The 57,671-nt window shown below is 60.0% G+C and carries 52 protein-coding genes (1 of these 52 running past the window's edge); 24 read left to right on the top strand and 28 right to left on the bottom strand.

The window, feature by feature from the left end:
- Positions 1-446, bottom strand: the 5' portion of a protein-coding gene (locus FHS81_RS15475; protein WP_183754470.1) for a Tim44/TimA family putative adaptor protein. The gene continues 322 nt to the left of window position 1, outside the view; the window shows 446 of its 768 coding nt (coding positions 1-446); the start codon lies at positions 444-446; its stop codon lies off the left edge, out of view.
- 500 nt (positions 447-946) lie between these two features.
- Between FHS81_RS15475 and secB the strand changes: the two genes are divergently transcribed.
- Positions 947-1,429 (top strand): protein-export chaperone SecB, encoded by a 483-nt coding sequence (secB, locus tag FHS81_RS15470; RefSeq protein ID WP_183754468.1) that lies wholly within the window; start codon positions 947-949, stop codon positions 1,427-1,429.
- Positions 1,430-1,477: 48 nt separating this feature from the next.
- Here secB and dnaQ read toward each other — a convergent pair whose 3' ends face one another.
- From dnaQ to FHS81_RS15445, 5 genes are all read right to left on the bottom strand, one after another.
- A complete protein-coding gene (gene dnaQ, locus FHS81_RS15465) occupies positions 1,478-2,188 on the bottom strand; it encodes a DNA polymerase III subunit epsilon (protein WP_183754467.1) in 711 nt (236 codons plus the stop codon).
- A gap of 84 nt (positions 2,189-2,272) precedes the next feature.
- Positions 2,273-2,893: a dephospho-CoA kinase gene (coaE, locus tag FHS81_RS15460; RefSeq protein ID WP_183754466.1), complete on the bottom strand. Its 621-nt coding sequence runs from the start codon at positions 2,891-2,893 to the stop codon at positions 2,273-2,275.
- Positions 2,890-3,777: a shikimate dehydrogenase gene (locus FHS81_RS15455; RefSeq protein ID WP_183754465.1), complete on the bottom strand. Its 888-nt coding sequence runs from the start codon at positions 3,775-3,777 to the stop codon at positions 2,890-2,892. The genes coaE and FHS81_RS15455 overlap by 4 nt, the downstream gene beginning before the upstream one ends.
- A 12-nt stretch (positions 3,778-3,789) precedes the next feature.
- Positions 3,790-4,419, bottom strand: coding sequence for a Maf family protein (locus FHS81_RS15450; RefSeq protein WP_183754464.1), 630 nt, complete (start codon positions 4,417-4,419; stop codon positions 3,790-3,792).
- Positions 4,420-4,455: 36 nt separating this feature from the next.
- Positions 4,456-5,286, bottom strand: a complete 831-nt coding sequence (locus tag FHS81_RS15445) for a pyruvate, phosphate dikinase/phosphoenolpyruvate synthase regulator (protein ID WP_183754462.1) — start codon at positions 5,284-5,286, stop codon at positions 4,456-4,458.
- 582 nt (positions 5,287-5,868) lie between these two features.
- Between FHS81_RS15445 and hemE the strand changes: the two genes are divergently transcribed.
- From hemE to FHS81_RS15405, 8 genes are all read left to right on the top strand, one after another.
- A complete protein-coding gene (hemE, locus tag FHS81_RS15440) occupies positions 5,869-6,960 on the top strand; it encodes a uroporphyrinogen decarboxylase (RefSeq protein WP_183754460.1) in 1,092 nt (363 codons plus the stop codon).
- Between the two features lie 164 nt (positions 6,961-7,124).
- Positions 7,125-7,550: a protoporphyrinogen oxidase HemJ gene (gene hemJ, locus FHS81_RS15435; protein WP_183754458.1), complete on the top strand. Its 426-nt coding sequence runs from the start codon at positions 7,125-7,127 to the stop codon at positions 7,548-7,550.
- A gap of 220 nt (positions 7,551-7,770) precedes the next feature.
- On the top strand, positions 7,771-9,036 hold the full coding sequence (gene rho, locus FHS81_RS15430) for a transcription termination factor Rho (RefSeq protein ID WP_183754456.1): 1,266 nt from the start codon (positions 7,771-7,773) through the stop codon (positions 9,034-9,036).
- A gap of 154 nt (positions 9,037-9,190) precedes the next feature.
- Positions 9,191-10,540: a tRNA uridine-5-carboxymethylaminomethyl(34) synthesis GTPase MnmE gene (gene mnmE, locus FHS81_RS15425; protein ID WP_183754454.1), complete on the top strand. Its 1,350-nt coding sequence runs from the start codon at positions 9,191-9,193 to the stop codon at positions 10,538-10,540.
- A 180-nt stretch (positions 10,541-10,720) separates the two neighbouring features.
- Entirely contained in the window at positions 10,721-12,625 is a 1,905-nt protein-coding gene (mnmG, locus tag FHS81_RS15420; RefSeq protein WP_183754452.1) for a tRNA uridine-5-carboxymethylaminomethyl(34) synthesis enzyme MnmG, read from the top strand.
- Complete coding sequence (rsmG, locus tag FHS81_RS15415) at positions 12,622-13,293, top strand: 16S rRNA (guanine(527)-N(7))-methyltransferase RsmG (protein ID WP_183754450.1); 672 nt, start codon at positions 12,622-12,624, stop codon at positions 13,291-13,293. The genes mnmG and rsmG overlap by 4 nt, the downstream gene beginning before the upstream one ends.
- A complete protein-coding gene (locus FHS81_RS15410; protein WP_183754447.1) occupies positions 13,286-14,131 on the top strand; it encodes a ParA family protein in 846 nt (281 codons plus the stop codon). Before rsmG ends, FHS81_RS15410 begins: the two co-directional genes overlap by 8 nt.
- A 48-nt stretch (positions 14,132-14,179) precedes the next feature.
- Entirely contained in the window at positions 14,180-15,070 is an 891-nt protein-coding gene (locus FHS81_RS15405; protein WP_183754446.1) for a ParB/RepB/Spo0J family partition protein, read from the top strand.
- Positions 15,071-15,182: 112 nt separating this feature from the next.
- Here the strand turns inward: FHS81_RS15405 and ppa are convergent, their stop codons facing one another.
- A complete protein-coding gene (ppa, locus tag FHS81_RS15400; protein ID WP_183754444.1) occupies positions 15,183-15,725 on the bottom strand; it encodes an inorganic diphosphatase in 543 nt (180 codons plus the stop codon).
- 221 nt (positions 15,726-15,946) lie between these two features.
- A complete protein-coding gene (locus FHS81_RS15395) occupies positions 15,947-16,576 on the bottom strand; it encodes a GNAT family N-acetyltransferase (RefSeq protein WP_246375060.1) in 630 nt (209 codons plus the stop codon).
- Positions 16,577-16,768: 192 nt separating this feature from the next.
- Here FHS81_RS15395 and FHS81_RS15390 point away from each other — a divergent pair, with 192 nt between their 5' ends.
- The 5 genes from FHS81_RS15390 (at position 16,769) to FHS81_RS15370 (ending at position 22,424) form a co-directional block, all read left to right on the top strand.
- Positions 16,769-17,491 carry a fused DSP-PTPase phosphatase/NAD kinase-like protein gene (locus tag FHS81_RS15390; RefSeq protein WP_183754442.1) on the top strand — a complete coding sequence of 241 codons (723 nt, stop codon included), beginning with the start codon at positions 16,769-16,771 and terminating at the stop codon, positions 17,489-17,491.
- A 13-nt stretch (positions 17,492-17,504) separates the two neighbouring features.
- Positions 17,505-18,701 (top strand): glycosyltransferase family 4 protein, encoded by a 1,197-nt coding sequence (locus FHS81_RS15385; protein WP_428982459.1) that lies wholly within the window; start codon positions 17,505-17,507, stop codon positions 18,699-18,701.
- A gap of 2 nt (positions 18,702-18,703) precedes the next feature.
- On the top strand, positions 18,704-19,387 hold the full coding sequence (locus tag FHS81_RS15380; protein WP_183754438.1) for a class I SAM-dependent methyltransferase: 684 nt from the start codon (positions 18,704-18,706) through the stop codon (positions 19,385-19,387).
- A 62-nt stretch (positions 19,388-19,449) separates the two neighbouring features.
- Positions 19,450-21,303 carry an ABC transporter ATP-binding protein gene (locus tag FHS81_RS15375; RefSeq protein WP_183754436.1) on the top strand — a complete coding sequence of 618 codons (1,854 nt, stop codon included), beginning with the start codon at positions 19,450-19,452 and terminating at the stop codon, positions 21,301-21,303.
- Between the two features lie 266 nt (positions 21,304-21,569).
- Entirely contained in the window at positions 21,570-22,424 is an 855-nt protein-coding gene (locus FHS81_RS15370; protein WP_183754434.1) for a tellurite resistance TerB family protein, read from the top strand.
- A gap of 474 nt (positions 22,425-22,898) precedes the next feature.
- Here FHS81_RS15370 and FHS81_RS15365 read toward each other — a convergent pair whose 3' ends face one another.
- The gene (locus FHS81_RS15365) at positions 22,899-23,093 is read right to left on the bottom strand and encodes a hypothetical protein (RefSeq protein ID WP_183754432.1); all 195 of its coding nucleotides are present in this window, start codon (positions 23,091-23,093) and stop codon (positions 22,899-22,901) included.
- 65 nt (positions 23,094-23,158) lie between these two features.
- Here FHS81_RS15365 and FHS81_RS15360 point away from each other — a divergent pair, with 65 nt between their 5' ends.
- Entirely contained in the window at positions 23,159-24,025 is an 867-nt protein-coding gene (locus tag FHS81_RS15360; RefSeq protein WP_183754430.1) for an isocitrate lyase/PEP mutase family protein, read from the top strand.
- Positions 24,026-24,064: 39 nt separating this feature from the next.
- Here FHS81_RS15360 and FHS81_RS15355 read toward each other — a convergent pair whose 3' ends face one another.
- The gene (locus FHS81_RS15355) at positions 24,065-25,054 is read right to left on the bottom strand and encodes a KpsF/GutQ family sugar-phosphate isomerase (protein ID WP_183754428.1); all 990 of its coding nucleotides are present in this window, start codon (positions 25,052-25,054) and stop codon (positions 24,065-24,067) included.
- Positions 25,055-25,149: 95 nt separating this feature from the next.
- The gene (gene hemH, locus FHS81_RS15350) at positions 25,150-26,214 is read right to left on the bottom strand and encodes a ferrochelatase (protein WP_183754426.1); all 1,065 of its coding nucleotides are present in this window, start codon (positions 26,212-26,214) and stop codon (positions 25,150-25,152) included.
- A gap of 481 nt (positions 26,215-26,695) precedes the next feature.
- On the opposite strand from hemH, the gene FHS81_RS15345 reads away from it, so the two are divergent.
- Genes FHS81_RS15345 through FHS81_RS15335 form a run of 3 tightly spaced genes read left to right on the top strand, consistent with a single transcriptional unit; the run spans position 26,696 to position 29,557 of the window.
- A complete protein-coding gene (locus tag FHS81_RS15345) occupies positions 26,696-27,685 on the top strand; it encodes an energy transducer TonB (protein ID WP_183754423.1) in 990 nt (329 codons plus the stop codon).
- Positions 27,686-27,698: 13 nt separating this feature from the next.
- On the top strand, positions 27,699-28,763 hold the full coding sequence (locus tag FHS81_RS15340) for a FecCD family ABC transporter permease (RefSeq protein ID WP_183754421.1): 1,065 nt from the start codon (positions 27,699-27,701) through the stop codon (positions 28,761-28,763).
- Positions 28,760-29,557, top strand: a complete 798-nt coding sequence (locus FHS81_RS15335; RefSeq protein WP_183754419.1) for an ABC transporter ATP-binding protein — start codon at positions 28,760-28,762, stop codon at positions 29,555-29,557. The genes FHS81_RS15340 and FHS81_RS15335 overlap by 4 nt, the downstream gene beginning before the upstream one ends.
- Here FHS81_RS15335 and FHS81_RS15330 read toward each other — a convergent pair.
- From FHS81_RS15330 to FHS81_RS15315, 4 genes are all read right to left on the bottom strand, one after another.
- The gene (locus FHS81_RS15330) at positions 29,551-29,931 is read right to left on the bottom strand and encodes a tRNA-binding protein (RefSeq protein WP_183754417.1); all 381 of its coding nucleotides are present in this window, start codon (positions 29,929-29,931) and stop codon (positions 29,551-29,553) included. The two genes, FHS81_RS15335 and FHS81_RS15330, sit on opposite strands and share 7 nt — an antisense overlap.
- 122 nt (positions 29,932-30,053) lie before the next feature.
- Positions 30,054-33,197, bottom strand: a complete 3,144-nt coding sequence (locus tag FHS81_RS15325) for an efflux RND transporter permease subunit (protein ID WP_183754415.1) — start codon at positions 33,195-33,197, stop codon at positions 30,054-30,056.
- 12 nt (positions 33,198-33,209) lie between these two features.
- On the bottom strand, positions 33,210-34,439 hold the full coding sequence (locus FHS81_RS15320) for an efflux RND transporter periplasmic adaptor subunit (RefSeq protein WP_246375058.1): 1,230 nt from the start codon (positions 34,437-34,439) through the stop codon (positions 33,210-33,212).
- Between the two features lie 174 nt (positions 34,440-34,613).
- Positions 34,614-36,479 carry a M3 family oligoendopeptidase gene (locus FHS81_RS15315; RefSeq protein WP_183754413.1) on the bottom strand — a complete coding sequence of 622 codons (1,866 nt, stop codon included), beginning with the start codon at positions 36,477-36,479 and terminating at the stop codon, positions 34,614-34,616.
- A 345-nt stretch (positions 36,480-36,824) separates the two neighbouring features.
- Here FHS81_RS15315 and FHS81_RS15310 point away from each other — a divergent pair, with 345 nt between their 5' ends.
- The 4 genes from FHS81_RS15310 (at position 36,825) to FHS81_RS15295 (ending at position 41,711) form a co-directional block, all read left to right on the top strand.
- Entirely contained in the window at positions 36,825-37,193 is a 369-nt protein-coding gene (locus tag FHS81_RS15310; protein ID WP_183754411.1) for a hypothetical protein, read from the top strand.
- A 229-nt stretch (positions 37,194-37,422) separates the two neighbouring features.
- Positions 37,423-39,306, top strand: a complete 1,884-nt coding sequence (locus tag FHS81_RS15305; protein ID WP_183754409.1) for a L,D-transpeptidase family protein — start codon at positions 37,423-37,425, stop codon at positions 39,304-39,306.
- 304 nt (positions 39,307-39,610) lie between these two features.
- Positions 39,611-41,530, top strand: coding sequence for a peptidoglycan L,D-endopeptidase MepK (locus FHS81_RS18755; RefSeq protein ID WP_246375057.1), 1,920 nt, complete (start codon positions 39,611-39,613; stop codon positions 41,528-41,530).
- Between the two features lie 37 nt (positions 41,531-41,567).
- Positions 41,568-41,711 carry a hypothetical protein gene (locus FHS81_RS15295; RefSeq protein ID WP_183754407.1) on the top strand — a complete coding sequence of 48 codons (144 nt, stop codon included), beginning with the start codon at positions 41,568-41,570 and terminating at the stop codon, positions 41,709-41,711.
- Positions 41,712-41,834: 123 nt separating this feature from the next.
- Here the strand turns inward: FHS81_RS15295 and rpmF are convergent, their stop codons facing one another.
- Together rpmF and mtgA are read right to left on the bottom strand one after the other, a co-directional pair.
- Positions 41,835-42,020 carry a 50S ribosomal protein L32 gene (gene rpmF, locus FHS81_RS15290; protein WP_183754404.1) on the bottom strand — a complete coding sequence of 62 codons (186 nt, stop codon included), beginning with the start codon at positions 42,018-42,020 and terminating at the stop codon, positions 41,835-41,837.
- Positions 42,021-42,226: 206 nt separating this feature from the next.
- Positions 42,227-42,979 carry a monofunctional biosynthetic peptidoglycan transglycosylase gene (gene mtgA, locus FHS81_RS15285; RefSeq protein ID WP_183754402.1) on the bottom strand — a complete coding sequence of 251 codons (753 nt, stop codon included), beginning with the start codon at positions 42,977-42,979 and terminating at the stop codon, positions 42,227-42,229.
- Positions 42,980-43,341: 362 nt separating this feature from the next.
- Here mtgA and FHS81_RS15280 point away from each other — a divergent pair, with 362 nt between their 5' ends.
- Positions 43,342-44,301, top strand: a complete 960-nt coding sequence (locus FHS81_RS15280; protein WP_183754400.1) for a polyprenyl synthetase family protein — start codon at positions 43,342-43,344, stop codon at positions 44,299-44,301.
- 94 nt (positions 44,302-44,395) lie between these two features.
- Here the strand turns inward: FHS81_RS15280 and trmB are convergent, their stop codons facing one another.
- The gene (trmB, locus tag FHS81_RS15275) at positions 44,396-45,121 is read right to left on the bottom strand and encodes a tRNA (guanine(46)-N(7))-methyltransferase TrmB (protein WP_246375056.1); all 726 of its coding nucleotides are present in this window, start codon (positions 45,119-45,121) and stop codon (positions 44,396-44,398) included.
- 28 nt (positions 45,122-45,149) lie between these two features.
- Positions 45,150-46,322, bottom strand: a complete 1,173-nt coding sequence (gene metK, locus FHS81_RS15270) for a methionine adenosyltransferase (RefSeq protein ID WP_183754398.1) — start codon at positions 46,320-46,322, stop codon at positions 45,150-45,152.
- Between the two features lie 88 nt (positions 46,323-46,410).
- On the opposite strand from metK, the gene FHS81_RS15265 reads away from it, so the two are divergent.
- Positions 46,411-46,749: a hypothetical protein gene (locus tag FHS81_RS15265; protein WP_183754396.1), complete on the top strand. Its 339-nt coding sequence runs from the start codon at positions 46,411-46,413 to the stop codon at positions 46,747-46,749.
- Between the two features lie 79 nt (positions 46,750-46,828).
- On the opposite strand, the gene FHS81_RS15260 is transcribed toward FHS81_RS15265, so the two are convergent.
- From FHS81_RS15260 to FHS81_RS15220, 9 genes are all read right to left on the bottom strand, one after another.
- Entirely contained in the window at positions 46,829-47,254 is a 426-nt protein-coding gene (locus FHS81_RS15260) for a helix-turn-helix domain-containing protein (RefSeq protein WP_343052507.1), read from the bottom strand.
- A 221-nt stretch (positions 47,255-47,475) separates the two neighbouring features.
- Entirely contained in the window at positions 47,476-49,155 is a 1,680-nt protein-coding gene (gene lnt, locus FHS81_RS15255) for an apolipoprotein N-acyltransferase (RefSeq protein WP_246375055.1), read from the bottom strand.
- Positions 49,152-50,261, bottom strand: coding sequence for a hemolysin family protein (locus FHS81_RS15250; RefSeq protein WP_183754394.1), 1,110 nt, complete (start codon positions 50,259-50,261; stop codon positions 49,152-49,154). Before FHS81_RS15250 ends, lnt begins: the two co-directional genes overlap by 4 nt.
- A 7-nt stretch (positions 50,262-50,268) precedes the next feature.
- Positions 50,269-50,763, bottom strand: coding sequence for an rRNA maturation RNase YbeY (gene ybeY, locus FHS81_RS15245; protein ID WP_183754392.1), 495 nt, complete (start codon positions 50,761-50,763; stop codon positions 50,269-50,271).
- A 60-nt stretch (positions 50,764-50,823) separates the two neighbouring features.
- A complete protein-coding gene (locus tag FHS81_RS15240) occupies positions 50,824-51,900 on the bottom strand; it encodes a PhoH family protein (protein WP_183754504.1) in 1,077 nt (358 codons plus the stop codon).
- A gap of 122 nt (positions 51,901-52,022) precedes the next feature.
- Positions 52,023-53,423, bottom strand: coding sequence for a tRNA (N6-isopentenyl adenosine(37)-C2)-methylthiotransferase MiaB (miaB, locus tag FHS81_RS15235; RefSeq protein ID WP_343052506.1), 1,401 nt, complete (start codon positions 53,421-53,423; stop codon positions 52,023-52,025).
- A gap of 181 nt (positions 53,424-53,604) precedes the next feature.
- A complete protein-coding gene (locus FHS81_RS15230) occupies positions 53,605-55,524 on the bottom strand; it encodes a potassium transporter Kup (RefSeq protein WP_183754390.1) in 1,920 nt (639 codons plus the stop codon).
- A 459-nt stretch (positions 55,525-55,983) separates the two neighbouring features.
- Positions 55,984-56,181: a TraR/DksA family transcriptional regulator gene (locus tag FHS81_RS19035; RefSeq protein WP_235915716.1), complete on the bottom strand. Its 198-nt coding sequence runs from the start codon at positions 56,179-56,181 to the stop codon at positions 55,984-55,986.
- Between the two features lie 124 nt (positions 56,182-56,305).
- Positions 56,306-57,520: an SAM-dependent methyltransferase gene (locus tag FHS81_RS15220; protein WP_246375054.1), complete on the bottom strand. Its 1,215-nt coding sequence runs from the start codon at positions 57,518-57,520 to the stop codon at positions 56,306-56,308.
- Positions 57,521-57,671 lie beyond the last annotated feature (151 nt).

Genomic DNA, 57,671 nt, shown 5'->3' with positions numbered 1-57,671 from the left:
AGGGTTTTGCGGTCGCCCTGGGCAAAGGCGGTCACGATAAGTTCGTATGCGGATTTGGCACCCTCGCGGAAACCGGGGGCATCGAAGGATGACTCTGCGGCGACGATGGCATCAAGGCCATTGGCCACCGGCGATCCCAATTCCGCGAAGCCCTTCCAGCGATCCGGATCGTTGCTGCGGTCCGGGGCATGCGTGTCATTCGCCGGGCCTGGCAGGCGGACGATGTTGTCCCCACCGGACTGGTCATCAGCCGGAGAAACCGCTTTGCCGTTCTGCGCCCCGTTGGCCGGTGCGCCGGGCTTGCCGTTGCGCTCGCGCCGGGCGAAAGGATCGAAAGGCGGACGCTCATTGCCTGTGCGCTGGCCGAGAACCGACCGCAGCCGCCAGATGACGAACACCGCAAGGCAGAGAAACACGATGGTCACAATGTCGAAACTGTCCTGCATGTCTCTGTCGTCTTTCTTCCTCGTATCGCTGACAGTAAACGGGCACACCCTGCCCGTTCGCCGCATGCGCCCTATCCTGCCTGCGCGATGCTCTGCTTCTGTGAAGTGCTGCCACATGCAAATCCGAACAGACAGGCAATCTGGCAGTCTTTGCTCGTAACATCCACATTCAATCAGAACAAGAATGCGTTATATCATGTTTCCTCGAAAGGTGTGGTTCCATTCGAAAAATGTCGGCTCCCAATAATGCTGCCGGCAACTGCATGCCGATATCAGCGACAGGTCGAGATTCTTGCCGTTTTAACGCGACAGCTCTGGTATTTACGCAACGGTGTGCAAAGGAAGGTGTCGAGATGGGGAAAACGCGCCGGAAGACACGATATTTGGCCCACACAGCAGACATCAGCCGCTTGCGTTCGATATCATTACAGGCCACATCATTGTTTCTGTTGAGGGGTGATTGGTGACGGCCCCCTCGTTGATCCAGCGGAGAAATCTGAATGACTGACGCAGCAGCCAATAACCAGACCGACGAAGGGCCGATTCTCAACGCCCTTGCCCAATATATCAAGGATTTCTCTTTCGAGAACCCGAATGCGCCGCGTTCCCTCGCTCCGCAGGAAAAGTCGCCCGAGATCTCCATCCAGGTCAACGTCGGCGGCAACCAGATTGGCGACGAGGACTATGTCGTCGACCTCACGCTCGAAGGCAAGGCTACGGTGGACGGTGAAGTGCTGTTCGCTTTCGAGCTGGTGTATGGCGGTGTTTTCCGCCTGCGCAACGTGCCTGCCGAACACATTCACCCCACGGTGATGATCGAATTCCCGCGCCTGCTGTTCCCGTTCGCCCGTCAGATCATCGCGGACGCAGTGCGCAACGGCGGTTTCCCCCCGCTCTTCATCGATCCTATCGATTTCACGGCGCTTTATCGTCAGAAGATCGCGGAACTGCAGACCGAGCAGGCCAACAGCCCGATTTCCTGAGTGCGTTGCACGCCGGGCGATGGATGACCTCGCCCGGCGTTCCTTCTCTCACTTTTCCAGAATTGACTGCCACACGCTGTTTGCGCCCAGACTTTCCACCAGCGCCGCATGAGCCAGTTTTTCCGCTTCAGTCACGCGTGACGCCAGCGGAACAGGCCTTGGAAGAGCCGCAGGCCGTTTGCCGTCCTCGTTGACGAAGCCCGCCGGCGTAATGCTCAAGCCCAGATCGGCCTGCCGCCCGCCAAGCAGCTCGATATAAACTTCCGCCAGAATTTCAGCATCGAGAAGCGCGCCATGCTTGGTGCGTTTTGAGTTATCGATATTGTAGCGCGCGCAAAGTGCGTCCAGACTGTTGGGCGCGCCCGGATGCTTGCGTCGTGCCAGCACGAGCGTATCGATGATCTTATCCGGCGACAGCGGCGGAAGCTCAAGACGTTTGAATTCCGCGTTGATGAACATCGCGTCGAAGCTGGCATTGTGCGCTACCAGCATCGCATCGCCTATGAAGGTCCGAAAGTCATTCGCGACATGCCCGAACACTGGCTTATCCGCAAGGAAGGCATCTGACAGGCCGTGGACCCGAAAGGCCCCGTCGCTCATCGGGCGCTGGGGATTGATATAGGCATGAAAGGTGCGGCCTGTCGGCACCGCATTGATCAACTCGACACAGCCGATTTCCACCACCCTGTCGCCTGCGGATGGGTCCACGCCTGTCGTTTCCGTATCAAAAACGATTTCGCGGGCGGGTGAAACAGCCATAACAATCAATCCCTATCATGCATCAGTCACTCCGATCCATCATCGGAGAAACTCAATCGAAATCTGAAATATAAATCGACGGGCTCAGACGTTGTCCGATCGCTGCCACTGCGATGGCGGATCGCTGGTTATCGTGCGGATAATATCGCGCACCTGTGCCTCCGCTTCATCAAGCCCACGCGAGCTATCCACGATGAAATCCGCGCGCCGGCGCTTTTCAGCGTCCGGCATCTGTTTCACGTGAATCAGCTCAAACTGCTCTTCGGTCATACCTGGGCGAGCCAACACCCGTGCACGTTGCACCTCAGACGGCGCGGATACAACGACGATGCCGTGGCATCGCGGTTCAGCGCCAGTTTCAAACAGCAGCGGGATATCGAGCACCACAAGCGGCGCGCCATCACGTCGCGCGGCTTCAAGAAACGCCTCTTCTTCTTCACGCACCAGCGGGTGGACGATGGCCTCAAGTTTCCGCATCGCTTCCGGATTGCCAAGCACACGCTCACCAAGCTTTTTGCGATCGACAACGCCATCAATCACGACACCCGGAAATGCAGCCTCAACGAGCGCTGCAGCCCGGCCAGCGTAAAGCGCATGCACTGTCGCGTCGGAATCGTGCACCGGCACACCGGCTTGACGGAAGAACTCCGCCGTTGTGGATTTTCCCATGCCGATGGAGCCGGTCAATCCCAGAACGAAGGTCATTGTGCCACCTCCGGATGCGCGCGCAGAATATCGGCTTCAACGAGGGCTATCAGGTCTGGTGTTACTTCCGGCCGCATCCCGAACCAGCGCTCAAAGCCCGGCACCGCTTGATGCAACAACATGCCCAGACCACCCACCGTGCGCAGACCACGATTTTCGGCAAGAGCGATCAACGGTGTTTTCAACGGGACATAAACCGCATCCGTCACCACTGCATCGTCCGGCAATCCGCTGATATCGATATCGAGCGGAGGCTGATGCGCCATGCCAAGAGATGTCGTATTGACGAGAAGACTGCTCTTCGGCAAGTGCGCCGCAACATCCCCCCACCCTGCCGCGACGATGCGCCCAGATCCGAAATGCTGCCCAAGGTGAGCAGCCAGTGCCTCAACTCGTTCCGGCGTGCGATTGACCACCACGACACGTTCGACACCCCGCCGCAGGAGCCCATAAACGATAGCGCGTGCTGCGCCGCCAGCTCCAAGCACGGTTGCAATACGAGCACCCGTCTCCCAACCCGGCGCACCGGCATCGAGATTGGCGAGAAAGCCTTCCACGTCCGTATTGTCAGCCCAAAGCTGTCCGTCGGTGAACCATAAGGTATTGGAGGCTTCCAGCACGCGTGCTGTTTCCGTCACCTGATCGGCCAGAGCGAACGCAGCTTCCTTGTGCGGAATGGTGACATTGCCGCCAACGAAGCCGTTGGCATGTAAGCTGCGCAGAAAGGCGGGTAGATCTTCCGGCTTCGTTTCCGCAAATTCATAGGCACCGGGCAAGCCATATTCCCGCAGCCAGAAACCATGGACGAGCGGAGACCGGCTATGCATTGCCGGATAACCGATGATGCAAGCACGCGGAAAAGACGGTGACGGTGTTGGCTGCATGGGGTCGTCCTGTCAGGCCAGATAGCTTTCCGCCCGCAGATAGGCGAGCACGGGTAAAAGGGGCAGGCCAAGAATGGTGAAGTGATCACCAGTGATGCGCGAGAAAAGCTGAATGCCGACGCCCTCGATCTGATACCCGCCGACGCTGGTCAGCACGGCATCGCCAACCGTCTCAATGTACCGAGCGATGAATGCATCGTCGAGCGGGCGGACAACCATATCGGCGGTCGCTACGGTATCGAAAACGATGCGCCCGTCTCGAGCGAGAGCCGCTGCGGAATGCAGGTGATGCGTGCGCCCGGCCAAAGCGGCAATCTGTGCCTTGCCACTTTCCACATCTGCCGGTTTATGAAATTGCCGACCGTCGCATTCGAGGGTCTGATCCGCGCCCAGAACGAGCCTTCCCGGTTCACGCGCGCTCACCGCAAGCGCCTTCTCGCGCGCGAGAAGCAAAGCCAGATCCTCGATGGGCGCTCCAGATCCGTGAAATTGCACCTCCAGCGCCCTTTCGTCGACACCCGGATGACGGGTCTCGGCGAAGATGCCGGCTGCCTCGACCATTGCCCGGCGTGTCTTGCTCGTCGAGGCTAGTATGAGCGGTTCGACCGCTATCCATAACGGGGGCAGTTTCGGTTCCGTCATCGGTGTGCTCCGTCTTTTGAGGGTATCCCCGTTTGCTCAGATATCGACGAATTTCAGGCGATGCGTGCGCAGCAGTTCCATGATCGCCGCGGCCGTTTCTTCAATCGATCGCCGTGTGACGTCAATGACCGGCCAGCCCTTGCGGGTACACAGCTTGCGCGATTCCGCAATCTCCGCTGCCACTGCCGCACGGTCGACATACGATGTATCGTCATCCGCGTTGAGACTGAGAAGACGGTTCTGGCGGATCTGGACAATTCGATCCGGATTGGCCACCAGACCGACGACGAGCGCATTGCGCACATTCGCCAGAGCCTCCGGCAACGGCACGCCCGGTATCAACGGCACGTTGGCCGTCTTGATGCCGCGGTTTGCCAGATAGATTGCAGTCGGTGTTTTCGACGTGCGGCTCACGCCAACGAGAATGACATCCGCTGCGTCGAGATCCGGACCCGTCTGACCGTCGTCATGCGCCAGCGTATAATTCATCGCATCGATACGCTTGAAATAATCGGCGTTGACCGTGTGCTGCGCGCCGGGACGATCAATGGTTTCAGTCCCGAGATACGAACGGAACAGATTCACCACCGGATCAAGCACCGACAGCACGGGAATGCTCTCCTGCGAACAAGCACTGACAAGTTCCGCAGCCAGATCGTCGTTGACCAACGTATAAAGCACGATACCCGGCTCGGCGATGATCGCGCCCAGCGCCCGCTCAAGCTGCGTTTTCGAACGCACAAGCGGATAAACATGCTCAATCGCGGAGATGCCTTCGTATTGCGCGGCAACAGCGCGGCTGACTGCCAGAAGGGTCTCACCCGTGGAATCGGACACCAGATGCAAATGGAAATAATTGCGGCTCACGACATCCCCCAAAAAACTGTTGCCTGCATTCTGATGTAGCATCGGCGCAGCAAGAGTGAAACACGACAGCCTCAATCAATCTTCGTGTGCGACGATCTTCACGTCAAAGGCTGTCCGTTCCGATCGATCGTTCCCTTTCGGTAGCGATTCTCCGGAATGCATGCTGATTCACGTGAAACACGGAAGCCGTTTTCGAGCCTCCTCCACAGAATCGGTTGCCAGGAGTCGATTGGTGTGTGTAACGGATCGTTAACCATCGGACCTCCTATCCCCCTGTGAAAGAATCAGAAATCCCTCAACAGGCCAGACCCTGTGGCCTGAATCCGGCCTCCCGGATTCAGGCCGGTGCATAAACCCCGAAGGCCGTCGCTGCTGCCAAAGGTTAACAGAAGGTAAATATTAATGAATCGTTAATGAATTCCGTAGTCGTTAACGATTCTGAAAGCCCGTATCCCTCCATTTCAGAAAATGCGAATCTGGGGATGATATGTGGACACCGTTGGAGAGCCCCAATCCGCTGGCCAACAAGAACAACAGAGTCCATAAAAAATAAGATTCTTTGATTCAAAGCGGGAGTGATAGATGGTAATCCGAGATCAGGCGAAGTCTGATGATGCAAATAAGGAAGTTCTCCGAGACAGCGTATCAGCGGACAGACCTCTCCTTCTGCGTGCTCTCTCCGGAGAAACTCTCGCGACACCGCCTCTCTGGATGATGCGTCAGGCCGGACGCTATCTCCCCGAGTATCGCGCTCTACGTGCTGAAGCCGGATCTTTCCTTAATCTCTGTTATGATCCGGAAAAGGCCTGCGAAGTCACTCTTCAGCCAATTCGCCGCTTTGGCTTTGATGCGGCTATCCTGTTCAGCGACATCCTTGTGGTGCCCGATGCGCTGGGCCAGGACGTAACCTTTGCCGAAGGAGAAGGGCCGCGCCTCGATCCCGTGACACCGGAAACGGGACTTTCCCGCCTTGCCACGGAACTCGATATCGAAAAGCTTGCGCCTGTCTACGAGACCGTGAGTCTTGTGCGGGCTTCGCTGAGCCCGGATGTTGCCCTGATCGGTTTCTGCGGCGCACCGTGGACCGTGGCAAGTTATATGATAGCCGGCAAAAGCACGCCTGATCAGGCTCCGGCGCGCCTGTTCGCATATGAGCATCCGGAATTGTTCGACAGTCTTATCGATCGGCTGGTCGATGCAACTGCGACACATCTTCTTAGCCAGATCGATGCCGGTGCGCAGGTGGTTCAGATTTTCGAGAGTTTCGCCGGCGCCCTTCCTGCAGCGCTCTTCCGGCAGCTGTCGCTGGAGCCGATCCGGCGCATCAGGGACATCGTAACTCACAAGAGACCCGGCGTTCCTGTGGTTGTCTTCGCACGCGGTGCGGGAACCGGTGTGGAGGAACTGGCGCGCTCCGGCATAGCCGACGCCGTGGGGCTGGATTGGAGCATCGATCCATGGCGAGCCCGCGAAACCATTCAGCCGCTGCGTCCGGTGCAGGGTAATCTGGATCCGCTTGCCCTTCTTGCCGGCGGTGATGTGCTGACCCGCGCCGTCGAGGACATCCGTGCGGCTTTAGGAGACGGGCCGCACGTGTTCAATCTCGGTCATGGTATCCTGCCGCCGACTCCCATCGCGCACGTCGAGCAACTCGTCAGACTCGTTCGCGGATAAATATTATTTATCTATCTGATATATAAAGAAAAATTTTATAATCAAAAAATATTCAAAATCGATCCTTGCAGGGCATGCCAGCCGTTTGAGAAAGTGCGTGCGATATCGGTTTTCCGGAGGTGATTCCGGCCCGGTTCGTCACGCAGGTATGATCGGGGTTCGGCATGCTCTATGAATGGGTTACGGCGTTTCATATCATCTCGATCATCGCCTGGATGGCCGTGTTGCTGCTCATGCCACGCCTCTTCGTCTATCATGCACAGGCGGTGCCTGGGTCCGATAGCATAGCGACATTGCGGATGATGGAGGCACGCCTTTACCGCTCGATTATGACCCCGGCGATGATCGCTGCCTGGGTGTCCGGATTATTCCTGGCTTACGATGGTGGATGGTTTTCCTCTGGCTGGCTTCATGGCAAACTGCTTCTCGTGGTTCTGCTCTCCGGTTTCCATGGTTTTCTCGGCGCCGAACGGCGACGCTTGGCTGGAGATCGGCAACCGCGCCCTGCCCGTTTTTACCGCATCATGCATCAGGTGCCGGTGCTGCTGATGGTCGGTATCGTCATCCTGGTGGTCCTGAAGCCATTTTGAAGCCTGTGACAGATAGGCGCCGTGTCGGGGCTTGTCATCGGACGTGAAAAGAGTTAATTGTAGATCGCCTTCCTTTAGCAGGCTCGCGGGCTGCTTGGTTATAGCCCCGCTACGAATGGCCGTCATGTTTCCATTATCGTGACTGGCCCCGTTCCTGCACCTCACCATATCTATCTTTCGGCTGCTTTAGTCAGCCCTATCAAATCGAGAGTTTTCCCCGATGCGGGAGATTAAGCTTCAGGACCTCAAGTCCAAGACGCCGACGGAACTTCTGGCTTTTGCCGAGGAATTGTCGGTTGAGAACGCCAGTATCATGCGCAAGCAGGAACTGATGTTCGCCATACTGAAACAACTGGCTGCCAGCGAAACCGAGATCATCGGTGAAGGTGTTGTCGAGGTACTGCAGGACGGCTTCGGCTTTCTGCGCTCGTCCGATTCCAATTATCTCGCCGGTCCGGATGATATTTACGTGTCCCCCTCGCAGATTCGCCGCTTTGGCCTGCGCACCGGCGATACCGTCGAGGGCACGATACGTGGACCCAAGGATGGCGAACGTTACTTCGCCTTGCTCAAGGTCAACACGATCAATTTCGAGGATCCCGAAAAGATCCGCCACAAGGTTCATTTCGATAATCTGACGCCGCTCTATCCGAATGAGCGTTTGCGGCTGGAGACGGAAGAGCCCTCCAAGAAAGACTATTCAGCCCGCGTCATCGATATCGTGTCGCCGATTGGTAAGGGCCAACGTGCCTTGATCGTCGCGCCGCCGCGCACGGGTAAGACTGTTCTGCTGCAGAACGTCGCGCAGTCGATCACGACCAATCACCCCGAGTGCTATCTGATCGTGCTGCTCATCGACGAGCGGCCTGAAGAAGTGACGGACATGCAGCGTTCCGTGAAGGGAGAGGTAATTTCCTCAACCTTCGATGAACCGGCAACACGCCACGTCCAGGTGGCCGAGATGGTGATCGAGAAGGCGAAACGTCTGGTCGAACATGGTCGCGACGTTGTTATTTTGCTCGATTCGATCACCCGTCTCGGACGAGCTTACAACACCGTTGTCCCCTCCTCCGGCAAGGTTCTGACCGGCGGTGTTGACGCCAACGCGTTGCAACGTCCCAAGCGTTTCTTCGGTGCCGCGCGTAATATCGAAGAAGGTGGCTCGCTCACCATCATCGCCACCGCGCTGATCGATACCGGCAGCCGCATGGACGAAGTGATCTTTGAGGAGTTCAAGGGCACGGGTAACTCGGAGATTATTCTCGACCGTAAGGTGTCCGACAAGCGCGTTTTCCCGGCGCTCGATATCACGCGTTCCGGTACGCGCAAGGAGGAACTCCTGGTTCCAGCGGATATCCTCAAAAAGACTTATGTGCTGCGGCGCATTCTCAATCCCATGGGCACTGTCGATGCAATGGAATTCCTGCTCGATAAACTGCGCCAGACCCGCCGTAATGCGGACTTCTTCGATTCAATGAATACGTAGCTATAAGCTACTTCCAGTCATATGAAGCGACAACAAAGGCCCTTTGCATAAGCAGAGGGCCTTTCTCATATCGACACAAACGACCGAAAATTGAATTTTGTAAATTCAGGCAAATCGCTCTATCTCTTCCGTTGTCATGTCAGGCGGATAAATAATGAGCAACAGCGATACGATTGTCGCATTGGCGACAGCACCGGGCAGATCGGCTATAGCAGTTTTGCGGCTGTCCGGTCCTTCCACAAAGGCTATCCTCGATACACTTTGCGGCAATGTGCCCGAAGCACGGCGAGCCAGCCTGCGTCGCTTACGCAACTCTGCTGGCGAATTGCTCGATCAGGCTGTGGTGCTATATTTTTCCAGCCCCGCGAGCTTCACTGGCGAAGATGCGGCAGAGTTTCATTTGCATGGTGGCCAGGCGGTTGTAAGCGCTGTACTGCGAGCAATTCTTGACACTGGTTTGGGGCGCTTGGCTGAACCGGGTGAATTTTCGCGACGGGCATTTCTCAACGGTCGGTTAGACTTGACCGCAGCTGAGGGAATCGCAGATCTCATAGATGCTGAAACAGAGGCTCAGCGGCAGCAAGCAATGCGGCAGCTGGAAGGTTCTCTATCTGAAACGGTTGAAAGTTGGCGGGATCGGTTGATCACGGCCATGGCCCTGACGGAAGCATCACTCGATTTTTCAGATGAAGGCGACGTGCCAGATGGACTGATCGACGAAGGAATTGCTATTTCCTCGGCTGTCCATACAGAAATCGTCAATGTACTTAATGATGGCCGCACCGGCGAGCGGCTGCGCACAGGCTTCTCTGTGGCTATCGTGGGTCCACCCAATGCGGGAAAATCGACTCTGTTGAACCGCATAGCAGGCAGAGAGGTCGCTATTGTTTCCCCCTTCGCCGGCACGACACGAGATGCTATCGAAGTACGCTGCGATATCGATGGTTTTCCTGTTGTATTTGTTGACACAGCGGGTCTTCGTGACACCGAGGATGAGATCGAGCGAGAGGGCGTAAAGCGTGCTCGTCAACGGGCTGAGGCGGCAGATCTTATTCTGCAACTACACGCACCGGATAATCAGTCGTCTCAGATATCTGGCTCGGAGACGATTTGGCCGATTGATGTTGAGCTTATAGCCGTAAGAACAAAAGCCGATATATCTCTGTTTCCCTGCACAGTCGGTGACGCCAATACCCATGCGGATTTTGTCATTTCCGCTGTAACAGGCCAGGGAATCGATGATCTTTTACTGGCTATCAAAAGGCGTATTTCAAAGCGTACGATTCAGGCCCCCTTGATAACGCGGGAAAGACATCGACGTGCATTGATCGACACCGTGGCACACCTGGAACGTATTTCGGAGACGTCATCCCGTGCTATTAATCCAGAATTTATTGCCGAGGATATGCGGCTATCATTGCGCGCGCTCGGTCAGATAACGGGACGAGTTGGCGTTGAACATATCCTCGACAAACTTTTCTCAGGCTTCTGTATCGGCAAATAGTAATTGAGGCTAACTTTGCCGCTAATTGGTCGTGTTTCACGTGAAACAGTGGGAAGTGGCATTTTCGAGTGAGCCTGCCGTTTCAATGCCACAAAGCATGTTATATAGTGAGGATGAAATATGCGTTGCATCTTGCTTTGAGTGACGCTCAGAAAATTTTTCCTTAAAGACTTGGAAACCATGATCAGCGACAAGAGCCGCTATGATGTGATCGTCATTGGCGGTGGCCATGCAGGCACTGAGGCCGCTGCTGCTGCGGCTAGATTTGGCGCAGCGGTGGCTTTGATAACGCATAATGCATCCACGATCGGAGCGATGTCCTGTAATCCAGCCATCGGTGGATTGGGGAAAGGCCATCTGGTGCGTGAAATTGATGCTCTCGATGGTATCATGGCACGGGCAGCAGATCTTGGCGGCATCCAGTTTCGCCTGCTCAATAAACGGAAAGGCCCTGCTGTGCGCGGGCCTCGTGCGCAAGCTGACCGGAAGCTGTATGCCAAGGCCGTCCAGGAAGCGATCTTCGGCATCGAAAATCTGGACGTCATTGAAGGTGAAGCAACCGATTTGATCGTTGAACAAGGTCGGGTGACAGGCGTTATTCTCGGTGACGGTCGCGAACTCACAGCCGGTTCAGTCGTACTCACCACGGGTACATTTTTACGTGGTTTGATTCATATTGGCGATAAACAAATTCGCGCCGGTCGAATGGGTGAAAAACCGGCTGATCATTTATCAGCCACGCTTGAACGGCATGGCCTGACGCTTGGTCGTCTAAAAACGGGTACGCCGGCCCGTTTGAATGGCAAGACAATCGATTGGACAGTGCTGGAAATGCAGCCCGGAGATGACGATCCGGAGCCTTTCTCATTGCTCACAAAGAACCTACCAAATGCGCAAATTGCGTGTGGCATTACACGCACCACTTCAGAAACACATGCGATCATACGCAGCAATATTCATCGCTCCCCGCTTTACGGCGGTGTCATTGAAAGCCGTGGACCGCGCTATTGCCCGTCCATTGAAGATAAAGTCGTTCGATTTGCAGATCGGGACAGTCATCAGGTGTTTTTGGAACCCGAAGGACTGGACGATGACACCGTGTATCCGAATGGCATATCGACATCATTGCCAGAAGACGTGCAGACTGCTTTTATACGCTCCATGCCGGGTCTGGAAAATGTCGAAATTGTCCGGCCCGGATACGCTATTGAGTATGATTTCGTCGATCCTCGTCATTTAACGTCAAGTCTCGAAACGAGAGCGATAAAAGGGCTTTATCTGGCAGGTCAGATCAACGGTACGACCGGCTACGAAGAGGCAGCGGCGCAGGGGCTGATTGCGGGCTTGAATGCTGCTCGCGCTGCAGCTGGTAATGAAGGCATAAGCCCGGACCGTGCTGATGCTTATATCGGCGTAATGATCGACGATCTTATTACTCATGGCGTCAGTGAACCGTATCGAATGTTCACGTCGAGGTCTGAGTATAGGCTGAGCCTTAGAGTCGATAATGCTGATGACAGGCTGACTGGCAAGGGAATTGAGTGGGGGTGCGTAGGAGCCGTTCGCACTGATATCCATCAGGAGCGCCAAAAAACTCTAACAGAATGGCGCGATCGCCTTATGGAATGGACCCTGACGCCACAGGAAGCTGGCCGATATGGTATTTCGCTCAATCGGGATGGGCAGCGGCGCAGCGCCTTTCAGCTCCTGTCATACCCAGAGATCAATGCAGAAACGTTGATATCTGTATGGCCGGACATCGCCAATATGCCGAAATGGTTGCGTTCAAGACTGGAAACCGACGCTGCATACGCGGTCTATCTTGATCGACAGGTTAGCGACATAGATACGTACCGCCGCGACGAGATGCTGAAATTGCCCGCGGATATTGATTTTACAATGATGCCAGGTTTGTCCGGAGAGCTGAGACATAAGCTGTCGACAGTACGCCCGGCTACGCTCGGACAGGCAGCGCGTATTGAGGGGATCACTCCTGCTGCTTTGGCTATTCTCGCCGGCTATGCATCCGGGCGGAGGCGTTCTCAGAATGAGGCAAACGCGGTTGACCAGCGAGTACCCGCATGATCGAAAGAAACGACGCGAATTTGTCGCATATATTCGGCCTTCTGAACGATGTTTATCCCGTTTCACGTGAAACATGTGATCGTCTGGTGGCTCTCGTTCAGGAATTGCACCGCTGGCAAAAGGTCAAAAACCTTGTCGGGCCTTCCACGTTGGACGATGTTTGGACGCGGCATATTCTCGATTCTTTGCAACTTTTTTCTATCGCGCCAGAAGCGCAGCGCTGGGTTGATATGGGATCGGGAGCTGGCTTTCCGGGACTTGTGATCGGTCTGCTGTTAGCTGAACGCGGGGAAGGCAACATTCATCTGATCGAAAGCAATGGCCGAAAATGTGCATTTCAGCGCCATGCCATTCGCGTTACCGGGGCACGAGCAATTGTGCATGACAAACGCATTGAAAGCGTTGTTCCGGCATTACTGAATGAAAATATAGAGGTCGTGACCGCGCGGGCGCTGGCGCCATTGACTGATTTGCTTGATTTGTCGAAAGACCTGTTGAGAAATGGGGCAATTGGTGTGTTTCCGAAGGGTCAGGACTGGGAGAGCGAATTGACCAAAGTTCCCAAATCCTGGAAACTCACATTGGATCACTATCCTAGCAAGATTGAATCGCGCAGCCGTATTCTGGTCGTTCGCGAATTTCACGAGGGCGATACCGATCATGAGTGATGGTAAGAAACAGCCGCCTAAAACGGACGGTCATATTTCCGGAAGCATTCGTGTGCTCGCATTGGCGAACCAGAAGGGTGGCGTAGGTAAGACCACGACTGCTATCAACCTTGGCACGGCACTTGCGGCCATTGGTGAGCGTGTGCTGATCATTGATCTCGATCCGCAGGGTAATGCCTCCACCGGACTCGGTGTTGATCGGCAAAGCCGCAAAATCTCCACCTACGATGTCATGGTTGGAACGGCAAAACTCGAAGATGCTCTGTTAGAGACATCTGTTCCTGGACTTGCTGTGGCACCATCGACATTGGATCTGCTGGGTGTCGAGCTTGAAATCGCCTCCAGCAAGGATCGCGTTCGTCGGCTGAGCAAGGCGATTGATAAACTTGGTCGCGATATCCAGCCAAATGGCTTCACATATGTTCTGATCGATTGCCCGCCATCGCTCAACTTGCTCACGATTAACGCGCTGACTGCAGCCAATGCTGTGTTGGTACCTCTCCAGTGCGAGTTCTTCGCGCTTGAGGGTCTGAGCCAGTTGTTGAAGACAGTGGAGCAGGTTCGGGCATCTTTGAATCCGGGACTTGGAATTCATGGGATCGTTTTAACGATGTTCGATCCTCGCAATAATCTGTCCACTCAGGTTGTTGCCGATGTAAGAGAGTTTATGGGTCCGAAAGTCTACGACACCATCATCCCGCGGAATGTGCGTGTATCCGAGGCTCCGTCGCATGGCAAACCAGTTTTGCTTTATGATTTGAAGTGCGCCGGATCACAGGCTTACTTGAAGCTGGCCTCAGAAATTATTCAGCGGGAACGGGTTCTGCGCGCCGCGTGACGTGCAGGATGCGGCACAGCCTGGCCGCGTACCTCGATGGAGAGCAATATGGCAGAAGAAACAAACCGCTCCCGCCTTGGACGCGGACTTGCGGCACTTATTGGTGACATTGGTGGCGAATTTGGAGAGGGCGCACGTCCGGCGGCTACTGGATTGCAGCGCGTTCCCATCGAATTTTTACGAGCAAACCCACGTAACCCTCGCAAAATTTTTGATACTGACGCGCTTGATGATCTGGCGGCATCTATCCGAGAACGCGGACTGATTCAGCCCATCGTTGTACGTGCGGTTATTGACGTTGCGGACGTTTACGAAATTATCGCCGGTGAACGACGCTGGCGTGCCGCCCAGCGTGCCAATCTTCACGAAGTACCGATTGTCGTCGTTGATGCAGATGATCGTGTTGCCCTCGAAATTGCCATCATCGAGAACGTCCAGCGTACGGATCTTAATCCGCTCGAAGAGGCAGCCGGTTACGAGCAGCTTATTGCCGAGTTTAACTACTCGCAAAACGATCTCGCTCAGGCGATTGGTAAGAGCCGAAGCCACGTTGCTAATACCTTACGGCTGACGAAACTGCCTGACTCGATCAAGCAGTTGGTGAATGACGGGCAGTTATCAGCAGGACATGCGAGAGCGCTTCTTGCCGTGAAAGATCCGGAAACGGTAGCACAGCAGATTATCGATCAGGGTCTGACGGTTCGGGATGTCGAGAAAATCGCTCAACGCGAGGCAGGAACGGCAACAGATGGCCTATCCCAAGCTGTTATCGAGCAGCGTCCAGAGAAAGATCCAGATACGCGGGCCTTGGAACAGGCACTCGAAGAGGTCTTGGGTCTATCTGTTCTGATTGCTCACAAATCGAAGGGCGGTGAGGTACGGCTGCGTTATAAAACGCTGGACCAACTCGACAGTCTGTGCCGGCGACTGCGGGGTTGATTGATCGCTGGATTTTAGTACAGCGGGATGGGCAGTTAGTTCAGGCCTTAAATAAAAAGCGGGGCGTTACTTCAAAAGTAACGCCCCGCTTTTTTCTACATATTTAGCGAGCTCAGTCTTTTGCTTTTTCAGCGGCAGCGCGATCAATGGCTTCAGTAATAAGCTTGCGAGCCTCTTCGGCATCACCCCAACGCAGGATCTTCACCCACTTGTTCTTTTCCAGATCCTTGTAATGGCTGAAAAAGTGCTCGATCTGCTGCAACGTAATCTCCGGCAGATCCGTGTGATTGATGACACGGTCATAGCGGCGGGTAAGCTTTGGCGACGGAACGGCGATGATCTTCTCATCAACGCCAGCTTCGTCTTCCATCAACAGCACACCCACGACGCGCACTGAAATCACCGCGCCGGGGAGCAGTGCGCGCGTGTTCACGACCAGTACGTCTGCCGGATCGCCATCGCCCGAAAGCGTGTGAGGAATGAAGCCGTAATTGCCCGGATACCGCATCGGCGTGTAAAGAAAGCGGTCGACGAACAGGGTACCGGAAGCCTTATCGAGTTCATACTTGATAGGTTCTCCGCCGATCGGGACTTCAATGACGACATTGACCTCTTCGGGAGGGTTCTTACCAATCGGAATGGCGTCGAGAATCATGATATAACTCCTGGCTGGAAGTACAGCGGATGATGCCTGGCCAGAATAAGCCGGGCGCGCGAACCTTGAACTTGTATCGATGTCACTGCGGGATATTTGGCCGGCAAATATCATGATGCCGACCCGCTGACAAACGATGGCGCGTCTTTCTACAGCATGAACCTGGAAAGTAAAGTTGGCAATTAAGGGTAAAATGCAAACTCTCGGTTGAGTGCCACTTCTCAGGGAAAAACATATGCAACTTTTACCAGTTGCTTTCCACCGACGTGGATATTTTCTTGCATTGCAACCCGACCGCCAAGGCGCTCATAGAATCGGCAAGCGCGCTCATTTTCCAGCAGAGCCCATGTCACCAGTCCTTTGCAGCGCCGCGAAGCGAGTTCGCGCCGAGCCGTGGCGAAGAGCTGCGTGCCGAGGCCAAGCCCCTGATAGAGGGGATCAAGATACAACTCGTCGATTTCGCCCTGTTGCGGCAAGGCCATATTGCGGCTGGCGCCGAAGCAGGCGTAGCCGGCAATATGATTATCGAGATCAAGCACGATCAGATTACGGGAACGCCCGGCACTGCGCTGCCACCAGCGGGGGCTGCGATAGGCAATCATCCGTTCCAGCGCAACGCCGGGAAGAATGCCGCGATAGGCTTCGCGCCACGAGACGTCATGCACCGCCGCCAGTGACTCTGCGTCCGACGGTCTTGCGGGGCGGATGCTGATGACGACTTCATTCATAAGCGAAAGTTTAGATGGCCTTATGGCGCGCTGCAAGACGCAAAGCATATGGCGACCACTACATGGATGGAAATTAACATCGGGGACAACCCGCTCTCGGTGCCGCTGACTGATGAAAATCAATCACTTTGCAGACTAGTGGTTCGAGGTGCGGCACGGGGATTATGTGCGGTGGCCGTGTTGTGAAGTCGGTCCCTGCCTGCTATGCCGTAGTCTTGATGGATGTCAGGTGCGCCTTTCGCCACCGTCGGAAGATTTGTCGCGTTGGCTGCGATATCCGGCAGGGCAGGGCGAAATGCTGGATGCTGTAACAACGTGTTCAACCGTTTTTTGAAGCCCGAAACCCGATATGCGAAGCGTATGGCGCGGATCAAACGTTGGGATGCTCCCATCGCCGATCCGGGCGAGAGGCTTCGGGCCCATGTGAACATGCTGTTTGTCGACCATGGAATATTCCGCGCGATCTATCTCAATCGGCACAAGGTTACGGATAAGTTCTGGCGCGCCGCCCAGCCGTCTCCGTCCGATATCAAACGGATGGCCGATAGCGGCATCAAAACCGTAATCAATCTGCGCGGGGGCCGTGAGCACGGCTCATGGCCATTGCAGCGGGATGCGTGTCGACAGCATGGCATCGTCCTGACGGAATTCATCGTCCGCTCTCGTGAAGCTCCGGCGCGGGAAACGATCCGCGCGGCAAAGGAGCTGTTTGAGACTGTGGAGTATCCGGTTCTCGTGCATTGCAAATCGGGTGCGGACCGGGCGGGTTTGATGTCGGCGCTTTACCTTATTCTGCATGAGGGATTATCGGTCGATGAAGCATCGCAGCAGCTGTCCTTGCGCTATGGTCACTTCCGTTTTGCCAAAACGGGCATACTCGATGCATTCTTCGATCTTTACCGGGAAGAGGGACAGGCAGGCGGTCTGGATTTCCTGACATGGGTCGAGACGGTTTATGAGCCGGATAAATTGAAGGCGCGCTTCCGGGCCGGGTTCTGGTCCGGCCTTCTCGTTGATCGTGTCATGAAACGGGAATGAAATGCATCCGCCATTGGCAAACACTTTGGAACAGGCCGGCGCTACGGATCTGACAAAAACCGGCAAAAGCCCGCATATCGTTTTTCTGGTGACGGAGGACTGGTTCTTCGTTTCACATTTCCTGCCCATGGCAAGGGCTGCGAGGGAAATGGGATTGCGAGTAACCGTGGTCACGCGTGTTCGCGATCATCGCGCTGCAATCGAGGCAGTCGGCGCTCGTGTCGTGGCGCTGGAAGCGGAGCGCAGAAGCCTCAACCCGATTGCAGTGTTGCGTGCCTTGCGGGATTTGAAACGTGTGCTCCGCGAGGAGCAGCCCGATATCGTGCATTGCATTGCGCTTCGCTCTATTATTCTGGGCGGGTTTGCCGCGCCACGCGATACGGCTGCGGTGTATGCGTTGACCGGACTTGGATTTCTGGGAGCGCGGCAGGATTTTGTCGGGCATGCAGCGCGTCGGCTGGTTCGCGGGTTTCGGCGTATTTTCTGGGACGGGCCGCGCACCTGCTATCTGTTCGAGAACGAGGACGATGCTCTTGCGTTAGGGCTTGATCCCGCTGATGGCAGCAGGGTTGCGTTGGCTGGTGGGGCGGGAGTTAATCTGGCTCAGTTTCCGGTTTTCCCTCTTTCGACCGACGGCGATCTGCGGATTGCGGTCGTCGCACGAATGCTTTGGTCGAAGGGCATCGATACGGCTGTCGAAGCGTTGTCCCGGGCCAGAGCTGCGGGCGCGCCGGTGAGTTTGTCCCTGTTTGGCGCGCCAGATCCTTCAAATCCGAGAGCGGTTCCTGAGGAGACATTGCGTCTGTGGAATACGCTGCCCGGCATCACCTGGCATGGCCCGACGCGAGACGTCGCCGGCGTCTGGCGGAATCACGATGTCGCCTGCCTGCCGTCGCGCGGCGGTGAGGGGCTGCCGCGGACATTGTTAGAGGCCGGTGCCTGCGGGCGTGCCATCGTGACAACGAATGTGCCTGGATGCCGTCGCCTCGTCCGCAACGGTATCGAGGGTTTCGTCGTTCCCCCGGATGACCCGGAGGCTTTGGCTCAGGCATTTATTTCGCTGGCGAATGATAGGGAAAGCGTTCGCAGGATGGGAGATGCCGCGCATCGGCGCGTGGCGGATGCCTTCACTGAGCGGCATGTGATGGATACGGTAAAAGCCGTGTACGCCAATCTGCTTGCTGCCGGTCAGCAGAAAGTTGTGAGCTGACGATGGCGAATGGCGAGACGATTGCGGATCGTTCGGCCTTTATTTACGCCCACACGCGGGCTGCTCCTGTGCCGCATGCCCCGGAAATTTGTCTGCATGTTGCCGATGAGGCAACTGCCCTATGGTATAAAACCGAAGAGGAGCTGGGGAGCATCGGCTTGCCGCCGCCTTTCTGGGCATTCGCGTGGGCGGGTGGTCAGGCGCTTGCCCGTTATATTCTCGATCATCCCGAGACCGTATCTGGACGGCGTGTGATGGATTTTGCCTCCGGCTCTGGCCTCGTTGCCATTGCGGCGGCGAAAGCGGGAGGGCGCGAGGTTGAAGCGGTCGATATCGATGCGTTTGCAATCGATGCGATCCGTATCAATGCGTCGGCTAATTATGTGGCAGTCAAGGTTCGGCACGAGAACCTGATCGGGCGCGATGAGGGATGGGATGTCGTGCTGGCCGGCGACATATGCTACGAGCGGGACATTGCTGCAAATGTTATCGCGTGGCTTGCCCAATTGCAGGAACGGGGTGCGCTCGTATTGATCGGCGATCCGGGACGGGCTTATCTGCCGCGCGAAAAGCTAGTTCCGCTCGCAACTTACCGCGTGCCCGTCACCCGTGAGCTGGAGGATGCGGAGATCAAGGTCTCCAAAGTCTGGGCATTGAAGGGTGAACGGGCTACAATTGATATTTAGCCCGGCTAATAAATCATGTGTGCTCCATCCGTATGATGGGCTTGTCCGCAACCGGATCGACGATGAGCAAGAATTCGCATAACACCCGCCAGCCTTTCAAGGTCGATGATCCGGCTCCAAAAGGGTTTCTGATATCGCTGCTGCCTGCGACGTTCAGGCGGGGAGATACGGTGCCCACCATTCGCCGGTTGTGGCGGGAGTGGGTGCGACCACACCGCGCTACTCTTGGTATCGTGCTGGTGCTGATTGCGATTATTGCCGGGGCGACGGCGCTCTATCCGGTTTTGATCAAGGAAGCCTATGATGCTTTCACCGCCCGCGATGCGAGAGCCATCATGCTGGCGCCGATTTTCGTTATCGTCATCACCAGCATCAAAGGGTTCGCGCTTCTGGGGCAGACGGTGCTCACCAATAAGGTGATCGCGCGTATCGAAGCAGATATGCAAACGGCCTTGTATGCGCATCTGATCGATGCCGATCTCGCGCAACTCGGACGGGAAAGCCCGGCGACGCTGACTCAGCGCTTTACGACCGATTTCGCCTATATCAAGGAGGCGTTGACGCGTCTGTTCACCGTGCTGCTGCGCGATGGCGCCACGGTCATTGCACTTGTCTGTGCGATGTTATGGATCGATCCGACGTTGACGCTGGTTGCAGCGCTCGTCGCGCCTTTCGTCGCCCAGCCGGTGGCACGTCTTGGCAAGAAACTGCGCCGTGTCGCCACCTCCACGCAAGAGGAAATGGGCGCGATGGCCAATCTGGTGTCCGAAAGTCTGTCGGGCGCCAAGGTCGCGAAGATCTTTCGCCTTGAAGGCTATCTGAAGGGACGGGCCGCGCAGGCGTTCGATACGGTGCGCGACCTGAAGATCAGGGCGGCCAATGCGCGTGGGCGGCTTGATCCGTTGCTGGAAATTGGCGGGGGTGTGGCTGTCGCGGCGGTGATGATGCTGATCGGTTGGCGCATTGTCGAAGGTCAAAGCACGGTCGGTGAATTTACCGGCTTCGTGACGGCGCTGCTGATGGCGGCGCAGCCGGTGCGCTCCATTGGCAACCTCAATGCGATCGTGCAGGAGGCCATGGCTGCGCTGCGCCGCTATTACGATATTCTCGATGTGCCACCCACCATCGTCGACAGGCCCGGCGCGATTGCGCTTCAGCCGGGGGCGGGGGCTATTGCGTTTCGCGATGTCTCATTCCGTTATCGGCATGATGTCACGGCGCTCGATGGTATTTCCGTCGATCTGCCGCAGGGCAAGATGACCGCGCTTGTCGGCCGTTCGGGATCGGGAAAATCCAGCCTCATGGCGCTGGTGCCTCGCCTGTATGATGTCACGGAGGGGGCGGTGCTCATCGACGGGCAGGATGTGCGTGACGTTACACTCGCCAGCCTGCGCGATCATGTTGTCGTGGTGAGTCAGGAGGTCGTGCTTTTCGATGACACGATCCGCGCCAATATCGGCTTCGGCAAGCCCGGCGCTTCGGATGCTGATATCGAGGCTGCGGCGCGCGCTGCCGCCGCGCACGATTTCATCGTCGCCCTGCCGGAAGGTTACGATACTCGTGTAGGCACTGCCGGTTCCCGCCTGTCGGGCGGCGAACGCCAGCGGGTGTCGCTCGCCCGCGCCATTCTGAAGGATGCGCCGATCCTGATGCTCGATGAGGCCACGAGCGCTCTCGATGCGGAGGCCGAACGTGCTGTGCAGGATGCGCTTGCCCGCCTCACACAGGGGCGCACGACACTGGTCATTGCGCATCGACTCTCGACGGTTCGCCGCGCCGATCTCATTCTGGTGATGGACAAGGGCCAGATCGTTGAACGCGGCACCCATGAAGAACTTGTCACGGAGGGCGGTATTTATGCCCGCCTGCAACGCCTGCAACTCACGGACGATATCGAGAGTGCAATTGGTCCATGATTTCGGATGTCAGGGTGTTCATTTGAATTAGCGGTATTGTGACGGTTTGCTTCAATATCGAGAATAGATTTTCCAGTTGATGAAAGAAATGACTGGTGAAACCGGCCTCCTGCTCTTACGCTGTGCGTGCAGTCGGAGACATGAACGCGCTGGTCCTTCGGAAATCGCCGGAACGATCTGCACGTGTGCCCGGTTCTGTCATGATGGGGCGTTTTCCCGGGCCTATCCGGCGGCGTCCGGACAATCTCTTGAAAGAGGAGCTGTTCATGCTTGATGCAAAGAAGCTACTTGATGCGCTCATCGGCTCCGCCGCGGCGGGTCCGGATACCCGCGCTCCTTCGGGCCAGGCGAGTGCGCCGGCTGACAATCCATTTTTCGGTTCGGGTTCCGGCGGAATCGGTGATCTGCTCGGCAGCGCCATCGGCCAGCTCACAGGCAAGCAGGCTGGTCAGCCCGGTTCCGTGGCTGACGCGGGTTCGGACCTCATCGCTCAGGCGCGCGAATATTTGAACACGCCTCAGGGGCGCAATATTGCCAGCGCCGTCGCGGGTGGGCTTGCGGGCCTGTTGATCGGCAACCGCTCGTCGGGCAAATCCGTCACGTCGTCGGCTGCCAGCCTCGGCGGCATCGCGCTTATCGGCGGCCTGGCATACAAGGCCTATGATGCATGGAAGAGTGGCCAGCCTGTCGCGGCATCGGGCGGCGAGCGGGTCGAAGCTCCGCCGGCATCCTCACCTTTCGGTGCTGAATCGGCCTCGCAGGATACGGCTTTGGTGCTGCTGCGCGCCACCATCGCCGCTGCTGCATCCGATGGTCATATCGATACGGAAGAGCGTGGCCGGATTGTCGGCAGCCTCAGCAGCAACGGTTTCCAGCCGGAGGCCGTGAAGTTCCTCGACAGCGAGTTCGCCAATCCCGCCTCCATAACCCAGCTTGCTTCCGCCGCGACCAGCGAGGAGCTTGCAGTCGAGATCTATACCGCTGCCCGTCTCGCCATCGAGCCTGATACGCAGAAGGAAAAAGCGTTCCTGTCGGAGCTTGCCGAGGCGCTCTCCCTGTCGCCGGATCTCGTTGCGCACATCGACAGCGCCGCGGAAGGTGCCAAAACAGACGTGGCGTAAACCAGCGCTGTACCATCAGTTATGCTTGGCCCGCGTGTGGGCCGGGCACGTATGTTGATCTGGCGGGCGAGGGGATAATGGTCCCGCTCGCCCGTATGGCTTCCTTGCACGCAACCGTGAGCAGCGTCGAATGCAACGCTTTGACGGTTGATTTCCGGCGCGGTTCCAGAGATTGTGTCAAAATTGGACATAAGACAACGGGCACACGATAAATGCCCGGGAAGAAACCGATGACGCCAGTATCCGATTTGCCACGGGGCAATCTTTGCCCATGGCATGCCATTCAATGGCATTGCGCGCGCAGTGCGATTTTTCGCACGCATGACGCGGCACCCTGAAAATCTGGCAACTTCTTGTCGATTGGACGATCTCGTCTGATCGAAATGCGCTTTGGCGAAGGGTGGGCCTTGTCCTGTCTGTCCTCGCTGCTTGCGGTTCGACAACCGCATCTCGAAAGGGAAATCCCGGCCGCGATCAGGCCGGGGCGGTCCTGCAAGATGTCGCAGCGCCTGCTTTCTGGCGCAGGTCGGCGATGCCGCTTTGCGGTGCATGGGATACGTTGGACAGGTGAGGACGATCAGACAAAAAAATAAATATCCGGCAAAAAATGCCGCTCATCAAATTATTTGCCGGGAAATAAGTTTTGCGCCATGCGGCGCTTCCGGCCATGCTCTGGACGCGCCTGCCGCGGGTGATGGCTCAATATTGCAGATGCAATGTTCAGGGGGCCTGTCATGAGCACGATCCATGAACGACGCCGAACCTTCCGCAAACTGAACGAATCATCTGGTACTTACGTGCTGCCCAATCCATGGAATGTCGGCAGCACCCGTTATCTTGAGCATCTCGGCTTCAAGGCGCTATCAACCACAAGCGCTGGAATTGCCTTCGCCGACGGCTTTCCCGATACCGACTGGGCCGTCCCTCGTGGCGTAATGCTCGCCCACATCCGCGAAATCGTGAATGCGACGGAGCTGCCCGTGGTGGCCGATTTTGAATCGGGTTACGCCAACGAGCCGGAAGATGTCGCGCGGAATGTGCTTCTGTGCATCGAGACCGGCATCGCCGGCATTATGATCGAGGATACGACGCAGGATCACCAGCGCCCGTTCTATCCGCTGGAACTGGCGGTTGATCGCTTCCGCGCGGCACGCGCAGCTATCGACAGCAGCGGCACAGGTGTCGTGCTGATAGCCGGCGTTGAACGGCTGACCAACAACCATCAGGAATCCCTGTCTGGCATCATCGATCGCCTCACGGCTTATGTCGCGGCTGGCGCCGAGGGCGTGCACGTTCCCGGCATTACAGATCCGGAGGCTATCCTCAGCATCGTGCGGGCGGTTGCGCCGCGGCCCGTCAGCATTGTGGTTGAGCCTGAATGCGGGTTGAGCATCCGCAACTATGCTGATCTGGGTGTGCGCTGGCTCAGCAGCGGCTCAGGAATGTGCCGTGCTGCGTGGAGCGGTTTTATGCGTGCCGCGGAAGAAGTCGCGAACCAGGGCACGTTTTCGACGCTTGGCGAAACCGTGCCCTTCACGGAGATCAACGAATTTTTCCGTCAGGATATTCGCAAAGGGCGCAAGCGTCCGGCAGTGGATTGATCGCCATCAATCAGCGTGATGCTGATGCGTGCCGCACGCCTATACGGTGCCGGCGCGCACGAGGTCCAGAATGTGAAGCACACCGACCGGGCGATCATCCTCATCGGTCACAACCAGCGCACTGACCTTCGTGCGTTCGATGATCTGCAATGCTTCGCCGGCCAGCGTTCCGGGCGCAATCACCTTCGGGGCGCGTGTCATCACACCGGAAACCGGATGCGCCGGCAGGTCATTGGTCATGTGGCGGCGCAGATCGCCGTCAGTGACGATTCCCGCCAGCTTGCCATCGTCGTGAATCACCACGACGCAACCGAGGCCCTTGGCGCTCATTTCCACCAGCGCATCGGCCATGGAGGCCGTGGCCTTCACCAGCGGCAGCCGCTCGCCTGCGTGCATCATCTCGCGAACGAAGCGCAATTGCGCCCCGAGTTTGCCGCCTGGGTGGAAGATCTTGAAATCCTGCGCTGAAAAGCCGCGTGCCTCGATGAGCGCAATCGCGATGGCGTCGCCGATGACGAGCTGCATCGTGGTCGATGTCGTGGGGGCGAGGCCGTTGGGGCATGCCTCCTGCGCCTTCGGCAGGATAAGCCCGACATCCGCTGCCCGGCCAAGCTCGGATTCGATATCCGAGGTAATCGCCACCACCGGGATATCGAATCGCTTGGCATAGGTCAGTATGGCGGACAGCTCCGCCGTCGCGCCGGACCACGACAGCGCCAGTATGATGTCATCGGTCTGGATCTGACCCAGGTCGCCATGGCTGGCTTCGGAAGGGTGAACGAAATAGGCCGGCGTGCCTGTGGACGACAATGTCGCGGCAATCTTGCGACCCACATGCCCGGATTTTCCCATGCCGGTAACGATCACCCGGCCAGACGCATTCCTGATGCGCGCAATGGCATCCCGGAAGGGAGCCGCAAGACCGTTCGACAGCGCCTCGTTGAGCAACTCAAGACCGCGGCGCTGGGTGTCGATGGTGGCGATGGCAGAGACGAGAGGGTCAACAGGCGCTTGACGAGCTTCCGGCATAATCGGTTGGTTCTCCTGCAAAGCGGGATATGTAGCCCGCAATCCCGCAAGTCGCAAATATGGGAGGCCGGCCGGGAGTCTTTCAGACGATGGCTTCAGATATCGATCCAGCCGCGCAACTCCCGGCGAACGATATGGCTGATGACATCCATCCCTTTGGGTGAATCGTTGAGGCAGGGAATAGCCGCGAACTGCTCGCCGCCGTTCTCCTCGAAGTAGCCGCGGTTTTCCTCCCCGATTTCCTCAAGCGTCTCGAGGCAGTCGGCGGAAAAGCCGGGTGTGACGATGGCAAGGCGCTTGATGCCGCTTTTCGCCAGCGCGATCACGGTTTCGTCCGTATAGGGCCGCAGCCATTCCTCGGTGCCGAAACGCGACTGGAAGGTCAGCATCAGCTTGTCCGGCGCCATGCCCATGGCCTCGCAAAGCAGGGTATGCGTGCGCTCGCAATGGCTGCGATAAGGATCGCCCTTCAGAACGTAGCTTTTTGGCACGCCATGGAATGAGGCCAGGATTTTCTCCGGCTCGAAATCCAGCCCGGCCAGCGATTGGCGAAGGCTTGCCGCCAGCGCCTCGATATAGACCGGATCCTCATAATATGGCGGGCTGACACGAATCGTCGGCTGCCAGCGCATGGCCATCAGCGCCTCGAACGCCTTGTCACAGGCGGTCGCCGTCGTGGCGGCGGCATACTGCGGATAGAGCGGCACCAGCAGGATGCGGTCACAACCTGCATCCTGCAGCACTTTCAGCCGGTCGCGGATGGCAGGGAACCCATAGCGCATCGCCCAGTCCACGGTGATCAACGGTGCAGATTCCGGGGTGCCTTCGTCGATGATGCGGGCGAGTTTTTCGGCTTGCGAGCGGGTGGTGGTCTTGAGCGGCGATTCGTTGAGCTCCTTGTTCCAGATCGTGTCGTAGTCGCGGCCCTTGGGGCCGGGACGCTTGGTGAGCACGATCAGGTTGAGCACTGGCCACCAGATGAGGCGCGAGATCTCGATCACGCGCCTGTCGGACAGGAACTCCTTCAGATACCGACGCATCGACAGATAATCGGTTGCCTCCGGTGTGCCCAGATTGAGCAACAGAACGCCGATGCGTCCGCCTTTGAAAACCGGAAAGCCCTCGCTGGAGGCGAGCGGTATTACAGCATCTGAAGCCATTTCATGTCCCTGCTTCGTTGGTCCGGTCGGTCGCGAGGCGGTTTCCGGAGGAACATGATACCCCGACACGGCCGCACGACCGACAGGCCGGAAAAAAATGCATGGTCGGCAAGATCAAGCGCAATATCACGAGGTTGTAATGCCAATTTCCGCTTATTCCAACCATGAACTGAGTGGCGAGCGATCTATCGGCAAGAAACATCGACGGCGGTAACTGTTTTTGAACAGTGTGTTTTTTCATCAGTCTTTTATGCTTCTAAACTTATAACGCTCTGAAATAGCTTGTTAATTTTTCTTGATTCTTGAGCATCCGGCAGTTACTTGTTGCCCGACCCTTTAACTGGACACAGCTCGTAAGAGACACGAAGTCGCAAGATCCGACATCGCGCCAGCGGGCGAATATGCCGGATCAGTGTACCGGGCAAGTTTACCCGGGCAAATGTACCCAGGTATGCGTTGACAAGTATCGAGTGGCGGCGGGATGACTGTTTCAACCTTTCATTATGACGATGGACCGGACCGGAATGCACTGCTGCGCTGGGGGCTGGCTGCCGTGTTTGTGGTGGCTGTTCACGGCGGGTTGGTGGCGCTTGTCGATTCCTGGAACAGGACCGAAGCCCCGGCTGGTGAACCGCCGCCAGCCATGATGATCGACCTTATGCCAGCCGGCGCCCCCGAGGTGGCCTCGGATGATGCCGACCCCGGCCCGTTGGCGGAGCAGGCTCCGCCGATGGAGGACTTGCCCGAGGTTGATGATGCCCCGCCGATTGAGGACGTTCAGCCGGAACCGGAGCCGGAGATCATCCCTGAACCTGAGCCGATCCCGGAGCCTGTGCCGGAACCGCTTCCCGAGCCGCTTCCGCCGGAGCCGATTGAACCGCTTGAGCCGGAGTTGATCGAGACTCCGCCAGTTCCCGATGCGGCGGTGTCGTTGCCGCCTCCGCCGCCTCCGCGTCCCGTGATCGAGGAAAAGCCGGAACCCAAGCCCGAGCCGAAGCGCGAGGCCAAACCGAAGCCAAAACCCGAACCCAAGAAGCAGCAGGAAAAGCCGAAGGTACAGCCGCGCCGTAACAGCGACAGGCCGCAGGCTGACCGCACGACCGCGCCGCCCAGCTCGCGCGGCCAGCCGGGTCCGCGTTCTGCCGCCCCGTCTGCCGGCAGCGGCATGGCCAGCCTGTCGGCTGCGCCGCCGTCATGGCGCAGCAGCCTGATGGCGCATATCAACCGTCACAAGCGCTATCCTGCTGCGGCACGGGTGCGCGGCGATCAGGGCGTGGCACGGGTGCAGTTCGTCATCGACCGCTCGGGGCGCGTGCTGTCTTACCGCCTCGTCGGCGGCACGGGATCGCCGTTGCTGGATCAGGAGGCGCAGGCCACCATACAGCGCGCCTCGCCATTCCCGCCATTCCCTGATTCGCTTCCCGGCGGCCGCATGTCGATTACCGTGCCGCTGCGTTTCGATCTGAGATGAACTGGAAGCATCGATGACCGTATCCCGTGACGACGCCTCCTCAGCCGGGCTGGCGTTGCAATACCGCCGCTTTGTCGCGACGCGGGTGGCTATTCTCATCGGCCTTGCGGTCACGCTGGGACTCTCGTTCCTGGCCGATGTCGCGACGGGAACATCGAGCCTCGCGGCTGGCGATATTCTGCGCGGTCTTGTCGACTCGTCCACGCTCACCCGGTCGCAAAGTGTGATCCTCTGGGACGTGCGCTTGCCCTATGCGCTGATGGCGATTCTCGTCGGCGCGGCACTCGGCCTTGCGGGTGCGGAGATGCAGACCGTGCTCAACAACGCGCTGGCCAGCCCGTTCACGCTCGGCGTGTCGGCTGCGGCGATGCTGGGCGCGTCCGTCGTTATCGTGTTCAACGTGCTGCCAGCATGGCTCGATCAGAATTATGGCATCGCGCTGGGGGCCTTTATCTTCGCCGTCGGCTCTACAATGTTGATCCAGGCGCTGTCGCGCCTTTACGGCGCAACCGTGGATACCGTCGTCCTGTTCGGCATCGCCATGGTGTTCGTGCTCAATGCGCTGACCGCGCTTATCCAGTTCGTCGCGAATACCGACGCGCTGCAGCAGGTGGTGTTCTGGAACATGGGCAGCCTGACGCGCGCGACATGGGACAAGATCGCCATCGTCGCGGTGGTGCTGGCGCTATGCCTGCCGCTGTCGATGACGCAGGTCTGGGCGATGACGGCGCTGCGCGGCGGTGAAGACCATGCGCGCAGCTTCGGCATCCCGGTTGAGCGGCTGCGGCTTGTGGTCATGCTGCGGGTCAGCCTGCTGGCGGCTGTGGCCGTGTGTTTCGTCGGCACCATCGGTTTCATCGGGCTTGTCGGGCCGCATATCGCGCGGCTGGCATTGGGCGAGGATCATCGTTTCTATCTGCCGGGCAGCGCGCTTGCCGGCGCGCTCGTGCTGTCGCTGTCGTCGGTGGCGAGCAAGCTGATTATTCCCGGCATCATTTTGCCGGTTGGTATTGTTACGTCGCTGGTGGGCATTCCACTGTTCATGGGGCTGATCCTCAGCCAGCGGAGGCGCGCATGACCGGCTCGCTCAAACTTGAGGATGTCAGCGTCGGTTACGGCCGCAAGCCGGTTCTGAACCATCTCGACATCGGGCCTCTGCCGCCCGGCTCGCTAGTGGCCGTGGTTGGCTCCAATGCTGTCGGGAAATCGACGCTGCTCAAGGCCATCGCCGGATTACGGACATCCAGCGGGCGCATTCTTCTGGGCGACACCGACCTGTCGCGCCTGCCCCTGTCTGGCAGGGTGCGCCTTGTGGGATACCTGTCGCAGGCGCTGCCGCAGCCGACATCCCTAGTCGCTTATGAGGCAGTCACCAGCGCGTTCCGTGCGGTGCGCGGCGATCTGTCCACCGCCGAAGCGGAGCGGATGGTCGACGAAGTCTTCACCGCGCTCGATCTGCGTAACATTGCCTTGCGCCGCCTGTCCGAGATGTCCGGCGGCCAGCGTCAGATGGTGGGACTGGCGCAGGTGCTGGTGCGCAAGCCACCGCTTCTGCTGCTCGACGAACCCACCAGCGCGCTGGATTTGCGCTGGCAGCTCAACGTGCTGGAAACGGTGCGCACCATCACGCGCGACGACAAGGTGATCTGCCTGATGGCGATCCACGATATCAACCTCGCACTGCGTTTTTGCGATCAGCTCATCGTGCTTGGCGGCGGCGGGCTGTTGGCGGCTGGACAGCCGGATGTCGTGATGGATGCCGGACTGCTGCGCCGCGCCTATGGGATTGAGGGCAGGGTGGAGCATTGCTCCCGCGGCTTCCCCATCGTGCTGACGGATCGGGCTGTCGCCGCCCCGCCGATGCCTCAATAAACTGGATTTCCCTTGGGCACCTCGGAGCGGGGGCTCAACAGGATGACGTTTCCGGCTTCATCGGCCACACCCAGAATCAGAACCTGCGACTGAAAGCCGGCGATATTGCGCGGTGCGAAGTTGGTGATGCAGACTACCTGCGTGCCGACGAGTTCATCCGCGGCGTAGCTGGTGATTTGCGCGCTCGACCAGCGGATGCCGAGAGAGCCGAGATCGACGGCAACCTTGTATGAAGGGTTGCGCGCCCGCGGGAACGGCTGAACCTCCACGATGCGTCCGGCCCGGATGTCGAGGCTGGCGAAAACATCGTAAGCGACTTCCGGTTTGGAGGCTGCGAGTTCGGTGGCTTCTGAAGTCTGGGGCGTTTCCGTCATTGTTTCGATTTCCTTGTGTTCGTCTCATGAAAACTCCCGGAAACCGCTGGTTTCCGGGAGTGTGTTTAGCAGTCAATCAGGGCAATGGTTTTCTGACAAGAGTTCTCTGACAAGACTTCCCGTCATTCGGCGGGGGAGGGTGCGGCGTGATCCGTTCCCCCCGGGCTTGCCTTCTTCTTCTCGCCAAACAGGCGCAAGACGAAGACGAAGAACACCGGCACGAAGAAGATTGCCAGCACCGTTGCCGAGATCATGCCGCCCATGACGCCGGTGCCGATGGCGCGCTGGCTGCCGGCGCTGGCGCCCGACGCGATGGCGAGCGGCAGCACGCCCAGCGTAAAGGCCAGCGAGGTCATGATGATGGGCCGGAAGCGCAGATGCGCCGCCTCGATGGCCGAGTCGATCACCGACCGTCCCTCGGCGTGGAGATCCTTTGCGAACTCCACGATCAGGATGGCGTTCTTGGCCGACAGACCGATGATCGCGATCAGACCGACGGTGAAGTAAACGTCGTTCGGCATATCGCGCCACATCACCGCCAGCACCGAGCCGATCGCGCCCAGAGGTACCACCAGCATCACGGCTGCCGGAATGGACCAGCTCTCATAGAGCGCCGCGAGGAACAGGAAGACGATCAGGCAGCTCAACGCCATCAGGAACGGCGCCTGCGAACCGGACTGGATTTCCTGCAGCGACTGTCCCGTCCACTCGTAGCCGAAGCCTTCGGGCAGCTCGGCGGCGAGACGCTGCATTTCGGCGATGGCGTCACCCGAGGAATAGCCGGGTGCGGCCTCGCCCGAGATACGGATAGCCGGGTAGCCGTTGTAGCCCACCACCATCGCCGGGCCTTTCAGCCATTCCACGGTGGCGAAGGACGACAGCGGAACCATGCCGCCGTTCGCGTTGTGCACGTTGATGTTCAGCAGGTCGACGACTTGCTTGCGCTTGTCCTGCTCGGCCTGCACCGTCACGCGCTGCATGCGCCCGGTGTTGGGATAGTCGTTGACGTAAGACGAACCGAGGTTCGTCGTGATCGCGTGGTTGATGTCGGCGAAGGTCACGCCGAACGTATTCGCCTTCTCGCGGTCGATGGTGATGTTGACCTGAGCAGCATCCGGCAAGCCTTCCACACGAACCCCGGTCAGGATCGGGCTGGCGGCTGCGCCGGCAAGCACCTGGTCACGGGCGGCTGCAAGAGCAGGCAGGCCCTGTCCGGCACGGTCCTGCAGACGGAAGGAGAAGCCGGCCGACGTGCCGAGACCCTGGATCGGGGGCGGGGACAGACCGAACGCGATTGCGTCGCGGATGCCGAAGAGCTGCATATTCACGCGTCCGGCGATGGCCTCGGCCGAATCCTCGACGCCGCGCTCCGACCAGTCTTTCAGCGTGGCGAATGCCAGCGCCGCGTTCTGGCCCGCACCGTCGAAGCTGAAGCCGCTGATCATCACGAGATTTTCAACGCCCTTCTCGCTCTTGATGATGTTTTCGACCGTCTCGATCACCTCCATCATGCGCCCGCCCGTTGCTTCTGGCGGCCCCTGCATGGAGATGATGATGTAACCCTGATCCTCGTTCGGCAGGAACGCGGAGGGGAGCCGCACGAACAGGTAACCCAGCACGCCGAATATCAGGGCGTAGATCACCATGAACCGCAGCGCCCGCCGGGACATGAACCCGACGATGCCGGTGTAACCGTGAGTCAGCTTGTCGAAATTGCGGTTGAACCAGCCGAAGAAGCCGCGCTTCTCCTCATGGTGTCCCTTGGCCACCGGCTTGAGGAAGGTGGCGCACATGGCCGGCGTCAGCGACAGTGCCAGCAATGCCGAGAACAGGATCGACACCACCATGGTCAGACTGAACTGGCGATAGATGACACCCACTGCGCCGGGGAAGAAGGCCATCGGCACGAACACTGCCGTCAACACCAGTGTAATACCGATGATGGCGCCGGTGATCTGCGTCATGGCCTTGCGGGTGGCTTCCCGTGGGGGAAGCCCTTCCTCGGACATGATACGTTCGACGTTCTCCACCACGACGATGGCGTCGTCCACCAGAATACCGATGGCGAGCACCATGGCGAACATGGTGAGCACGTTGATAGAGAAGCCCGTCACCAACATGACCGCACAGGTGCCGAGCAACGCGATCGGCACGACGATGATGGGGATCAGCGTATAGCGGAAGTTCTGCAGGAACAGGAACACAACGACAAGCACCAGCCCCACTGCTTCGAGCAGGGTATGGAACACCTTGTTGATCGACACTTCGACGAACGGCGCGGTGCTGTAGGGGATCGACCATTCAAGATTGGCCGGGAAGAAGTGGCCAAGCTCTTGCATGCGGCTTTCGATTGCCGTCGCGGTCGCCATGGCGTTTGCGCCGGGCGCAAGCTGCACGCCGATGGCCGCGCTGGGATTGCCGTTCAAGCGCGACGACGTGTTATAATTCTCGCCGCCAACCTCGATGCGTGCCACGTCGCGCAGGCGCACGGACGAGCCGTCCGGGTTGGCGCGCAGCACGATGGAGCCGAACTCCTCAGGCGTGGTCAACTGGCCGCGCACCAGCACGGTTGCTGAAATCTGCTGGTCGATGGGGTTCGGCTGTGCGCCGATACGACCGGCAGCCACCTGCGCGTTCTGCGCCTGAATGGCGTTGGTGATGTCGGCCGTGGTGAGCTGCAGGCCGATCATCTTCTCCGGATCGATCCAGATACGCATCGCGCGCTCGGATGCGAAGAGCTGGGCCTTGCCGACGCCGGGGACACGGCGGATTTCACTCAGCACGTTACGCGTGAGGAAGTCACCGAGGCCGATGGCGTCCATGGTGCCGTCGGTCGAGGTAAGAGAGATGACGAGCAGGAAGCCGGCGCTGGCCTGTTCCACCTGAATACCCTGCTGGGTAACGGCTTGAGGCAGGCGCGGCTCGACGCGCCGCACGCGGTTCTGCACTTCCGTGGACGCGAAGTTGATGTCCGTGCCGGGAGCGAAGGTCGCGGTGATCGTCACCGCGCCGGTGCTGTCAGAGGTCGACTCGAAGTAAAGCAGGCCCTGAACGCCGTTCAGTTCCTCTTCGATCAGGCTGGTGACGCTCTCATAGATCTGGTCGGGCGCGGCGCCCGGATATACAGTCGAAATCTCGACCTGAGGCGGAGCGACTTCCGGATACTGCGACACGGGCAGCATCGGAATGGCGATTGCGCCCGCAAGCACCATGAAGATCGCCACCACCCATGCGAAGACGGGGCGATCAATGAAGAAACTGGGCATGGATCGCGCTCCTTACTGGCCGCCTGCCGCAGGCTCCGTGGCGGCGGGCGGCTGCCCCTCCGCCGCGGCCTGCACCGCTTCCCGCGGCTTCCAGTCAGAGGCCGCGACCGGCGCACCGGGACGGACCTTCTGGAAGCCTTCCACCACGACCCGGTCCCCGGAATTGAGACCCTCGCTGATGACCCACCGGCCACCGATGATGCGCCCGGTCTTCACCGGCCTCACAGCGATTTTCGACTCGTCATCCACGACATAGATAAGCGCCTGTCCGCCGGTGTCGCGCTGGATGGCCTGCTGCGGCACGGCGATGGCTGCGTTCTCGATACCCTGCTCAACCTGCACGCGCACGTACATGCCGGGCAGCAGATCATCCTTGGGATTGGGGAACTGGGCGCGCATGGTCACCTGTCCGGTGGTTGCGTCGACAGTCGATTCCGAGAACAGCAGCCGTCCGGGTTCCTCATAGGGCGTGCCGTCGTCGAACAGCAACCGCACCGGCACTTCGGTCTCGCTCGCCCCGGTTATTGTGCCAGAAGCTGCGGCACGCCGGAGGTTGAGCTGATCGTTCACCGATTGCGTGAAGTCGGCATAGATGGGGTCAAGCTGCTGGATCAGCGCCAGAGGCTCTTGCGAGGTGGAGCTGACAAGCGCTCCCTCGGTGATCAACGCACGGCCGATGCGACCACTGATCGGCGCCTTCACTTCAGTATATTCGAGATTAAGCTTGGCCGTCGACAGCGCAGCTCTCGCGGAAGCCACGTCGGCAGCGGCCTGGGCTGCTCCGGCGACGCTGTTTTCCAGCGCCTGGGTGCTGGCAACTTTACGGGCCTGCAGCTCCTTCACGCGGTCAGCTTCCTGATTGGCGCGCAACTGCGTTGCCTCGGCGCGCTGCATGGCGGCCTCGGCACGCTCCACTTCCAGCCGGAAGGGTTCGGGATCTATGCGATAAAGCACGTCACCTTCATCGACATGGCCACCTTGCGTGAACACCCGCTCGATCAGGATGCCGGATACGCGCGGCCGGACTTCGGCAATGCGGGTCGCTCTGATACGGCCGGGCAGTTCGTTGACGATCGGTATCGCCTCCGCCTCAACGGTAACGATGCCAACAGGCATGGGCGGCATGGCCGGCCCTCCGCCTTGCTGTTGCTGCTGGCTCTCATCCGAGCATGCGGCGAGGGCCAGAGGAGACAGCAGGGACATGCCGACGAGAAAAGCCCTGAGGGACGAAGGGACATGCATGAAATCAGTCCTGGGTTTCATTCGATGACCATGACAAGTCCGTCCGAAGGCAGTCAGCCTTCGGACGGGAAAAATAGCGCCGATTGGAAAGACCATTCTCCGGTGTCAAGAGTCAAGCATGCATCCCGCCGCTGGGCGTTTGCATGTGCGAAGCGGCACCGCCCGGACCCCGTTTCAGGCTTCCAGCGCTTCCAATTCGCTGATGAAACCGTCGATGACATTGAGGCCGTACTGCCAGAATGCCGGATCGCCTGCATCGAGGCCGAAGGGCTGGAGCAGCTCCCGGTACCCCTTCGATCCACCAGCGGAGAGCAAGGTGAAATACTTGTCGACGAAACCGTCCTCCGCGTTCTGGTACACGCCATAAAGCGAGTTCACCAGGCAATCCCCGAAGGCATAGGCATAGACATAGAAGGGCGAATGGATGAAGTGCGGAATATAGGTCCAGAACGTTTCGTAGCCGGGATTGAGGCGGATCGCCGGCCCGAGGCTCTCGCCCTGCACGGAAAGCCAAAGATCGTTGATCTGCTCGGTGGTGAGTTCGCCTTCGCGGCGCGCGGCGTGGACCTTGCGCTCGAACTGGTAGAAAGCGATTTGCCGGACCACGGTGTTGATCATGTCCTCCACCTTGGTCGCCAGCAGCACCCTGCGCTGCACCGGGTCGGTGGTTGCCGACAGCAACTTCCGGAAGGTCAGCATCTCGCCGAATACCGACGCCGTTTCCGCCAGCGTCAACGGCGTGGGCGCCATCAACGCTCCTTGCTCGGCGGCGAGCACCTGATGCACGCCATGTCCCAGCTCATGCGCCAGTGTCATCACGTCACGCGGCTTGCCGAGATAATTGAGCAGCACATAAGGGTGGGCCGAGGGCACCGTCGGGTGCGCGAACGCGCCCGGAGCCTTGCCGGGGCGGGTTGGAGCGTCGATCCAGTGGCGATCGAAGAAACGCCCGGCGATCTCCGCCATGCGCGGCGAGAAATCGCCATACGCGTCGAGCACGGTCTTGCGCGCTTCGTCCCAGCCGATGATGCGGTTGTCGGTTTCCGGCAACGGCGCGTTGCGGTCCCAGTTTTCCAGCACATCCTTGCCGAGCCACTTCGCCTTCAGCTTGTAATAGCGGTGCGACAGCCGTGGATAGGCGGCGCGGACCGCCTCGACGAGCGCCTCGACTACCTCAGGCTCGACCCGGTTGGCGAGGTGGCGTGAATCGGCAATATCCTTGAAACCGCGCCAGCGGTCGGAGATTTCCTTGTCCTTGGCGAGGGTGTTGGTCACCAGCGTAAAGACGCGGGCATTCTCCGCGAAAACCTTCGCCAACGCGTCGCTGGCATCCTTGCGCAGGCTGCCATCCGGATCCTGAAGCTTGTCCAGGGTTTCCTCAAGCGTCAGCGACTTGCCGCGCAGGTCGAACCGCAATGCAGCCAGCGTTTCGTCATAGAGGCGGTTCCATGCGCCGCGCCCGGTCACGGATTTTTCGTGGAACAGTTTTTCAAGCGCGTCGTCGAGCTGGTAGGGCTTGTCCTTGGCCAGATCCTCGATCCACGGCTTCCAGCGTGACAGCGGCTCACGGGTCGCGGCTTCCGCCAGCAACGCGTCATCGAGCCGGTTGATCTCCAGCGGAAAGAACAGCAGCCCGGAACTGATGGTGGTCAGCTTGTCCTGGGTATCGCCATAAAACTTGGCGCGCGCGGGGTCGGTCGTTTCGCCGAAATAGACCAGTCCTGCAAAGGAGATGAGACGGCCTAGCAAATCCTCCAACGCCTCATAGCGGGCCACTGCCGCGCCGAGGGATGCGGAAGCATCGTCGCCGCGCAGCAACGTGTCGAGCTTACCGGCGTAATCGGTGCGGAAACTCTCCGCCTGCTCCTGCGCCTTCGCCAGGTCGGCGGCAAATTCCGGCGCGTCGATGCCGGAGTAGAGGTCGCCCAGATTCCAAACGGGAAGGTTGGAGAGCGCTGACGGCAGATCGGTCGCGGCATTTGCGGGCGCGGACATTCCGGCGGCGGTGCGGCAGAGAACTGCTGCTGTCTTCAAGGGCATGACGACTCTCCATCTGGGCCATTCGGGCCGGCAAGATACTAGAACAAGCTGCCGGAGACTATTTTGAGGATGAACGATTCGCTGCACGGCAATTGGCGCGATAAATTTATCCACAAGATATTCACATTCTGGGCCATGAAAGGTGAGACGTAATTTACAAAATTAAATTGCCGACATAATATTAGACGAGAAAGTATTCCCAGTGTCCGAGTATACGGAATGACTTTCGCCAGATGCGCCATGTGCCTGATGGTCCACGTTAGATGGACCACGGCTGCGCTGAATGGTCACATGAAGTGACCGGATGGCGGGGGCTGATGAAAACAGCCCGGGAGGATAAGCACATTGAACAGGGACAGATGCGCCTGGCACGCGAATGCGCCGCGCGGTGGCTCGGTCGGCGTACAGAAACTCGTCAGCGGACAGACATATGATACAGGCTGGAGAGCTCTGCTCTGGGCGGCGGCGCTGGCTGTCATCGTGATGGCGGCCTTGCCGGTGTTCGCCAACTCTGTTCGCAACACCGTCGATCCGGGGTTCTCAGGCTCCATCAATCCCAAGGTGGATATGCTGCGGATGCACGGCGGCGATCTGATGACACCCGGGATGGAGGCCTACGATCTGGGTGCCCGGCATCACGCGGCGCATCCTCCCGGCCATGCCTGGCCTGGCATCGACAAGCCCATGTCCGTCCAGAAGCTCGGCGACAGGTAGTCCAGTTTGCGGCATTTCAGGTGATGGCCTGCCGGTCCGGCTTGCCGTCACCTGATCGTGATGCGTGTCGTCGCCGGCGGTGACATGAATTTCCCCTGAACAATTTCGTTGTTTTACCGAAATTTTAAGGACGTCTGTTCTGATGCCTGTCAGACTGCATTAGCCTGACGCTGCTGAACCTTCCTGGAAGGAGACATGGCAGCGTTCGGCAGACGGGAGACGGGCGGATATGGCACGCAATGGCCGGATCTGGAGGCAAGGATATGACTCGGGCCGGATGACCCTGCTCGGGGTAACGGTCGCTTCTGCCTTGACTGCGAGCGTGACGCTGCCCGCATTTGCAAACCCGTTGCCTGTTACCGCCGAACCCATCGTCACCGGCTCCATCACTCCGGATGTTGCGACGAGCGGCGAAGATTTCATGTTGTCCGGTTCTCTCGCCGATTCTCCTCCCGCAGACGACACCGCCGGTGCCAGCTCCGGTGCTTATGACATGAAGCGCGGGTGGGGCGGCGGCCGCGGCCTTGACGAAATCGGCATGCCGCTGCCCGACGCACCGGCGCCGCTCGACATTCCCGCACCCGATACGGCGACATTCATCGGCGCTCTGCTTCTGGGCGATACCAATGTGCTGGGTACGGCGATTCCGCGCCAGCAGCGGAGTGTGGTTGTCAGTGCCTATGAGGCGCGAGGCTTTGCGCCGTTCTGGATCGATGGCGGCGCATGGACGCATGCCGCCCGTGCCGCTCTGGCGGTTTTGGCCGACGCGGAAAGCCACGCTCTGACACCCGCCCGTTATGCCGTTTCCGTTGAGGTGCCGGATGGGGCAGAAGCCGTCGCGCATGCGGACATCGCTCTGTCGGCTGCCGTTGTTGCCTATGCCCGCGACGCGCGCGGCGCACGCCTCGATCGCAACAAGATCGGTACGCTCGTCATGCCGCAACTCGATTTGCCGGAGGCGGACGCCGTGCTTGCGGCTGTCATCGCGGCTGGTGACGGGGCGGGGCGCGTGCTGGAAGATTATCACCCGCGCGCGGCGCAATATCACGCGTTGAGGCGCAAGCTGGCCGAACTGCGCGGTGGGCCGCGAGTGCCCCCTGTGCCGGTGGCACGCCTGGCGCCGGGGCCGACCATCACCGTCGGCATGCGTGATGAGCGGGTGCCGCTGATCCGTGCGCAGCTGGGCATCAACCCCGTGGACGATGTCGAGGAAGCGCGAGTTTACGATGCGCGTCTTGCCGATGCGGTGGCGGCATTTCAGCGGGAGCGTGGCCTGCCGGGTAATGGCGCGGTCAATCGCCGCACGGTCGTCGCGCTGGCCGGCGGCGGCGATGCCGCCATTCCAGTGGCCCGCACGGCTGATACGGGCCGCCTCGTGGCGGCAATCCAGCTTAATATGGAGCGCTGGCGCTGGTTTCCGCATGATCTTGGCGAGCGCCACATATTGGTGAATGTGCCGGAGCAGGACGTGAAGATCGTGGACGGTGGCCGGATCGTGCACCGTACGCGCGGCATCATCGGTGCAAACGATACACCGACGCCGGTGTTTTCCGATACGATGCGCTACATCGTTCTCAATCCCTCATGGTACGTGCCGCCGTCCATACTCAAGAAGCAGTTTCTGCCGGGTCTCGCGCGCGATCCGCAATATGCCGCAAAGCGCGGCTATGAGGTGACGCGCCGGGGCAATACGATCTCCGTGCGCCAGCCGCCGGGGCCAAAGAACGCTCTGGGGCAGGTCAAGTTCATGTTCCCCAACGATCTGGCGATCTACCTTCACGATACGCCCAATCGCAGCTTGTTCCAGCGCTCGGAACGCGCGTTAAGCAACGGGTGCATCCGCGTCGAGAATCCCATGAAGCTGGCAGAACAGGTGCTGGGCGGCGGCTGGACGGAAGACCGTCTCCAACGGCAGGTCGGTGGCCGGGAGCGTAGTGTCAAACTGGAAACGCCTCTGCCGATTCATCTCACCTACTTCACGCTGACAGTGGATGCCGACGGGAAAATTCGGACCCTGCCGGATGTTTATGGCTACGATCAGCGCATCAGAGCCGCGCTTTCCGCGCACGACAGGAAGCAACCCGGCGCGCAGCAGGGTGACAAAGCGATATAAGTTTTGTCTCGATGAGTTCCAGTTTGAGGCTTCCGTGGCCGGCTGTTTTGCCGGCTGGACTGGATAACTCCTGAATTGGTTCGGGATGTTCGCCGGCGCAGGGCATTTTAACTGGCGCGAATTGAATTTTTGCTTATGTTTCCTGTGCGCAACAGGTTGATGATTCTCCTGCGTAAAGCTAACTTCTCCTTAACGCATCTCGGCAAGAGTGGGATGGTCGGAGGTGGTTGCCGCCTACCGGATCGTGATCCATCGTAACGACGGCCATCCTTGTCGGATGGTTGTGCAACGGACGAGTATTCTTTTGCATTCGACGCGCACACGGCTGACGCCACGTTTCAATGGCTGGATCTTTCCTGCCGCCCCCGGTTCGGGCTCAGGGAAGGCGGCATCATATTCGTCATGGCTGCGCCCGGCGCTTCTGGGGTGCCTTGGCATAGCGACCACGTTCGGCGCGCTGTTCGCCGGCACCGGCGGATTGCAGAACGCCATCGCCAATGGCGATACCCGTACGCTGTCGTTCTATCACGCGCACACCCGTGAATCGCTGACCGTCACCTTCCGCCGCAACGGCCGCTACGACCGCGCCGAGTTGCAGAAGCTGAACTGGTTCCTGCGCGACTGGCGCAACGACGAATCCATTTCCATGGATCCCAAGCTGTTCGACATCGTCTGGGCCGCGCAGCGTGAGGCAGGATCGCGCGGCACCATCAAGGTGCTGTCGGCCTACCGCTCGCCGAAAACCAATGCGATGCTGCGTCGCCGTTCAAGCGCGGTTGCCAAGAACAGCCAGCACACGCAAGGCCGCGCGCTCGATTTCGCCTTGCCCGACGCGGACATGGCCAGGGTGCGCGCCATCGGCATGCGTCTGCAACGCGGCGGCGTCGGGTATTATCCCAACGTTCCTTTCGTCCATCTCGATTCGGGCTCTGTCCGTTCATGGCCGCGCATGCCGCGCAACCAGCTTGAGCGTCTGTTCCCGGATGGCCGGACAGTCCATCTCCCTGCAGACGGAAAGCCGCTGCAAGGCTATGAGGCCGCGCGGCAAACCATCATCGCGCGCGGAGATCTGGTTCCCGGTATGAGCGCGGCGGCCGTTGCGGAGGCAGCAAGCCAGCCGCAGCGCCGGCGCAGTTTCTGGGCGACGCTTTTCGGCGGCGCGGACGAAGCGGAAGATGCGGATGTCGCCGATACCGCTTCCCGCCGTCAGGTGGCCTCTCGGCCTTCGAGCCAGCAGCAGGCTGCTCCGGACACCGAGGCTGACAGCGATCCGCGTAGTTTCTTCCTCGCCGAGAGCAGGCGTAATGCGAATAACGCTCCGCGCCAGGTGGCTCGGGCTCCGGAGCCCGAGCCAGCCCCCGCACCTGCAGCTGCGCCGCAACCCGCGCCGATCGGACGTGGCGGTCGGCCTGTAACGCTCCTTCCCGCGACACCGGCAGTTCAGCCTCCCGTACCCGAAGAGGTTTTCGAAGGACCGCTTCCGGTCGCACGGCCGACGCCGGTCTTCGTTCCCGGCCCGGCCCCCGCGACAGAACCACCGGCAATTCCGGATACCGCTCCGGCGCTGGTTGCGACACTGCCTCCTGCGCGTCCGGGTATCCCGGCGCTCGCCGCTGTGCCGGGCGAATCGACGGTGGTGGCAACGCTCGGTCCGGCTATTCCCGCTCCGCCCACGCGGCCGCAGGAACTCGCTGTAGCCTCGGCAAGAGATCGCAATGCGCTGGCGGCGCTGGCGTCCGCGTCGGAGACGTGGGGCGAGGGACAGGCCGATACCACCATCCAGACGGCAGCGCTCGCTTATGCTCCGGAACCCGTCAGCATCGCTCCACCCTTGCCGCCCTCGCGCCCGCAGATGGTCGCCGCCGTGGCTCAAGCACAGAGCGCGGAACAGAAGGCACCAACCGCGACGCCGGTGCGTCCGCCAGCATCCGTGAGACTGTCCCCGTCCTTGCCTCCGGCAACTGTTAATGACGAGCGGCGCGCGCTGACGCAACTCTTCGCTACCGTTGCGACCGAAACCAAGCCCTTGCCGCGTGCCACAGTACGCACGGCGAAGGTGGTCACGGCTGAACCGTCCGTCCGCGCACGCGGCCCGGTGACGGCTGCGCCGCCGGTGGTCGTGCAGATGGAGTTCACCAACAACGCGAACGCCACTGGCTTGTCGACGGACAGCTTCAGCGGTGCCGCCGTTGCGCCTCTCCCGGTGTCACGCCTGAGCGAGTAACCGGACCGTAATCGGTTATTACTCTCTTAATCATATAATGAAGCGCGCCACCGGCTTGTTCCGGTGGCGCGCTTTTCTTTTTCAGGCTGGAGTATTTCGGCATTTCGTTGAAATGCAGAAATACTCTATCTTATTGGTTTTACGCGCTTTCTTCACGCAAAGCGGCATCCGCTTTGCTTGAAAACGCTTTATGCGCTCAAACCTTATCGCTGTTCTCCGTGGAGAAACAAAAAGCGGGATGACGATGGTGATCGTCATCCCGCTTTTGATTGGTGCGCCAACAAATTGTTGAGGCGGAAGACCCTTATGCGTCGTCGCGGGGCTTCAGGATCTGACGGCCGCGATAGAGACCCGTCTTCAGATCGACGTGATGCGGGCGACGCAGCTCGCCGGAATCCTTGTCTTCGATGTAGGTCGGGTTAGCCAGCGCATCGGCGGAACGACGATGGCCGCGCTTTGCCGGCGAGGTTTTTCTTTTAGGAACGGCCATGGCTCAACTCCGATCAATGGCAACTGCACGGCGAAACCGGGCGGAACCCATCCGTGCTCAAATTTCAATGGGATGGGGGCTTTTACTCGATTCTGGCAGCCTTGGCTAGTAATTTTTGGACAGTTTTTTGACAGTGCGGCTGCGTCAGTGGGCCGCTTCAGACGATCATGCTTCAAAAAACCGATCTCAAAGGTAGTTCACTCTGTTTATGCCGGCTCCGTTTTTGCCAGGCAACGGGTATCTTCATTTGGCATTCTGCCGAGAAGGCGGTTGGCGGTGCGGGCGTGCATGCGGCTTGGGTTGGCAGGATTGCGCGCGAGGGGGTTGGGCAGGGCGGCCGCCAGCAGAGCTGCCTCGCGGCGGGTGAGGTTGGCGGCGTCCTTGCCGAAGTGGTGGCGCGCGGCTGCCTGTGCGCCGAAAACGCCCTCTCCCCATTCGGCGATGTTGAGATAGTTCTCCATCATGCGCCGTTTCGACCAGATGGTGTCGGCATAGAGCGACAGCGGCAGTTCAAGTCCCTTGCGCAAGTAGGAACGGCCCGGCCACAGCACGAGGTTCTTGACCGTCTGCATGGGAATGGTCGAGGCCCCGCGAGATGGCCCATCCTCGGATGCGGTGTTGACCACCTGCTGCAAGGCGCTCCAATCCACGCCCCCGTGCAGGCAGAAGCGCGAATCTTCAGCGGCGATCACGGCCTGCGTCAACGCGGGGGCAATGGCATCCAGAGAGGTCCATTGCCGGTCCACTGGTTGAAGCGTGGCCCAGCGGCCGATCATCAGCGTCGAGACAGGCGGCACGAAGCCGTAAAGCGCCAGCAGCACAAACGGCAATGCGGCCAGGAGCACCACGAGCAGGATAAGGCGGCGTATGACGCGCCGCAGCCAGGACACGGAAAGCCAAGACACGGAAGCGCGCGGGGTATCGGCCCCGTCTTGCATGGAACGGCGTCTAGTCGTCATGGGCCCCCCGGCGCCTGGTGACAATGTTCGGGCGCTTCCCGGCCCAAGAGCGCTTATTCTGCGCTTGTCCTGACAGAATCGGAACAAGCGCTCTCAATTCTGTATTTTACCGCAACTTGCGTTCAACGCGATGAATCGGCTTGAACGTAAACTGCCCTGCTTGTTTGCGGTGGCTCACGCCTTCGGGCATCTCCCATATGGACACGAGCTGACGAAGCTGAAAGAAGAAGGGAAGCTTCCTCACCGGGCAAGCGTAAGGCTTTCCCCGGATGCGCCCGGATGATACCGCACCGGGCGTGATTGTGAAGTCAGGTTGACGGGTTAGGCGCGTGCTGCGCCATGATGTCGGGAAAGGTAAAGCCATGGAAGTGCAGGCAACCCATATCACGGGTACCGATCTTGATCCGGAGGCCGCGTTCCAGCGCCGATTGACTGCGGTGGCATCCGCTGTCGAGGAGCGCATTGCGGCTTTGCTGGATGATGCGCCGCGCCGCGGTGAGACGGCCCGCCCGGCCCGGCTGATTGCCGCCATGCGCCACGCCATGCTGGGCGGCGGCAAGCGCCTGCGACCGTTCCTCGTCATCGAGACGGCTGCTCTGTTTGACGTGCCGTTTGCCCATGCGCTGAACGCTGCCTGCGCGCTGGAACTCGTTCACGGTTACTCGCTGGTTCACGACGATCTGCCATCCATGGATGACGACGATCTGCGGCGCGGCCGACCCACCGTCCACAGGGAATTCGACGAGGCCACCGCTATTCTGGCGGGAGATGCGCTGCTTACGCTGGCTTTCGATGTCGCGGCCGATGAAACCAGCCATGCCGATCCAGCCGTTCGCGTCGCCCTTGTGCAGGGCCTGGCGCGTGCTGCCGGTGTCGGCGGCATGGTCGGCGGCCAGATAATCGATCTGGCAGCGGAGGGACGTTACGGCGATGTCCTGCTGGATGAAGCACGCGTGCGCCGGCTTCAGGCCATGAAAACCGGGGCTCTTTTCGCCTATGCGATCGATGCCGGCGCCACCATCGGCCGGGCATCGCTGACAGAGCGGCAGGCCTTGGGCACTTATGGCCGGGCTCTGGGCGCGGCTTTCCAGATCGCTGACGACTTGCTCGATCTCGAATCCAGCACGGAGGCGCTCGGCAAGCGCGCCGCCAAGGACAGCGAAAAAGGCAAAGCCACGCTGGTTGCGGTGTTGGGTCCGGATCGTGCGCGCCGCGAGCGGGATACGCTCGTTGAAACCGCCATCGGCGCACTGTCGTCTTTCGGCGCGAAGGCCGACACGCTGCGTGCGGCAGCGCGCTTCACAGCCCTGCGCAAATTCTGATCCGATAAAAAACGCGCTGGCCGGGAGGATATCCCGGACAGCACGCGACAGATTCTCTAGCGTTATAAAGATAGAAGCCGGAATGCCCCGCGTTCTATCGTCGGATAGCCGTGATGTAGCTCGGCTTGCGCCCCTCGCGAAAAGCTTTCTGCTCGTAGCGGGTGCTGATCCAGCCATCCCAAGGCTTGCGCCAGTCGTCGGCGCAGGCCGCCTGCCAGATAAAATCAGACGAGCGGCCAATGCGCGCCAATGTCCACGCGGCATAATCGTCGATGTCCGTGGCAAACCGCAACAGGCCGCCCGGGCGAATCACCCGCCCAAGTTGCGCCAGCGTTGCGTCGGAAATGATGCGGCGTCTGCGATGCCGGCGTTTGGGCCACGGATCGGGATACAGAATGAACGCATGCCCGATGCTGGCGTCCGGCAACCGGCCAAGAACCGGAACAGCATCGGCATCGTGCAGACGCACATTACCGATGCCGGCCTCATCGACATGCGACAGCAATTTGGCCATGCCGTTGATGAATGGCTCGCAGCCGATGATGCCCACGTTGCGATATGCTTGCGCCTGCGCGATCAGGTGCTCACCGCCGCCGAAGCCGATTTCCAGCCATATGTCATCAACCGGCGTGTCGAACAGGGCAGGGGGATCAAGCGGGCCGCTCTCCGGCAGCCGCAACCGGGGCAGCAGATCGGCGATAAGTTCAGCCTGTCTGTCGCGCAGGCGTTTGCCCTTGCGCCTGCCATAAAAGGTGTTCGACCACGGGCTTTCCGCCTCTGGTCCCTCCGCCGTGGCGGAGGGGTCGTCGGGTGTCATCATGATGCGATCGTCGGTTTGCAGCGGGAAATCAGCCGATGGCCGAACGCAATTCATCGACAAGGTCGATGCGCTCCCACGAGAAACCGCCATCCTCTTCCGGCGGGCGGCCAAAATGGCCGTAAGCGGAAGTGCGTGCGTAGATGGGGCGGTTCAGCGACAGGTGCTCACGGATGCCGCGCGGCGACAGGTCGATAACCTTCAGCAGCACATCCTCCAGCTTCGCCTCATCCACGCGGCCGGTGCCGTGCGTGTCGACATAGAGCGAGAGCGGCTGTGCCACGCCGATAGCGTAGGACAGCTGGATGGTGACACGGTCGGCAAGGTCCGCCGCCACAACGTTCTTCGCCAGGTAGCGTGCGGCATAGGCGGCGGAACGGTCGACCTTGGTCGGATCCTTGCCCGAAAATGCGCCGCCGCCGTGGGGCGCAGCGCCGCCGTAGGTGTCGACGATGATCTTGCGGCCGGTGAGGCCAGCGTCGCCATCCGGACCGCCGATCACGAACTTGCCGGTGGGGTTCACGTGCCACACGGTCTTTGCGTCGATCCAGCCATCAGGCAGGGCCTCGCGCACGTAGGGCTCGATAATGGCGCGGACATCGTTGGAGCTGAGCGATTCGTCCAGATGCTGCGTCGATACCACGATCTGGGTCACGCCCACTGGCTTGCCGTCAGCGTAACGCACCGTCACCTGGCTCTTGGCATCCGGGCCGAGCGTGCCTGATTCGCCGGAGTGGCGCGCTTCGGCCAGACGCTTCAGAATGCGATGGGCGTAGTAGATGGGGGCCGGCATCAGCTCCGGCGTCTCGCGCACGGCGTAGCCGAACATGATGCCCTGATCGCCAGCGCCTTCGTCCTTGTTGCCGGCCGCATCGACGCCCTGGGCAATGTCCGCGGACTGCGCGTGCAGCAGCACCTCGATATCGGCGTCATGCCAGTGGAAACCATCCTGCTCGTAGCCGATGTCCTTGATCGCGAGGCGTGCGAGATGGGTCAGATAATCGGCTGTGATCTCGGAAGGACCACGGACCTCACCGGCGATGACCACGCGGTTCGTGGTTGCGAGCGTTTCGCACGCCACCCGCGCCTCGGGGGCGACGGACAGGTACGCATCGACGACAGTGTCGGAAATGCGGTCGCACACCTTGTCCGGGTGGCCTTCGGAAACCGATTCGCTGGTGAAAAGATAGTCTTGGCGCGACACGATCCAATATCCCTGTTGCCTGACGTCGTCTTCGCCCACAGTCCCGGACAGTGCGGGTGGAAGCGGATGCCACCTGACGGAGGGGACCGTGAACAGACAGTTGAATGGAAAGACCCGGCCCCATGGAAAACCGGTCAATCCGGGGCGATTTCACCGGGGGCGCATCCGCTCGTTCATCGTCCGGCTCTGCTGTGACGGCATACCGGCGCTGCGGGCAGACAGCCTCAGGCTTTCTCCAGAACGGTTTGCGTTCAAATCGATCCATCGAATTGGACGCAAAGTGCGGTTTAATACGGAATCAGGAACGACGGACGTTCCGGATTCCTTGAATTTAAACAAATTCCCGTCAGCAGGATGGAGCCATCCGACCGGAATACGTTTCAAAAAAGCGATTCTCGAAGATCTTGGTTCTTCTCGAAGATCTTGACTCTTGGCAGCATGCGACGGCCCGGTCAAGCCGGGATACCGAATTCGTTCTCTAAAAAGAACGGATAGATGTCAAAATATCACCCCTCGTCGGAATTTGACGGGATGTCGCGCGGCTCGGCTATGGATTCGGCGAGCTCGATGATTCGACCGCGAACGGCAGGGTCGCCGATCCGCATGAAAGCGCGCATCAGGCGCAACCCTTCGTCGGCCGGCGTGGTGCTGACCGTATATGCCGGCGTGGCCGGTTCGGCAAAGCCGGAAACATGTGACGGCGCGTCCTGCAGCCCTTCGAAAAAATATCCCGCCGGCACACCAAGGGCCGCGCCGATCTGTTGCAGGCGGCTGGCGCTGATGCGGTTCGTGCCTTTTTCGTATTTCTGGATCTGCTGGAACGTAATACCGAGCGCGCTGCCCAGTTTTTCCTGGCTCATGCCCAACTGTTGACGCCGGGTCTTGACGCGGCCGCCGACATGCCTGTCGACCTTGTTCGCGTTATTCGTCACATGTTCCTCTCGAAGAAGAGCGAAGCGAGATACCCGCCGAAGAGCTGTCTGCCCGATGGTTGTACAGCGTTTTCGGGGGGATGTATCCTGCCTCTTGTGGAGACGACTGATGTCGTCACCGGAATAATCCGGGCTGTGTGATTGTCATCAAATTGTGACATTCACACGGCGGGTGACCGAACTACTCTACCATATTATATCAACTAAGTGATCTGGCAAAGTTATCGTTCGTCTCCACGGCGACCCGGAATGACCCGCCGCCCGCGTGGCGCAGCGATTCCGGCCACGAACAGGGCCAAAACGCCCAACCAGAACATTACCGGCCCGCCCAAGGCATGCAGTTTCACGAAAACAGTCGGCTCAAGCGCTTCGGGGAGGGCGGAATCGACGATTCCGGCGGTGCCCAGCGCCAGAACAGGGGCGACGGGTCTGCCGAACGGATCGACCACGCCGGAAATGCCGGTGTTGGCGGCACGGACCAGCGGCAGGCCCTGCTCGATGGCCCGCAGGCGCGATTGCGCGAAATGTTGATAAGGGCCGGGCGTGAGGCCGAACCACGCATCGTTGGTGAGATTGAGCAGCAGTCCCCGGCTGTCCGATGACAGCGGAAGCAGAATGGCCTCTTCGGGAAAAATCGCCTCGTAACAGATCAGCGACGATATCGGCGGCAATCCGGGCGCGACGAGCGGTTCGCGTGTCTCGCCTGCCTCGAAGCCGCCCGGTGTGTGCACGAACTGGCGGATGCCCAGCCAGCGCAGCAGGCCATCGAACGGCAGATACTCCCCGAACGGCACCAGATGCACCTTGTCGTAGGTTCCCAGACTCAGGGCATTGCTGTCATAAACCCTGATCGCGTTGAAGAAGCGGTAGCGATCTTCACCCGGCAAGGGGGCATCGGCCCGCGCCGCGCCGGTAATCAGCACCGCGCCGTCGGGAAGCAGGGCGGCGATCTCATCGAGCGCTTCGGGCGTATGATCGATCAGAAACGGAAACGACGACTCCGGCCATATCAGATGCGTGGCGTCTTCCAGCCTTTCCCCGTTCGGCCCTTCCTGTGCGCTGATGGCAGCGTAACGCTGGATGGTCGAGGCGCGAAACGCCGGATCGGCCCGCTCTGCCTCATCGATGTTGGGCTGCATGATACGCAGGCGCACATCCGGCAGCACCGGCATGGAATCGGCGGGAATGCGCCAGACGCCATAGGCAGCGGCAAGTACCAGCATGACACCCGCTGCCGCCGGCATGGCCAGACGTGCGCCGCGACTGCCTGTGTCAGCAAGCGTTGCCGGGGCAGCGTGGATGAAAATGACCAACAGCGTCAGCCAGTGCAACCCGCCAAGCGCGGCCGTTTGCGCCAGTACATCGCCCTGCCCGAACGCCATGCCCCAGGCGTTCCATGGAAAGCCGGTGAACTGCGTAGCGCGCAGCCATTCCGCCAGCGCCAGCAAGGCTGTGAACAGCGGTATGCGCCAGAGGTCCGCACGCCAGAGCGCGCCGCTTACACCGAAACCGAGCGCGGTAAACAGCGCCAGAACCATCGGCAGACCGACGACGCCCAGCGGCAGCGCCCACAGAAACTCATCGGCATCGACAAGAAATGCGGACCCGAGCCACCACAACCCGGCCAGAAAATAACCGAACCCGAACCACCAGCCGATTGCGGCAGCAGCCAATGCGCGGCGGCGGATGTTTCCGGCGTCGCCGAGCCAGAGATCGCGCGAGACGGCATCGATCAGCCAGACCGCGACAGGCAGCGATAGAAAGAGCACCGGCCAAAGCCCGAAGGGCGGCATGGCCAGCGCGCCAAGTGCCCCGGCGGCGAAGCCGATGAACCAGCGCACACCCCTACGCGCGGCGGCAAGGCGCGTCGCCGGCCACGGCATGGCCACGGGCTGGCTCATGCTTCAGGCGGCATGGCAGTCTGCGAACCTGCGGCCGGCGTGCCTGCTGCCTCGGTGGCGGGCGGCAGTTTGCCTTCCTTGCGGTCGGCGCGTGTCAGATCGAACACGGCGGCAGGTTCGTGTTTCGGCTGCTCGGCTGCCAGAAGGGGAGCGACGGAGTCCTCCCCGCCCAGGGACAGCCGCAACCGCTTGAGACGGCGGGAATCGGCATCCAGAATATCGAAGACCAGTCCAAACGGGCCGGCGATGCGCTCTCCAGCTTCGGGGACGCGTCCCGCCAGAGTCACGATCAGGCCGCCGATGGTGTCCACTTCCTCCGAAACCTCGATGGTATCGAAGTCGAAACCGGTGGCCTGAGCCACGTCGTCGAGATCGGCGCGCGCGTCGATGACGTAGCTGCGCGGCCCGGTCTGCGTGATCTCGGGAATCTCCTCGCGGTCGTGCTCGTCCTCGATGTTGCCCACCAGCATTTCCATGATGTCTTCCATGGAAATGAGACCGTCTGTTCCGCCGTATTCGTCGATGACCAGCGCCATATGGGTGCGGGTTGCCTGCATGCGCACGAGCAGGTCCATCACCGGCATGGACGGCGGCACATACAGAACCGGACGCAGAACGGCGGCCTGTGAGAGCGGGGTGGTAAGGTCGATGTCGAGCCGTGTCGGCAGCTCGCCTTCGGCGGTGATGAAGGCCGCGCCGCCACGTTCCGCAATGAATTCAAGGAAATCGCGGATGTGTACCATGCCGCGCGGATCGTCGAGGGATTCGCCATACACCGGCAGGCGGGAATGTCCGGCGTCGCGGAATGCCCGGATCGCCTCGGCCAGCGACACATCTTCATGAAGGGCGATGATGTCCGCGCGCGGCACCATGGTATCAACGACGCGCAATCCGTTCACATCGAGCACGTTCTGCAACAGCGAACGTTCCTGCGCGGTGAAGTCGCTTCCGGTGGAGCCTTCCTCCAGCGCATCTTCAAGTGCTTCGCGTACGGAGGTGTCGTTACGCAATCCAAGACCGGTGAGTAGTCGGTCGATCCAACTGTCGCCCTCGCGACCGGATCCGGACTCGTCGGATTTGGAGGGCGGACTTCGATCGTCGCTCATGGCGTTTTCAGGTCTCCAGTTCGAGGTCGGCATAAGGATCGGCAATGCCCAGATCGGACAGCGCCGCGATTTCAATCGCCTCCATGGCCTCAGCCTCCGCGTCGGTTTCGTGGTCGAAACCGAGCAGATGCAGAAGGCCGTGGATGACGAGATGGGATGTGTGGTCGGCGAGCGTCTTGCCGTCGTCGCGGGCTTCGCGCGCCACCGTTTCAAAGGCCAGCACGATATCGCCGACGTGAGGCGCGTCGGCCAGCTCATCGGCCTCGGCGGCGGGGAAGGACAGCACGTTGGTAGGTTTGTCGAGGCCGCGCCATTGCGCGTTGAGCTGCCGTACGGCGGCATCATCAGACAGCGCCACGCTCAGCTCAGCGCCGTTCAGCACTTGCACGCTGCCGCGTGCCAGCGCTGCGGCCGCCGCGCGCTCCACCAGCGATTCGACGCCTTCCAGCGCCGACCATTGCTGGGATTGCACGAGAACATCGACCGACAACGCTTGCGCCATCAACTCCACCAGACACCGATCAATAAAAGAACCAGCCTCAAAAGAACCAGCTTTGCGAGTTTACCACGCGGAAGGCCCCGAGCGCGTCGCCGCAGTTTGCTCCACCACACGCGTATGTTCGCGATCATAAGCATGGACGATGCGTCTGACCAGCGGATGACGGACGACATCGACATCGCGGAAACGGATATGCCCGATGCCCTCGACGCCTTCCAGCACGCGCGTTGCCTCGACAAGACCGGATTTCTGGCCCGGAGGCAAGTCGATCTGCGACGGATCGCCGGTGATGATCATGCGCGACCCTTCTCCAAGACGGGTCAGGAACATCTTCATCTGCATGGACGTGGCGTTCTGGGCCTCATCGAGCAGCACGGCGGCGTTGGCGAGCGTGCGCCCGCGCATGAAGGCCAGCGGCGCGATTTCGATCACGCCCGTTGACAGGCCGCGCTCCACGTGGCGCGCTTCCATGAAATCATAAAGCGCATCGTAAATCGGCCGCAGATAGGGATCGACCTTTTCCTTCATATCGCCCGGCAGGAAGCCAAGCCGCTCGCCTGCTTCCACTGCCGGTCGCGACAGAATGAGTTTTTCCACCACGCCCTGCTCCATGAGCTGCACGGCATGGCCGACGGCAAGCCACGTCTTGCCCGTGCCGGCGGGGCCTTCGGCGAAGACCAGCTCGTGACGGCGCAGCGCGCGCAGGTAAGCATCCTGCGCCGCGTTGCGCGCCTTGACGTTGCCGCGCCGGCGGGTGCTGATATGCTCGAAGTTGGCGCGGCCGGACGGGGCGCGCTCGCGCACCTCGGCCACCGGCTCCGCGGCGGCCGGAAACAGCGAGCCCTGCAAGCTGCTTTCCTCGATGGCGCCGTCCACCTCGCCGGTGGTGATGGTCACGCCGGATGCCACGCGCTCGTAAAGAGCTTCCAGCACGTTCTTGGCCTGCTCGGCCACCGAGGCCGGTCCCTTGATGACGACATGATTGCCGTTGGCGGTGACCTGCAGCCCGAGGCGGCGCTCGATATGGGCGAGGTTCTGATCGTACAGCCCGAACACGAGGCTCGCGAGGCGATTGTTATCGAACGTCAGGGAAACGTCGACGGCGTCGGGGGAGGAGGCTGCTGGCTGGTCTGGGGTCATGAAGGCCGGTTGGGTTGGATCGACGGAAAAAGGCGGGAGAGCTTGTCGTAAACGTTGCTGTTTGTGCGGCAGTTCCTTGACTCTCGCGCCCATGTCTTCTCCTTGGGTTCAGGCTGGAACGGTCATGCCGCGTTCGCTCCTGTCGAATGCGGCCTCTGCACTGCGGTTAACGACGCCGGGTCTGCGCCCACGCGCTGCCCGAACAGGCTGTTGGTGCCCGTCCCGGTGATCTCGACCTGCACGATGTCGCCGATGGCGACCGTTTCATCGTCGAACTGAACTCCCTGAAGCCACGGCGATTTGCCGGCCATCTGCCCCGCATAGCGGCCTTTGCGCTCGACGAGGACGTCGATGGTGCGGCCGACGGTTGCGCGATGGAACCGCTGCCTGTCTTCCTCCAGCGCCTGCTGAAGCGCGGCAAGGCGGGCGCTTTTCACATCTTCCGGAACCTGATTCGCCATCTGCGCCGCGGGCGTGCCGGGGCGGGGGCTGTATTTGAAGGAATAGGCGCTGGCAAAGCCGATTTCGCGCACAAGCTGCATCGTGGCGTCGAAATCAGCGTCGGTCTCACCGGGGAAGCCGACGATGAAGTCCGACGACAGGGCGATATCCGGCCGCGCGGCGCGGGTGCGCTCGATGATGCGGCGGTATTCGTCGCCCGTGTGCTTGCGGTTCATCGCCGCCAGAATGGAATCCGACCCGGATTGCACCGGCAGGTGCAGATAGGGCATCAGCGCCGGCAGATTGCGGTGGGCGTCGATGAGTTCGTCGTCCATGTCGCGCGGGTGGCTGGTGGTATAGCGCAAACGCGCGATCCCCGGCACCTCGGCCAGACGATGCAGCAACCGCCCCAGCGACCACGTGCGCCCGTCCGGACCTTCACCGTGATATGCGTTGACGTTCTGTCCGATGACGGTGAACTCGCGCACGCCAGCCGCCGCCAGCCGCTCGGCCTCGGCCATGATCTTGGCCACCGGGCGCGAGATTTCCGCGCCGCGCGTGTAGGGCACCACGCAGAAGGTGCAGAACTTGTCGCAACCTTCCTGAATGGTCAGGAACGAAGACACGCCGCGCGAGCGGATCTTGTCGCGCGAGGGGGCGGGCAGATGATCGAACTTGTCCTCGATGGGAAATTCCGTGTCCACCACACGTGCCCGCCGGGCTTTTTCCAGCAGGGCGGGCAGGTTGTGATAGCTTTGCGGCCCCACCACCAGATCGACGGCGGAGGCGCGCTTGAGAATTTCGCCACCCTCGGCCTGCGCCACGCAGCCGGCGACGACGATGGTGGTGTCGCGCCCTTCGGCCTTGCGCTCGTCCTTCATGACGCGCAGGCGGCCCAGCTCCGAATAGACCTTTTCTGCGGCCTTCTCGCGGATGTGGCATGTGTTGAGGACGATGAGGTCTGCTTCCTCGGCACTGTCCGTCTCGACGAACCCTTGCGGGGCGAGGACGTCCGCCATGCGCTCCGCGTCATAGGCGTTCATCTGGCAGCCGTAGGACTTGACGTATACTTTTTTCTTCACGTTCCTGCTTTGCAATGCGATTGGCTTGCGATCTGTTGGCTCGCGGTCTAGGCGCTGCCGCCTACTCTAGCACGATTTCAGATCGCACGATAAACATTCGTTTGTCCACTTCGCGTGACAGAAAGATGCGCCGAAGCGATACGGCGCATCTTTGCACAGCTTTTGGCATCATTCCGACAGGCTATACGCTCACCTGCGTACCCACTTCCACCACGCGGTCGGTCGGGATCTGGAAGAAGTCCGTCGCGTCGGCGGCGTTGCGCGCCAGCGACATGAACAGGTGGCGCTGCCACATGGGCATCGCCGAATGCGCCGCCGGGCGGATAGACCGCCGCGACAGGAAGAACGACGTGGACATGATGTCGAACTTGAACCCCTGCTTGCGCAGGATCGCCAGCCCCGAGGGGATGTTGGGCGATTCCATGTAGCCGAAGTGCATTCTGACCAGCCAGAAATCGTCGCTGATTTCCTTCAGCGACACACGCTCGCTGTCCGTCAGGCGCGGCAGGTCGTCCGTCTCGATGGTCAGGATGACGTTGCGCTCATGCAGCACCTTGTTGTGCTTGAGGTTGTGCAGCAGCGCGGTGGGAGCGGTCTCGGGGTCGCTGGTCAGGAAGATGGCGAGCCCCGGCACGCGCGGTGGCGGGTTGGCTCGCAGCATCCCGATCAGTTCCTGCACGGGCACGTCGTTCTTGCGCGTCTTGGCGAAGATGATGCCCGTGCCCTTGCGCCATGTCGCCATCACGACGACGAGGAACGCTGCCAGCACCACCGGCACCCAGCCGCCGGAGACGAGCTTGCCGAGGTTGGCGGCGAGGAAGGCACCGTCGATGATGATGAACGGCAGCAGCAGCGCCAGCGCTGCCGCCAACCCCCAGCGCCAGCCCTTCCAGATGACGATGACGGCCAGCAGGCCATCCATCAGCATGGCGCCGAACACCGATATGCCATAAGCGTGTGATAGCGCGCTCGACGTCTGGAACGACAGCACCAGCACCAGCACGCCCGCGAGCAGCATGCGGTTGACCTTCGGCATGTAGATCTGCCCCGCATGCTCGGCCGAGGTGAAGCGCACTTCCATGCGCGGCAGCAGCCCAAGCTGGATAGCCTGCCGGGTGAGCGAATAGGCCCCGGTGATCCCAGCCTGCGAGGCGATGACCGTGGCCAGCGTCGCCAGCACGATGAACGGCAGCAACGCCCATTCCGGCACCATGCGGAAGAACGGGTTGTCGATGGCCTCGGGATGGTTCATCAGCATCGCGCCCTGGCCAAGATAATTCAGCGCCAGAGCCGGAAACACGAAATACAGCCACGCCTGGCTGATAGGCCGGCGGCCGAAGTGGCCAAGGTCCGCATAAAGCGCCTCGGCCCCGGTCGCCGCAAGGCATACCGCGCCGAGCACGATCACGGCGATGCCCGGATGTTCATAAAGAAACAGCACGCCGTAGTAGGGGTTAAATGCGCGGAAAACGGCGAGATTGTCGAACAGATGAAACAGGCCTGCAAGCCCGATGGCGATGAACCACGTGACCATGACCGGCCCGAACAGCGCCGCGACCTTTGCCGTGCCATAACGCTGGGCGACGAACAGCACAATCAGGATGACCATGGTGATCGGCACGATGTAGTCGTCCAGCGCCGGGGTGGCGAGCTTCACGCCTTCCACTGCGGACAGCACGGACATCGCCGGCGAGATGATGGCGTCGCCATAGAAAAGCGCCGCGCCGAGCATGCCCAGCAGCAGGATAGGCGTGCGCCCTTTGCCCATCACGCGCTGTGCCAGCGCTACCAGCGTGAGCGTTCCGCCTTCGCCTTTGTTGTCCGCGCGCAGCAATATCAGCACGTATTTACACGTGACGACGAGTATCAGCGTCCACAGGATCAGCGACAGCACGCCGACCACGGCGGAGTCCAGCAACGGGCCGCCCTCCGAGGCAGCGAGGGCGGACTCGCGCAGCGCATAGAGCGGGCTGGTGCCGATGTCACCGAAAACGACGCCGATCGCACCCAGCACGAGCGCACGCGCTTTTTGCGGGGGCAGTTCGGACTTCTCCGGTTGCGAAACTGCGTTGTCCGCCACGCCAACGTTATTGTCCGTCATCAATCACCCTTCGAGACGCGCCCTCTGGTGAAGACCCAAGGCAGGGCCGGGCTCTTAGCACAAGGATATGCCCCTGCCAATGACAGGCAGATCTCGCAGTCAAACCTGCGTCTGTCGTTGCGTCGCCTTGATGCCGCTGGCCTTTCGCCGGTTGACAGGTTCGTGGACGGCCAAGGGTATCCGATGTTAACATCAAGTATATCAAAGTGTTGGGCCGCATTGTTTATTGTACGCATCATAAAGTCGCATTGCGCGCATTGCGATTGTGATAGCAATCGACATAGCCCTCATAATCACCGCCCGGAACGCGGGCCTCGAACTGCCGTCACGGCTTTGGCGGTTCATGGCGCAGGTCGAAGAAACGGGCATCGGCTTCCTCGGCCATGGCGCGGTCGATCCTGGTGAAGGAGAATGTCAACGGTACTTGAATCAGATTATGCAGGTGTGCGTGCGCAGTGGCTACCGTGCGTGTTCTGCACATCTCACACAATGACGCGCGGCGGGATCTACTCGAAGACGGCCCTCGGCAATGTCCTCCTCACAGCCTTCACATACGCCATATTCCCCTGTTTCGATCTTCCGTAGAGCCCGATGCAGCAGCGCAACCCTAGCCTGCCTCCGCTTCTCGACTGTTTGAGCCAATGCCTGCACCTGCATGGCGTCCACACGCGAAATTCGCCCGACGCTCTGCTGATCGAGTTCCACAGGCTGCCGGGACTGAGCGGAAGTGGCCGACTGCGCAGCCAATTCTTCCAGCTCCTGCCTCATCAGGGACGCGAAATCATTCAGCAGCTCTGATCTCACCTCGGTTCTCCCTAGACTCATCGGCGCAGCGAATTTCCTCTTCCCGCTCGGTCATGTAAGTGCGAACGATCGGCAAGGAATCGACCCTCTTGGCAAGTTGGATCTGGAACACCATCAGACCGCGATACCGGAAGCCGATTTCCGATGCAGCGAGGTAGAACTCCCAGAGCCTTGTGAAGCGCTCGTCATAGAGCTGGATCGCGTCATGCCGACGGGCGAGAAAGCGCTTCCGCCATACTCTTAGGGTCTGCGCGTAGTGTAAACGCAGGACCTCAATGTCGGTCGTCATCAGGCCGGCGCGTTCGACCGACTGAACAATTTCCGACAGCGAAGGAATGTAGCCCCCTGGAAAGATATACTTCTCAATCCACGGGTTGGTTGGCGATGGAACATCGAATTGTCCGATCGCATGGATCACGGCGACGCCGTCTTCTTCGAGAACCTGCGCTACCTTAGCGAAATAGGTGTCGAACTGATCCTTGCCGACGTGTTCGAGCATGCCGACAGAAACAATGCGATCATATCGAGCCGAGACGTTCCGGTAGTCCTGCAGCTCGAAGCGAACATGTTGTTCGAGACCCTGGCGCTTCGCGCGGGCGTTGGATTCTGCATGCTGCTCGGTGGAAAGGGTTACGCCCGTGACGTCCACCCCAGCGGATCGGGCGAGATAAATTCCGAGTCCGCCCCACCCTGAACCGATGTCCAACACCTTCTGGCGAGGTTCGAGGGCAAGCTTGGAAGCAAGATGGCGCATCTTGGCAACCTGTGCAGCCTCCAGGGTCATGGTCGGAGACTCGAAATAGGCGCAGGAATATTGCCGCTCCGGATCGAGAAACAGGTCATACAGGGCCGGACTAAGGTCGTAATGGAACGCAACGTTCTGACGCGACCGGCGCTTTGTGTTCGATTTGACCACGCGCTCCTTAGTGCGTTGAGCAAGCTCAAGAACCTCAAGCAGACGCTGTCCACCCGCGTCGCTTCGGGTGTTGAGGAAAAGCAGCTCCAGCAAACCGTAGATTGTGCCAGAGATGACGCGCAGCCGCCCCTCGGCGAACGCTTCACCCAGGACCATCTCTGGATCGCGCATGAGTTCGAGCTCAAGCGATTTGTCAGCTAGCTCCACGGCAATCCGGGAACCTGCTTGGTCGCTGCCATAGGTGCTGGTTTCACCATTGGCATAGGTAACCGACAAACAGCCTTGTCGAACGATGGATTTAAGAAAAAGACGAAGTGGCAAACTCATTTCAGCCTGCATTCCCCAAGTGGCGTGTCGTTTGAGGTGAAGATCGCCTGTATCCGAGCGCTAGACAAGGATTTTCTGCCGCAAGCGGCACCTGCGGTCG

Origin of the sequence: Pseudochelatococcus contaminans (assembly GCF_014195635.1) — a bacterium.
Taxonomy (GTDB): domain Bacteria; phylum Pseudomonadota; class Alphaproteobacteria; order Rhizobiales; family Beijerinckiaceae; genus Pseudochelatococcus; species Pseudochelatococcus contaminans.
This window is presented reverse-complemented; position numbering and strand designations above follow the sequence as displayed.

Bases quoted from the DNA above. Each gene is read 5' to 3' on its own strand.
- secB (WP_183754468.1), top strand. From the start codon at position 947: ATGACTGACGCAGCAGCCAATAACCAGACCGACGAAGGGCCGATTCTC.
- dnaQ (WP_183754467.1), bottom strand. From the start codon at position 2,188: ATGGCTGTTTCACCCGCCCGCGAAATCGTTTTTGATACGGAAACGACA.
- coaE (WP_183754466.1), bottom strand. From the start codon at position 2,893: ATGACCTTCGTTCTGGGATTGACCGGCTCCATCGGCATGGGAAAATCC.
- FHS81_RS15455 (WP_183754465.1), bottom strand. From the start codon at position 3,777: ATGCAGCCAACACCGTCACCGTCTTTTCCGCGTGCTTGCATCATCGGT.
- FHS81_RS15450 (WP_183754464.1), bottom strand. From the start codon at position 4,419: ATGACGGAACCGAAACTGCCCCCGTTATGGATAGCGGTCGAACCGCTC.
- hemE (WP_183754460.1), top strand. From the start codon at position 5,869: ATGGTAATCCGAGATCAGGCGAAGTCTGATGATGCAAATAAGGAAGTT.
- hemJ (WP_183754458.1), top strand. From the start codon at position 7,125: ATGCTCTATGAATGGGTTACGGCGTTTCATATCATCTCGATCATCGCC.
- rho (WP_183754456.1), top strand. From the start codon at position 7,771: ATGCGGGAGATTAAGCTTCAGGACCTCAAGTCCAAGACGCCGACGGAA.
- mnmE (WP_183754454.1), top strand. From the start codon at position 9,191: ATGAGCAACAGCGATACGATTGTCGCATTGGCGACAGCACCGGGCAGA.
- mnmG (WP_183754452.1), top strand. From the start codon at position 10,721: ATGATCAGCGACAAGAGCCGCTATGATGTGATCGTCATTGGCGGTGGC.
- rsmG (WP_183754450.1), top strand. From the start codon at position 12,622: ATGATCGAAAGAAACGACGCGAATTTGTCGCATATATTCGGCCTTCTG.
- FHS81_RS15410 (WP_183754447.1), top strand. From the start codon at position 13,286: ATGAGTGATGGTAAGAAACAGCCGCCTAAAACGGACGGTCATATTTCC.
- FHS81_RS15405 (WP_183754446.1), top strand. From the start codon at position 14,180: ATGGCAGAAGAAACAAACCGCTCCCGCCTTGGACGCGGACTTGCGGCA.
- ppa (WP_183754444.1), bottom strand. From the start codon at position 15,725: ATGATTCTCGACGCCATTCCGATTGGTAAGAACCCTCCCGAAGAGGTC.
- FHS81_RS15380 (WP_183754438.1), top strand. From the start codon at position 18,704: ATGGCGAATGGCGAGACGATTGCGGATCGTTCGGCCTTTATTTACGCC.
- FHS81_RS15375 (WP_183754436.1), top strand. From the start codon at position 19,450: ATGAGCAAGAATTCGCATAACACCCGCCAGCCTTTCAAGGTCGATGAT.
- FHS81_RS15370 (WP_183754434.1), top strand. From the start codon at position 21,570: ATGCTTGATGCAAAGAAGCTACTTGATGCGCTCATCGGCTCCGCCGCG.
- FHS81_RS15365 (WP_183754432.1), bottom strand. From the start codon at position 23,093: ATGGCCGGAAGCGCCGCATGGCGCAAAACTTATTTCCCGGCAAATAAT.
- FHS81_RS15360 (WP_183754430.1), top strand. From the start codon at position 23,159: ATGAGCACGATCCATGAACGACGCCGAACCTTCCGCAAACTGAACGAA.
- FHS81_RS15355 (WP_183754428.1), bottom strand. From the start codon at position 25,054: ATGCCGGAAGCTCGTCAAGCGCCTGTTGACCCTCTCGTCTCTGCCATC.
- hemH (WP_183754426.1), bottom strand. From the start codon at position 26,214: ATGGCTTCAGATGCTGTAATACCGCTCGCCTCCAGCGAGGGCTTTCCG.
- FHS81_RS15345 (WP_183754423.1), top strand. From the start codon at position 26,696: ATGACTGTTTCAACCTTTCATTATGACGATGGACCGGACCGGAATGCA.
- FHS81_RS15340 (WP_183754421.1), top strand. From the start codon at position 27,699: ATGACCGTATCCCGTGACGACGCCTCCTCAGCCGGGCTGGCGTTGCAA.
- FHS81_RS15335 (WP_183754419.1), top strand. From the start codon at position 28,760: ATGACCGGCTCGCTCAAACTTGAGGATGTCAGCGTCGGTTACGGCCGC.
- FHS81_RS15330 (WP_183754417.1), bottom strand. From the start codon at position 29,931: ATGACGGAAACGCCCCAGACTTCAGAAGCCACCGAACTCGCAGCCTCC.
- FHS81_RS15325 (WP_183754415.1), bottom strand. From the start codon at position 33,197: ATGCCCAGTTTCTTCATTGATCGCCCCGTCTTCGCATGGGTGGTGGCG.
- FHS81_RS15320 (WP_246375058.1), bottom strand. From the start codon at position 34,439: ATGCATGTCCCTTCGTCCCTCAGGGCTTTTCTCGTCGGCATGTCCCTG.
- FHS81_RS15315 (WP_183754413.1), bottom strand. From the start codon at position 36,479: ATGCCCTTGAAGACAGCAGCAGTTCTCTGCCGCACCGCCGCCGGAATG.
- FHS81_RS15305 (WP_183754409.1), top strand. From the start codon at position 37,423: ATGGCACGCAATGGCCGGATCTGGAGGCAAGGATATGACTCGGGCCGG.
- FHS81_RS15295 (WP_183754407.1), top strand. From the start codon at position 41,568: ATGAAGCGCGCCACCGGCTTGTTCCGGTGGCGCGCTTTTCTTTTTCAG.
- rpmF (WP_183754404.1), bottom strand. From the start codon at position 42,020: ATGGCCGTTCCTAAAAGAAAAACCTCGCCGGCAAAGCGCGGCCATCGT.
- mtgA (WP_183754402.1), bottom strand. From the start codon at position 42,979: ATGACGACTAGACGCCGTTCCATGCAAGACGGGGCCGATACCCCGCGC.
- FHS81_RS15280 (WP_183754400.1), top strand. From the start codon at position 43,342: ATGGAAGTGCAGGCAACCCATATCACGGGTACCGATCTTGATCCGGAG.
- trmB (WP_246375056.1), bottom strand. From the start codon at position 45,121: ATGATGACACCCGACGACCCCTCCGCCACGGCGGAGGGACCAGAGGCG.
- lnt (WP_246375055.1), bottom strand. From the start codon at position 49,155: ATGAGCCAGCCCGTGGCCATGCCGTGGCCGGCGACGCGCCTTGCCGCC.
- FHS81_RS15250 (WP_183754394.1), bottom strand. From the start codon at position 50,261: ATGAGCGACGATCGAAGTCCGCCCTCCAAATCCGACGAGTCCGGATCC.
- ybeY (WP_183754392.1), bottom strand. From the start codon at position 50,763: ATGGCGCAAGCGTTGTCGGTCGATGTTCTCGTGCAATCCCAGCAATGG.
- FHS81_RS15240 (WP_183754504.1), bottom strand. From the start codon at position 51,900: ATGACCCCAGACCAGCCAGCAGCCTCCTCCCCCGACGCCGTCGACGTT.
- FHS81_RS15230 (WP_183754390.1), bottom strand. From the start codon at position 55,524: ATGACGGACAATAACGTTGGCGTGGCGGACAACGCAGTTTCGCAACCG.
- FHS81_RS19035 (WP_235915716.1), bottom strand. From the start codon at position 56,181: ATGCAGGTGCAGGCATTGGCTCAAACAGTCGAGAAGCGGAGGCAGGCT.